This window comes from Streptomyces sp. NBC_00878, from assembly GCF_026341515.1.
Classification (GTDB): Bacteria; Actinomycetota; Actinomycetes; order Streptomycetales; family Streptomycetaceae; genus Streptomyces.
The window spans coordinates 4,022,302-4,079,602 of record NZ_JAPEOK010000001.1; the positions used below are offsets into that span (position 1 = coordinate 4,022,302).

At 70.5% G+C, this 57,301-nt stretch carries 48 protein-coding genes, 3 pseudogenes and 1 riboswitch (2 of these 52 running past the window's edge); of the genes and pseudogenes, 24 read left to right on the forward strand and 27 right to left on the reverse strand.

Going from position 1 to position 57,301, the window contains the following annotated elements:
- Positions 1–587 carry the 3' end of a serine hydrolase gene (locus OHA11_RS16760; RefSeq protein WP_266497016.1) on the forward strand. It extends 631 nt beyond the left edge of the window, so only the last 587 of its 1,218 coding nucleotides appear in the window; its start codon lies off the left edge, out of view; it ends in the stop codon at positions 585–587.
- Positions 588–604: 17 nt separating this feature from the next.
- Here the strand turns inward: OHA11_RS16760 and OHA11_RS16765 are convergent, their stop codons facing one another.
- From OHA11_RS16765 to OHA11_RS16780, 4 genes and pseudogenes are all read right to left on the reverse strand, one after another.
- Entirely contained in the window at positions 605–3,076 is a 2,472-nt protein-coding gene (locus OHA11_RS16765; RefSeq protein WP_266497017.1) for a DUF4132 domain-containing protein, read from the reverse strand.
- A complete protein-coding gene (locus OHA11_RS16770) occupies positions 3,076–3,468 on the reverse strand; it encodes a hypothetical protein (protein ID WP_266497018.1) in 393 nt (130 codons plus the stop codon). The genes OHA11_RS16765 and OHA11_RS16770 overlap by 1 nt, the downstream gene beginning before the upstream one ends.
- Positions 3,469–3,595: 127 nt before the next feature.
- Positions 3,596–4,015, reverse strand: a pseudogene (locus tag OHA11_RS16775) (aldo/keto reductase); the annotation flags it as partial.
- Between the two features lie 43 nt (positions 4,016–4,058).
- Positions 4,059–5,300 (reverse strand): RNA-guided endonuclease TnpB family protein, encoded by a 1,242-nt coding sequence (locus OHA11_RS16780; RefSeq protein WP_266497019.1) that lies wholly within the window; start codon positions 5,298–5,300, stop codon positions 4,059–4,061.
- Positions 5,301–5,560: 260 nt separating this feature from the next.
- Here OHA11_RS16780 and OHA11_RS16785 point away from each other — a divergent pair, with 260 nt between their 5' ends.
- From OHA11_RS16785 to OHA11_RS16800, 4 genes are all read left to right on the forward strand, one after another.
- Positions 5,561–5,971 carry a VOC family protein gene (locus OHA11_RS16785; RefSeq protein ID WP_266497020.1) on the forward strand — a complete coding sequence of 137 codons (411 nt, stop codon included), beginning with the start codon at positions 5,561–5,563 and terminating at the stop codon, positions 5,969–5,971.
- Between the two features lie 144 nt (positions 5,972–6,115).
- Positions 6,116–6,523, forward strand: coding sequence for a hypothetical protein (locus tag OHA11_RS16790; RefSeq protein ID WP_266497022.1), 408 nt, complete (start codon positions 6,116–6,118; stop codon positions 6,521–6,523).
- A 5-nt stretch (positions 6,524–6,528) separates the two neighbouring features.
- On the forward strand, positions 6,529–7,044 hold the full coding sequence (locus tag OHA11_RS16795) for a thiol-disulfide oxidoreductase DCC family protein (protein WP_266497023.1): 516 nt from the start codon (positions 6,529–6,531) through the stop codon (positions 7,042–7,044).
- A gap of 9 nt (positions 7,045–7,053) precedes the next feature.
- Positions 7,054–7,830, forward strand: coding sequence for a TetR/AcrR family transcriptional regulator (locus OHA11_RS16800; RefSeq protein ID WP_266497025.1), 777 nt, complete (start codon positions 7,054–7,056; stop codon positions 7,828–7,830).
- Positions 7,831–7,843: 13 nt separating this feature from the next.
- Here the strand turns inward: OHA11_RS16800 and OHA11_RS16805 are convergent, their stop codons facing one another.
- Positions 7,844–10,261, reverse strand: coding sequence for an MMPL family transporter (locus OHA11_RS16805; protein ID WP_266507238.1), 2,418 nt, complete (start codon positions 10,259–10,261; stop codon positions 7,844–7,846).
- Positions 10,262–10,428: 167 nt separating this feature from the next.
- On the opposite strand from OHA11_RS16805, the gene OHA11_RS16810 reads away from it, so the two are divergent.
- Together OHA11_RS16810 and OHA11_RS16815 are read left to right on the forward strand one after the other, a co-directional pair.
- Positions 10,429–11,118: a response regulator transcription factor gene (locus OHA11_RS16810; RefSeq protein WP_266497026.1), complete on the forward strand. Its 690-nt coding sequence runs from the start codon at positions 10,429–10,431 to the stop codon at positions 11,116–11,118.
- Complete coding sequence (locus OHA11_RS16815; protein ID WP_266497027.1) at positions 11,115–12,560, forward strand: HAMP domain-containing sensor histidine kinase; 1,446 nt, start codon at positions 11,115–11,117, stop codon at positions 12,558–12,560. The genes OHA11_RS16810 and OHA11_RS16815 overlap by 4 nt, the downstream gene beginning before the upstream one ends.
- A 172-nt stretch (positions 12,561–12,732) precedes the next feature.
- On the opposite strand, the gene OHA11_RS16820 is transcribed toward OHA11_RS16815, so the two are convergent.
- The 4 genes from OHA11_RS16820 to OHA11_RS48350 form a co-directional block, all read right to left on the reverse strand.
- Positions 12,733–13,137 (reverse strand): ATP-binding protein, encoded by a 405-nt coding sequence (locus OHA11_RS16820; RefSeq protein ID WP_266497029.1) that lies wholly within the window; start codon positions 13,135–13,137, stop codon positions 12,733–12,735.
- Positions 13,138–13,309: 172 nt separating this feature from the next.
- A complete protein-coding gene (locus OHA11_RS16825; RefSeq protein ID WP_266497030.1) occupies positions 13,310–14,617 on the reverse strand; it encodes a metallophosphoesterase in 1,308 nt (435 codons plus the stop codon).
- A gap of 14 nt (positions 14,618–14,631) precedes the next feature.
- On the reverse strand, positions 14,632–14,874 hold the full coding sequence (locus OHA11_RS16830) for an SCO4848 family membrane protein (protein ID WP_266497032.1): 243 nt from the start codon (positions 14,872–14,874) through the stop codon (positions 14,632–14,634).
- Between the two features lie 81 nt (positions 14,875–14,955).
- Complete coding sequence (locus tag OHA11_RS48350) at positions 14,956–15,261, reverse strand: hypothetical protein (protein WP_323186574.1); 306 nt, start codon at positions 15,259–15,261, stop codon at positions 14,956–14,958.
- Positions 15,262–15,274: 13 nt separating this feature from the next.
- Between OHA11_RS48350 and OHA11_RS16835 the strand changes: the two genes are divergently transcribed.
- A complete protein-coding gene (locus tag OHA11_RS16835; protein ID WP_323186575.1) occupies positions 15,275–16,408 on the forward strand; it encodes a D-alanyl-D-alanine carboxypeptidase in 1,134 nt (377 codons plus the stop codon).
- 322 nt (positions 16,409–16,730) lie between these two features.
- Here OHA11_RS16835 and OHA11_RS16840 read toward each other — a convergent pair.
- The 4 genes and pseudogenes from OHA11_RS16840 to trpS form a co-directional block, all read right to left on the reverse strand.
- A pseudogene (locus tag OHA11_RS16840) lies at positions 16,731–17,567 on the reverse strand (YihY/virulence factor BrkB family protein); the annotation flags it as partial.
- 253 nt (positions 17,568–17,820) lie between these two features.
- A complete protein-coding gene (locus OHA11_RS16845; RefSeq protein ID WP_266497036.1) occupies positions 17,821–19,029 on the reverse strand; it encodes a hypothetical protein in 1,209 nt (402 codons plus the stop codon).
- A 43-nt stretch (positions 19,030–19,072) separates the two neighbouring features.
- Positions 19,073–19,651, reverse strand: a complete 579-nt coding sequence (locus tag OHA11_RS16850) for a 2'-5' RNA ligase family protein (protein ID WP_266497038.1) — start codon at positions 19,649–19,651, stop codon at positions 19,073–19,075.
- Positions 19,652–19,832: 181 nt separating this feature from the next.
- On the reverse strand, positions 19,833–20,900 hold the full coding sequence (gene trpS / locus OHA11_RS16855) for a tryptophan--tRNA ligase (protein WP_323186576.1): 1,068 nt from the start codon (positions 20,898–20,900) through the stop codon (positions 19,833–19,835).
- Positions 20,901–21,000: 100 nt separating this feature from the next.
- Between trpS and OHA11_RS16860 the strand changes: the two are divergent.
- Positions 21,001–21,582: pseudogene (locus tag OHA11_RS16860) on the forward strand (RNA polymerase sigma factor); the annotation flags it as partial.
- Positions 21,583–21,730: 148 nt separating this feature from the next.
- Positions 21,731–22,681, forward strand: a complete 951-nt coding sequence (locus OHA11_RS16865) for a hypothetical protein (RefSeq protein WP_266497042.1) — start codon at positions 21,731–21,733, stop codon at positions 22,679–22,681.
- Between the two features lie 29 nt (positions 22,682–22,710).
- Here OHA11_RS16865 and OHA11_RS16870 read toward each other — a convergent pair whose 3' ends face one another.
- Positions 22,711–23,625, reverse strand: coding sequence for an IS982 family transposase (locus OHA11_RS16870; RefSeq protein WP_266491913.1), 915 nt, complete (start codon positions 23,623–23,625; stop codon positions 22,711–22,713).
- A 527-nt stretch (positions 23,626–24,152) separates the two neighbouring features.
- On the opposite strand from OHA11_RS16870, the gene OHA11_RS16875 reads away from it, so the two are divergent.
- A complete protein-coding gene (locus tag OHA11_RS16875; RefSeq protein ID WP_266497045.1) occupies positions 24,153–24,842 on the forward strand; it encodes a hypothetical protein in 690 nt (229 codons plus the stop codon).
- Positions 24,843–25,306: 464 nt separating this feature from the next.
- Here the strand turns inward: OHA11_RS16875 and OHA11_RS16880 are convergent, their stop codons facing one another.
- Complete coding sequence (locus tag OHA11_RS16880) at positions 25,307–26,752, reverse strand: glycine hydroxymethyltransferase (protein ID WP_266497047.1); 1,446 nt, start codon at positions 26,750–26,752, stop codon at positions 25,307–25,309.
- A gap of 31 nt (positions 26,753–26,783) precedes the next feature.
- A riboswitch (ZMP/ZTP riboswitch) is annotated at positions 26,784–26,870 on the reverse strand.
- A 170-nt stretch (positions 26,871–27,040) separates the two neighbouring features.
- On the opposite strand from OHA11_RS16880, the gene rocD reads away from it, so the two are divergent.
- Complete coding sequence (gene rocD, locus OHA11_RS16885) at positions 27,041–28,246, forward strand: ornithine--oxo-acid transaminase (protein ID WP_266497049.1); 1,206 nt, start codon at positions 27,041–27,043, stop codon at positions 28,244–28,246.
- 228 nt (positions 28,247–28,474) lie between these two features.
- Here the strand turns inward: rocD and OHA11_RS16890 are convergent, their stop codons facing one another.
- Both OHA11_RS16890 and OHA11_RS16895 read right to left on the reverse strand, forming a co-directional pair.
- On the reverse strand, positions 28,475–29,731 hold the full coding sequence (locus OHA11_RS16890; RefSeq protein ID WP_266497051.1) for a glutathionylspermidine synthase family protein: 1,257 nt from the start codon (positions 29,729–29,731) through the stop codon (positions 28,475–28,477).
- 61 nt (positions 29,732–29,792) lie between these two features.
- Entirely contained in the window at positions 29,793–30,155 is a 363-nt protein-coding gene (locus OHA11_RS16895; protein WP_266497053.1) for a hypothetical protein, read from the reverse strand.
- Positions 30,156–30,296: 141 nt separating this feature from the next.
- Between OHA11_RS16895 and OHA11_RS16900 the strand changes: the two genes are divergently transcribed.
- The 3 genes from OHA11_RS16900 (at position 30,297) to OHA11_RS16910 (ending at position 33,366) form a co-directional block, all read left to right on the forward strand.
- Positions 30,297–31,088: a hypothetical protein gene (locus tag OHA11_RS16900; RefSeq protein ID WP_266507239.1), complete on the forward strand. Its 792-nt coding sequence runs from the start codon at positions 30,297–30,299 to the stop codon at positions 31,086–31,088.
- 66 nt (positions 31,089–31,154) lie between these two features.
- The gene (locus OHA11_RS16905) at positions 31,155–31,733 is read left to right on the forward strand and encodes an IS607 family transposase (protein WP_266497055.1); all 579 of its coding nucleotides are present in this window, start codon (positions 31,155–31,157) and stop codon (positions 31,731–31,733) included.
- The gene (locus OHA11_RS16910; RefSeq protein ID WP_266497058.1) at positions 31,726–33,366 is read left to right on the forward strand and encodes a transposase; all 1,641 of its coding nucleotides are present in this window, start codon (positions 31,726–31,728) and stop codon (positions 33,364–33,366) included. The genes OHA11_RS16905 and OHA11_RS16910 overlap by 8 nt, the downstream gene beginning before the upstream one ends.
- Before the next feature lie 440 nt (positions 33,367–33,806).
- Here OHA11_RS16910 and OHA11_RS16915 read toward each other — a convergent pair whose 3' ends face one another.
- Complete coding sequence (locus OHA11_RS16915; protein WP_266497064.1) at positions 33,807–35,339, reverse strand: PLP-dependent aminotransferase family protein; 1,533 nt, start codon at positions 35,337–35,339, stop codon at positions 33,807–33,809.
- A 47-nt stretch (positions 35,340–35,386) separates the two neighbouring features.
- Between OHA11_RS16915 and OHA11_RS16920 the strand changes: the two genes are divergently transcribed.
- Positions 35,387–35,968 carry a carboxymuconolactone decarboxylase family protein gene (locus tag OHA11_RS16920; RefSeq protein WP_266497066.1) on the forward strand — a complete coding sequence of 194 codons (582 nt, stop codon included), beginning with the start codon at positions 35,387–35,389 and terminating at the stop codon, positions 35,966–35,968.
- A 50-nt stretch (positions 35,969–36,018) separates the two neighbouring features.
- On the opposite strand, the gene OHA11_RS16925 is transcribed toward OHA11_RS16920, so the two are convergent.
- The 7 genes from OHA11_RS16925 to OHA11_RS16955 form a co-directional block, all read right to left on the reverse strand.
- Positions 36,019–37,596: a GMC family oxidoreductase gene (locus tag OHA11_RS16925; RefSeq protein ID WP_266497068.1), complete on the reverse strand. Its 1,578-nt coding sequence runs from the start codon at positions 37,594–37,596 to the stop codon at positions 36,019–36,021.
- A 65-nt stretch (positions 37,597–37,661) separates the two neighbouring features.
- Complete coding sequence (locus OHA11_RS16930) at positions 37,662–39,173, reverse strand: aldehyde dehydrogenase family protein (protein ID WP_266497070.1); 1,512 nt, start codon at positions 39,171–39,173, stop codon at positions 37,662–37,664.
- A gap of 362 nt (positions 39,174–39,535) precedes the next feature.
- Positions 39,536–40,525, reverse strand: a complete 990-nt coding sequence (locus OHA11_RS16935) for a malate dehydrogenase (protein ID WP_266497072.1) — start codon at positions 40,523–40,525, stop codon at positions 39,536–39,538.
- A gap of 642 nt (positions 40,526–41,167) precedes the next feature.
- Complete coding sequence (locus tag OHA11_RS16940; RefSeq protein ID WP_266497074.1) at positions 41,168–42,490, reverse strand: XRE family transcriptional regulator; 1,323 nt, start codon at positions 42,488–42,490, stop codon at positions 41,168–41,170.
- A 952-nt stretch (positions 42,491–43,442) separates the two neighbouring features.
- Positions 43,443–43,976, reverse strand: a complete 534-nt coding sequence (locus tag OHA11_RS16945) for a helix-turn-helix transcriptional regulator (protein ID WP_266497075.1) — start codon at positions 43,974–43,976, stop codon at positions 43,443–43,445.
- Between the two features lie 244 nt (positions 43,977–44,220).
- Entirely contained in the window at positions 44,221–44,826 is a 606-nt protein-coding gene (locus OHA11_RS16950) for a DUF3017 domain-containing protein (RefSeq protein ID WP_266507240.1), read from the reverse strand.
- Positions 44,827–45,202: 376 nt separating this feature from the next.
- Positions 45,203–46,057 (reverse strand): bifunctional methylenetetrahydrofolate dehydrogenase/methenyltetrahydrofolate cyclohydrolase, encoded by an 855-nt coding sequence (locus tag OHA11_RS16955; protein WP_266497076.1) that lies wholly within the window; start codon positions 46,055–46,057, stop codon positions 45,203–45,205.
- A gap of 323 nt (positions 46,058–46,380) precedes the next feature.
- On the opposite strand from OHA11_RS16955, the gene OHA11_RS16960 reads away from it, so the two are divergent.
- The 7 genes from OHA11_RS16960 to OHA11_RS16990 all read left to right on the forward strand — a co-directional run bounded on the left by OHA11_RS16960 (position 46,381) and on the right by OHA11_RS16990 (position 53,650).
- Positions 46,381–47,022 (forward strand): hypothetical protein, encoded by a 642-nt coding sequence (locus OHA11_RS16960; protein ID WP_266497078.1) that lies wholly within the window; start codon positions 46,381–46,383, stop codon positions 47,020–47,022.
- A gap of 144 nt (positions 47,023–47,166) precedes the next feature.
- On the forward strand, positions 47,167–47,973 hold the full coding sequence (locus OHA11_RS16965) for an FHA domain-containing protein (RefSeq protein ID WP_266497079.1): 807 nt from the start codon (positions 47,167–47,169) through the stop codon (positions 47,971–47,973).
- Positions 47,970–49,538: a serine/threonine-protein kinase gene (locus OHA11_RS16970; RefSeq protein ID WP_266497081.1), complete on the forward strand. Its 1,569-nt coding sequence runs from the start codon at positions 47,970–47,972 to the stop codon at positions 49,536–49,538. The genes OHA11_RS16965 and OHA11_RS16970 overlap by 4 nt, the downstream gene beginning before the upstream one ends.
- Positions 49,539–49,698: 160 nt before the next feature.
- Positions 49,699–50,439: an FHA domain-containing protein gene (locus tag OHA11_RS16975; protein ID WP_266497083.1), complete on the forward strand. Its 741-nt coding sequence runs from the start codon at positions 49,699–49,701 to the stop codon at positions 50,437–50,439.
- Complete coding sequence (locus OHA11_RS16980; protein ID WP_266497085.1) at positions 50,436–51,995, forward strand: protein kinase; 1,560 nt, start codon at positions 50,436–50,438, stop codon at positions 51,993–51,995. Before OHA11_RS16975 ends, OHA11_RS16980 begins: the two co-directional genes overlap by 4 nt.
- Before the next feature lie 119 nt (positions 51,996–52,114).
- Positions 52,115–53,050, forward strand: coding sequence for a hypothetical protein (locus OHA11_RS16985; protein ID WP_266497086.1), 936 nt, complete (start codon positions 52,115–52,117; stop codon positions 53,048–53,050).
- A gap of 141 nt (positions 53,051–53,191) precedes the next feature.
- Positions 53,192–53,650: a hypothetical protein gene (locus OHA11_RS16990; RefSeq protein WP_266497088.1), complete on the forward strand. Its 459-nt coding sequence runs from the start codon at positions 53,192–53,194 to the stop codon at positions 53,648–53,650.
- A 139-nt stretch (positions 53,651–53,789) separates the two neighbouring features.
- Here OHA11_RS16990 and purH read toward each other — a convergent pair whose 3' ends face one another.
- Together purH and purN are read right to left on the reverse strand one after the other, a co-directional pair.
- Complete coding sequence (gene purH / locus OHA11_RS16995) at positions 53,790–55,349, reverse strand: bifunctional phosphoribosylaminoimidazolecarboxamide formyltransferase/IMP cyclohydrolase (RefSeq protein WP_266507241.1); 1,560 nt, start codon at positions 55,347–55,349, stop codon at positions 53,790–53,792.
- Between the two features lie 68 nt (positions 55,350–55,417).
- Complete coding sequence (gene purN / locus OHA11_RS17000) at positions 55,418–56,038, reverse strand: phosphoribosylglycinamide formyltransferase (protein ID WP_266497099.1); 621 nt, start codon at positions 56,036–56,038, stop codon at positions 55,418–55,420.
- Between the two features lie 386 nt (positions 56,039–56,424).
- On the opposite strand from purN, the gene OHA11_RS17005 reads away from it, so the two are divergent.
- Positions 56,425–57,301 carry the 5' portion of a hypothetical protein gene (locus OHA11_RS17005; RefSeq protein WP_266497102.1) on the forward strand. It continues 125 nt past the right edge of the window, so the window shows 877 of its 1,002 coding nt (coding positions 1–877); it begins with the start codon at positions 56,425–56,427; its stop codon lies beyond the right edge, outside the window.

Sequence of the window (57,301 nt, forward strand, 5' to 3'; positions counted from 1 at the left end):
GCTCCGAGGTCCGCACCCGCATCCTCACCCCCCTCCGCCTGCGCGACACGTACGTGCCAGCCCTGGACGACTGGTCGATCCCGGCGCCCTACACACGCGGCCTGGTGGCGGTACCGGACTCGGCCGATCTGAAGGACGTCAGCGTCCAGAACCCGTACAGCTGGGCGGAGGGCGGCATGATCTCCAACGCCCCCGACCTGGCACGCTTCTTCACGGCCCTGTACCGCGGCCGCTCCTCCCGCCGGCCCAGCAGAAGGACCTCTTCCGGATGCCCGCCGCGGCGAACGGCGACACGCAGTTCAGCTACGGCGGGCTCCAGCGCACCGAGTTCCCCGACGGCACGGTCGTCTGGGGCAAGAGCGGGCACGTCCCCGGCTACACGAGCGGCGCCTTCGCCACCCGTGACCTCCGCCGCATCCTGGTCTACGCCCTCAACCCGACGGACCGGTCCCCGGAACTGCCGTACGTCCTGCGGATCGCGGGGGCGGCGTTCGACGTCCCGATACCGGCTCAACCCGGCTCCGCCCAACCCGTCCCGGCCCGCTGAGCACACAACGGGTGGGCGGCTGCACGGCTGCGCGTTCTGACGAGCCCCCGTGACCGGCTACAGCTGGCTGAGGATCGTCGGGTCCGTGATCTCGGTGTCCTTGGCCAGCAGCATCGCCTTGCTGAGGATGACGGCGAGGGTGCGGTCTCCCTCGTACGGCAGGTAGCCGGTCTGGGGCGTCGCCGCGGACTTCGGGACGATGCACAGGTACTGGTCGTTCGGGGTCATGAGGATGTTGCCCGAGCCGAGGTGGATCTTGTACGTGTGGCGCTCGCCCTTCACGTGCAGGAAGCGGCCCTCCAGGGTGCAGCGGTCGGCTATCGCGAGCCGGGGGATCAGGCGGTCGAGGAGGGCTCGGCGGGTCTCGGCGCTCTGGTTCAGCTCGCCGAAGCTGTATCCCGACCAGTACTCCTGGAAGCGGCCGCCGGGGCCGCCGTCCTGCCAGGTCGGGTCGTTGCCGACGCTCGCGACACCCACGAACAGGTCGACGTCGCGCAGGACTTCGGAGAGGGCGAGGGGTGGGATGTCGGCGAGGGGCAGGGGCTCGACCGGGTCCTGGCCGTTCTCCAGCCACATGCTGTACTCGCCGCCGTAGCAGTGCGCCGAGTTCTCCGGGGCGTCTATCGGGTAGAAGCGGACCTGGTCGGTGCGCAGCCGCAGGTAGCTGCCGGATTCCGTGGTGTCCTCGCCGTACTCCTCGCCGTCGCCCTCGATCCAGTACTCGGCGCGCAGGCCCCACTGAGGCAGCTCCCGGCTGGCCGGCGGAGCCGAGTCGTCGACGCACAGCCGGAGCTTGTTGCGCCAACCCCTGATCGCGGCCAGCGAGTTGAACTGGTGCTGCCGCAGCACGTGCGCCGCGAAACGGTTCGAGTACGTGCCCGTGGCGCGCTCGGCGTCGGTGAGCAGGTACACCTCACGGTGGGCCTGCTTGAACGGCTGGGTGATCTCGTGCCCCTCCAGCCAGTCGCGCCAGGCGACGATCTCGGCCGGTTCGCGGCCCACGGGGTGCCAGAGCCCGACCTCCGAACCCGTGGTCACCGGGTCGTCGGTGAGCATGCGCAGCTCGCCGTCGGCGAAGCCGACCGGTCTGCCGTCGACCGTCCACAGGAGGCGTCGGGCGAGGGTGCCGACCAGCGGGTGGTCGATGTAGCGCTCGCGCCAGGCGTCGTACGCCCACGTGCGCCGGGCCAGGAACTGGCGGTCCAGCCGCTCGGCCTGCGCCGAGAGCATCTTGTCGATGTCCTTGGCGGCGGCCTTGAGCTCCTTGAGCTCGTCGGCATGGTCCCGCTTCGTGGCGGCGGGCACGCTCTTGACCTCCTTGCCGACCGCGTTGCGCCAGCTGAGGACGGCCTTGGAGCCGTGGACCTCGATGAGGACGGTGGCGTCCCCGAGTTGATGCCGGGCACGCCCGACCTCGGTGAGCCCGTACGCCGGGACGGCGAGCTCCTCGATCTCCTCCCGGCTCAGGCCGAGAGCCGTGGCCCGCGCCTCCAACGCCCCGTCGAGCAGCTTCGCCGTGTTCTTGTACGTCACCCGCGTGGCCAGGCGGGCCAGTTCGGCGAGGGCTGCCTCGCTGTCGACGCGGGAGAGCGCGATGACGCCCGCGTTGGCGACCTTCGGGTTGCGGGGGCCGATTCCGGCGACCTTCTTGAGGGAGGTCTCGACGAGCGCGCCCAGCGCCCGGGCCGTGTCGGGGTGCGGCGGGAGGAGGGACAGGAGCCAGGCGAGTCCGCGCAGGGCGTTGGCGTTGTAGGGGTCGTAGGCGTTGTTGACGTCCGGGTCGTACGTCTGGCGCTCCAGCGGGATGGTGCGCGGGCGGCCGACGAGGGCGAGCCAGGACAGTGTGGTCTCCCTGACCCGGTCCGCTCCGATGGTGTCGATGAGAGCTTGGGCCTGCTTGTCCCACTTGGCGTTGGGCTTGGAGGCGGTGGCCGCGAGGGCGTGGGCGAGCAGGGCGTGCCAGGGGTCGTCGTCCGAGCCGGTGAGCTGCTCCATGGCGTGATCGGCCCACGCCTCGCCGACGTTGAGGACAGGGGTGGTGAGCTTCTTGACCAGCTCCACGAGGTGCTCCGAGCGGTAGGCGATCAGGGCCGTACGGCGGAAGACGGCGACGACGGAGGGTGCGAGCTGTCTGCCGGTCGCGAGCTCCGTCTCCGCCAGGACGTCAAGGCGCTCGGCGTGCCAGAAGGAGTGCTGGGTGCCGAGCTTTTCGAGCTCCGCCAGCCGCTCGGTGGAGAGGAGCAACTCGTCGGGCAGGTCGCGGGCCATGACGCCGAGCAGCGTCAGCACCTTCTGCTGGGCTTCCGACTCCGTGCCGAGCGAGTGGAAGCGCTCGATGAGCGCGTGGGCCAGCCGACGGCGCTCCTCCATGGGCAGGTTGCGCAGGGTGTCGAAGACCTCGCACCAGTCGTCACCCCAGAAGCCGTGGTTGGCGACAGCGGCCTTCAGCGCCTCGTCGGCGAGCCTGCCCATGTTCCCCGCGGCGATCTGGTTACGGATCTTCTGCCTGTGCGATCGCATCGACGTCATCAGCCACCCACCAGGGCGACGAGCTTCAGGAACGTGACCTCGGTGCCGAGCGTGAGCTCGATCTCCTCGTCGAGGTCGGTGACCTGCCGGTCCCCCACCAGCACCAGAAATCCGTTCCCCGCGAAGGCCTTGATTGCCAGCTCGGTCTGCGCCTCGGGGTCTATCCGCCGGGGCGTCCGCAACGCGTAGCCGTTCAGCACCCGCTCGGTGTCCTTGGGCTGCACCAGGCCCTGGAACACCTCCGGCGTACGCGCGTTGAACTCGGCGACCTCCTGGAAGACCCGCCGTCGGATCAACTCGCGCAGTGCGAGCCGCTCCTCGGCGATCTCCAGCCCCCAGCCCGCGCCGCGGTCCCCACTTGTCGTCTCGTCGACGAACGTCACCATTCCCATGCCGTCGACAGTACGAGGCACCACTGACAATCAGTCACCGCAGGGGAGAAACAGGCGGCGGGGCCCCGGTTTCGAGGCCCCGCCGCGCTGTGGGCGTACCGTGCGCGCTGTGGTCGAACCGTCCGCGCTACGGGCGGCGGCGCAGGGCGGGGTCCGCCAAGGCCGGCTGCTCGACGAAGTAGTTGTCGGCGCGGTTCAGGTCCGTGCCGGGCGGAACGATCTCGTCGATACGGTCCAGGATCGCGTCGTCGAGGGTGACGTCCGCGCCGGCCAGCAGGTCGGTGAGCTGGTCCATCGTGCGGGGGCCGATGATGGCCGAGGTGACGGCCGGGTGGGCGCGTACGAAGGCCAGGGCCATGTGCGGGAGTGAAAGACCAGCGTCGGCGGCGACCTTCTTGAGGTCCGCGACCGCGGCGAGCTTGGCCGCGTTGCCGGGCAGGGCCGGGTCGAACTTGAACCCCTCCAGCTTGGCGCGGCCGCTGGCCGAGAGGTCTCGGCCGGAGAGCCAGCCGGCGCTGAGCGGGCCCCAGGTCAGCGTGCCCATGCCTTGACATGCTCCTCGCCCTGAAGGGCGAGGATTCTGGCCGTCCCTAGCGGGTGCTGTGCCGCTTCGCGGCACGGCGCCTGGTAGGGATTCCGTGGCTTCCTGTTTCTTGACGCTGTGCCGGGACGAGTCCTGGTCTTACCGGCGCTCCGCAGGCTGTTGCCGCCAGTCCGGCGGCCGTCTTGATGTTGTTCGCGGCGTTGGTGTCCCGGTCGTGGGTCGTGCCGCAGGCGGCACAGGTCCACTGTCGGACGTGGAGGGGTTTGGGCCCGTCGCGGTGGCCGCAGGTCGAGCAGGTCTGGCTGGTCGGTTCGAACCGGCCGATCTTGACGAAGGTCCGTCCGTACCGGGCGGCCTTGTATTCCAGCATGTTCACGAACGCCGACCAGCCCGCGTCGTGGACCGACTTGGCCAGGCGGGTGCGCGCGAGGCCGTTCACGGCCAGGTCTTCCACGGCGATCGCTTGGTTCTCGCGGATCAGCCGGGTGGAGAGCTGGTGGTGGAACTCGCGGCGGGCATCGGCCACTTTCGCGTGGGCGCGGGCGACTTTCAACCGGGCATTGGTCCGGTTCTTCGAATCTTTCTGTTTGCGGGACAGCTCCCGCTGGGTCTTCTTCAGTTTCTTCTCCGCGCGGCGCAGGAACCTCGGAGAGGAGATCTTCGTGCCGTCGGAGAGAACAGCAAAGTGAGTGAGGCCGAGGTCGATGCCGATGGCCTGGTCACTGTCGGGCATGACGGCGGCGTCGGCATCGGGGTCGGTGTCGATGACGAAGGAGGCGTAGTACCGGCCCGCACTGTCCTTGATTACGGTGACGCTGGAGGGGGTGGTGGGCAGGGGCCGGGACCAGGCGACCTTCACCGGCCCGATCTTCGGCAGGTTCAGCCGCCCACTCGCGGTGACCGACCAGCGCGCGTTCGCGGTGAAGCGGATCGAGGCCCGGGAGTCCTTGCGGGACTTGAACCGGGGAACGGCCACCCTGGGGCCTTTGCGTTCGCCCTTGAGAGAGGCGAAGAAGCCCCGGTAGGCGGACTCCACATCGCGCAGGGACTGCTGGAGCACGACCGCGCAGACCTCGCCCAGCCAGGACCGCTCCGGACGCTTCTTCGCCTGGGTCACCAACGTCTTGGACAACAATCCGAGCGAAGGGTACGGCAGTCCCTGCTCACGGGCAGTGCGCCGGGCCCGCACGGCGTCGTTGAACACGACACGGGCGCACCCGAACGCCCGGGACAGCGCACGCGCCTGGCCGGGCTCCGGGTACAACCTGAAGGAGTATCGGAGCTGCACGCCGACGATCGTACGAACGACCCTCGCCCTGATGAACCCGAAACATCCGTTCCCCCACTCACCCCCAACCGCGGCAGGCATCACCCGGCTCCGCCGTGCAGCGGTACAGGCATCAGATTCGCTTCGCCTCCGGCCTGAAGGCCGGAGCACTACGAATGGATTCCGGTAGCCGTCGGACAGGGCACTGCGGCTGCTCGCCACGCGCGCGACGCCGCGGCCGGTTCCGTCGCCCTGAGCGGACGGCGACCTATTCTGACGGTATGTCAGATGACAAGTCGTACGAACTGCTCGGTTTCGACAACGTACTGCTGCCCGTCGGGGATCTCGACGAGGCGCTGGGCTTCTACGGGCGGGCCGGTTTCCCGGTGGCGTTCCGCCTCGACGAGGCCGGGATCGCCCTGCTGAAGGTGGGGAACGAGACTCCTGGCGTGCTGCTGCGCATGGACGAGGAGCTCGGACGACGGACACCGTCGTGGCCGGCGTGCCGCGTCTGGCTGGAGGTGCGGGACGCGCGGGCGACGGCGCGGGCGCTGACCGCGGCCGGGATCCAGCCCCTCGACGAGCCGTTCCCGGTGGCCACCGGCTGGACCGTCGAGATCGCGGATCCCTGGGGCAACGTCATCGGCTTCACGGACTACAGCAAGCGGCCGGAACTGGCGCGCGCCGACTGAGCCTCGCCCCCACCATCTCACTGCCTGAGCCGCAGCTCACACACGCACGCCCGACCATCGACTTGAACGTGTTCAAAAACAGGTCTACATTCTTCCTCGACAGCGTTTTGAACGCGTTCAAGAAGTCGGGAAGGGGTGGGGACGATGGACCTCACGGTCGTCGCGTATGTCATCTATCTGCTGGTCAGCGTGGCGCTGACGATCTGGGTGGCACGGACGCTCAGCAGCAACGGGCGGATCTTTCTGGCCGACGTGCTGCACGGGAACGAGAAGCTCGCGGACGCCGTCAACCACCTGCTGGTGGTGGGCTTCTACCTGGTGAACCTCGGCTTCGTGGCGCTCTATCTGAGCCAGGACGCCGAGATCGCCGACGCCCGCGGGGTGTTCGAGGCCCTGTCGCCGAAGCTCGGCGTGGTGCTGCTGGTGCTCGGTGCCATGCACCTGGGCAACGTGTACGTGCTCAACAAGATCCGGCGCCGGGGCCTCATGGAGCGCGAGCAGCAGCCGCCCGTGCCGCCGCAGGACTGGGTCGCTCCGGCGGCCGGGGCGTGACCGCGATGGCCACCGCCACCACCCCGGACCGGGACGCCGCGCGCGTCCCGGTCCTCGGGCTCACCGTCCTGTACGACGCGCAGTGCTCGCTCTGCGCCTTCCTGCGCGACTGGCTCGTACGGCAGCGCCAGTTGGTGCCCCTGGAGCTGGTGCCCGCCGCGTCGGAGGCCGCCCGGCGGCGCTTCCCGGGGCTCGACCACGCGGCGACGCTCGACGAGATCACCGTGGTCGGCGACGCGGGCCAGGTCTACCGGTCCACCGCCGCCTGGATCGTCACCCTGTGGGCACTCGCCGAGCACCGCCCGACGGCCCACCGGCTCAGCACCCCGGCCGGGGCCCGCCTCGCGCGGGGCGCGGTCCTCGCCGCCGCCAAGTGGCGTGCGGGGCAGCGGGCGCGCAGGCAGCAGGGCGCCTGGGGCGGCGGCGCCTACTACGCGGCCGACGGATGGGCGTACCACCCGCGCGCGGGCTGGACCTACGACCCGCCCGCCTGCGACAGCGGCACCTGCGCGCCTCGTTAGGCTCTCTCCGTGCCAGCAGCGAAAGACAGTGCCAGTCGTCCGGACGGCCCCGCGGAGCCGGAGGGCCCCGCCCGGCCGTCCCGTGCGCCCGCCAAGAGCGAGCAGACCCGGGCCCTGATCCTGGAGACGGCGATGCGCCTGTTCCAGGAGCGGGGCTACGAGAAGACGACGATGCGGGCCATCGCCCAGGAGGCCGGGGTCTCCGTAGGCAACGCGTACTACTACTTCGCCGGCAAGGAACACCTGATCCAGGGCTTCTACGACCGGCTCGCCGCCGAGCACCGGGTGGCGGTCCGCGAGGTCCTGGAAGGGGAGACGGATCTGGAGGCCCGGATCGCCGGGGTCCTGAAGGCGTGGCTGGACGTGGCGACGCCGTACCACGAGTTCGCGGTGCAGTTCTTCAAGAACGCGGCCGATCCGGACAGCCCGCTCAGCCCGTTCTCCGCCGAGTCGGAGCACGCGCGCGTGGAGGCCATCGGGGTCTGCCGCGAGGTGCTGGCGGGCTCCAAGGCGAAGATCCCGGCGGAACTGCGGGAGGTGCTCCCCGAGTTGCTGTGGCTCTCCCAGATGGGGCTCGTCCTGTACTGGGTCTTCGACCGCACGGAGGGCCGCGAGCGCAGCTACCGCCTCGCCGAACGCGGCGCCCGGCTCACCTCGCTCGGCATCTCGCTGGCCCGCTTCCGCGTACTGCGGCCTCTGGTCCGCGAGGTGCACGAACTGTTCACGGACTTCCTGCCGGGGATGACGAACGCACTGCCCGACCCCGCCAAGAAGTCCGCGAAATAGCGCCCCCGCGCGGTCAGTTCACCGCGTCCACCTCGTCCTCCGCCAGTTCCACGTCGTACACCAGGGGTTCGGCGCCGACGATCACGTGCCGGGCTCGGGACGGGTGGTCGGTGGCTGTCACGGCCAGCAGGTACGTGCCCGCGGAGGGTACCGAGACGATGTACGAGCCGTCGGCCAGGGACGTCACCCGGTCGAGCTGGCGGCCGCCCTTGGAGAGCAGGGTCAGCGCGGCGCCCTCGACGGGGGCGCCGTCCGGGGTGCGGACGAAGCCGTGGATGACGGTCGAACCGCCGTCGGCGTCGGGCACGCGCGCGTGGGGCTCGGAAACCTCCTCCTCGCGGGGCTCGACCGCCAGGTGCGGCAGCCGCTTCTCCAGACCGGCGGGCAGCCACCAGTTGGAGTTCCCCAGGAGGTGCATCGCGGCCGGCACCAAGGCCGTACGCAGGATGAACGCGTCCAGCGCGACCGCCGCCGCGAGCCCGATGCCCGCCATCGCGCCCTCCATGTCGCCGCTCAGGACGAACGCGGAGAACACGCAGATCATGATCAGGGCCGCGCAGTTGATGACCCGGCTGGTCTCGGCGAGGCCGACCCGGACCGCCCGCGCGTTGTCCTTGGTGTGCACCCATTCCTCGTGCATGCGGCTCACCAGGAACACCTGGTAGTCCATCGAGAGCCCGAAGAGCAGCGACAGCATGATGACCGGCAGGAAGGCCGTGATCGGCCCCTCCTTGCCGACGCCGATGAGTTCCGTGCCCCAGCCCCACTGGAAGATCGCGACCAGCACTCCGAAGGACGCGGCGGCCGCGATGAGGTTCATCAGGGCTGCCGTCAGCGGCACCACCAGGGAGCGGAAGGCCACCATCAGCAGCAGGAAGCCGAGCGAGATGATCGCCGCGACGAAGTACGGCAGCCGTTCCCCCGTGACGGCCGCGAAGTCCTTGAAGACGGCGGTCACGCCGCCCACATGGGCCTCGGTCCCGGAGGCCGGGATCACGCCGTCCCGCAGGCGGTCGATGAGCTGGTCCGTCTGCTCGGACTGCGGTGACGTGGTCGGTACGACCTGGATCACCGTGATGCCCTGCGAAGGCGGCGCGGCGGCCACCTGGGCGACGCCCTCGGTCGACCGGATCGTCGACACGAGCGCGTCCGCGTCACCGCCGTCCATGACGACCTGGAGCGGACCGTTGAAGCCGGGCCCGAAGCCCTCCGCGAGCAGGTCGTACGCCTGCCGCGTGGTCGTCGAGTCCTGGTGGTTGCCCTGGTCGGTGGCGCCCAGCCGGATCGACAGGACGGGCAGCGCGAGGATCATCATCACGACCAGCGCCCCGGCGGCGACCGAGCGCGGCCGCTTCTCCACGTACGAGGACCAGCGCGCCGCGAGGCCGCTCGCCTCCGCCGGTTCCGGTCCCGCCGCGGCGAGCCTGCGCCGCTGCCTGCGGCTGAGGACGCGCATGCCGAGCATGCCGAGGAGCGCGGGCAGCAGGGTGATCGCGGCGAGCACGCTGAGCACGACGGTCAGCGAGGTCGCGACGACCACGCCGTCCAGGAAGCGCATGTTCATCACGAGCATGCCGGCGAGCGCGATGCACACCGTGCCGCCCGCGAACAGCACGGCGCGGCCCGAGGTGTTGAGGGCCGTGACGGCGGACTCCTCGGGCTTCATGCCGCGCAGGATGCCGCGCCGGTGCCGCGTGACGATGAACAGCGCGTAGTCGATACCGACGCCGAGGCCGATCAACGAACCCAGCAGCGGGGCCACCTCGGGTACGTCGGTGACATGGCTGAGCAGCGAGGTCCCCATCAGGCCGGTGCCGAGGGCCGCGATCGCGACGACGAGCGGCAGCAGCATCGCGAAGAGCGAGCCGAAGGCCAGGAAGAGGACGATCGCCGCGGCCAGGATGCCGACCATCTCGGCGATGCCGGTGGGCGGCTCCTGGATCCGGGTGATCGCCTGCCCGCCCAGCTCCACCTGGAGACCGGCGCGTTCGGCGTCCTGCGCCGTGTCGACGACGTCCTGCACCAGCTCCTTGGGGACGCCGTTCGCCTGCTCGGTGAAGGTCACCTGGGCATAGGCGATCCGCCCGTTCCGGCTGATCTGCGTGTCCCCCTGGGGGGCGTACGGGCTGCTGACCTCGCCGACGCCCTTCATGCGCCCGATCTCCTCCAGGGCGGGCTCGATCCGGGAACGTACGGACGCGTCCCGTACCGTACCCGCGTCGACCTTCCACACCACCGTGTCGGTGTCGCCCGACCTCTCCGGGAAGGCCTTCTCCATCAGGTCGTACGCGCGCGTGGAGTCCGTGTTCGGAAGGGTGAAGGTGTCCGCGTAGTTCGTGCCCGCGGCGGATCCCGCGAAGCCCAGCCCCAACACTCCCCCCACCCACAGCAACAGGACCACCAGCCGGTGCCGATAGCACCACCGTGCCAATGTCGTCACGCCTCAACGCTCCTTAGTCGGTCGTCGGTCGGTCCCCCAGGTCCTGCGGCTCAGCATCGGGGCACCACGCGCGCGGGGACACGACTCGGCCATGACTCACAAGGAACTCCAAAGCACGACCCGGCCCCGTTGTCAGTGCCCGCGCCGATACTGGGGGCATGAACGCTCACGAGGGTGCGACCGTCCTGGTCGTCGAGGACGAACCGAGCATCGCGGACGTCCTGGCCATCGCCCTGCGCTACCACCGCTTCGAGGTGATGACGGCCGGGACCGTGCGCCAGGCGCTGACGCTGGCCGAGCGCACCCGCCCGGACGCCGCGCTCCTCGACGTGATGCTCCCGGACGGCGACGGCCGTGCGCTGGGCCGCGAGCTGCGCGCGAAACAGCCCGACCTGGCCCTGGTGTTCCTGACCGCGCGGGACGCGCCCGCGGAGATCGTCGGCGCGCTCGCCTTCGGCGACGACTACATCACCAAGCCGTTCAACATCGACGAGGTGATCGCCCGCATCACCGCGGTCCTGCGCCGCACCCGCCCGTCCGACGTCCTCCCCGAGCGCCCGCCCCTGCGCTACGGAGACCTGGAGCTGGACGAGACGACGTACTCGGTGCACCGCGAGGGCCGCTCGGTCGAGCTCACCCCCACCGAGTACGCGCTCCTGCGCTTCCTCGTGCGCAACGGCGGCCGGATCGTTCCCAAGGAGCAGCTCCTGCGCCACGTCTGGCAGTACGAGCACCCGGCCGAGTCGACCGTCGTGGAGACGTACATCAGCTATCTGCGCCGCAAACTCGACGCCCTCGGCGCCCCGGTGATCACGACCCGCCGGGGCGTCGGATACGGGCTCGCATGATTTTCCTGCGCTGCCACAGCCGTGGCATCCACTCGCTGCGCGGCAAGCTGACGCTGGCCAACGTGGCGCTGCTGGCGCTCGGCATCATCGTGGCGACGGCGGTCAGCCTGATGGGCATGCGGTACTACCTGCTGGACCAGATCGACTCGGAGCTCCTCAAAACACGGGACTCGCTGGGGAGTACGCAGATCACCGCCCGGCAGATCGACTCCCTGAGCGCGCTGGCACTCGTCCGCGACGGGAGGATCCCGGAAACACAGGGGCCGCCGAACTCGGACTCCCTCTTCGCGGCGGTCGACGGCGAGGGACGGGCCACCACGATCGGCCGTTTCAAGCCGACGGAGAACCAGAACGACCTGGCAGCCGCGGTGGACGACCCCCGCGCGCTCACCGGTGACGCCGAACCGCACGACGTGAGCGTGGGCGGCAATCCGTACCGGGTCACCGCCGTCTCCCTCACGGACGGCACGACCATCCTGCTGGCCACCTCGACGGACGCCCTGCACAAGGGGATGGCCAAGGCCCTCAAGCTCGACCTCACCTTCGGCGTCCTGCTGCTGGCGCTCCTCGCCGTACTGACCATGCTCAGCGTGAGCCGTCGGCTGCGCCCCCTGGAGGACATGGTCGAGACCTCGTCGGCGATCGCCGAGGGCGACCTGGCCCGCCGGGTGCCGTCCAGCCACCACCCGACCCAGGAGGTCGAGCAACTGCGACTCGCCCTCAACTCGATGCTCCACCAGGTCGAGTCGGCGTACCGCACCCGCGAGCGGAGCGCGACACAGCTGCGCCGCTTCGTCGCGGACGCCTCCCACGAACTGCGTACGCCGCTGTCGGCGATCCGCGGCTACCTCCAGCTGTACGACAAGGGCATGCTGCGCGAGCCGGCCGAGCGCAAGCGGGCCTGGGACCGGATGACCGGGGAGGCCGACCGCATGGCCCGCCTGGTCGACGAGCTGCTCACCCTGGCCCGCCTCGACCAGCAGCCCGAGCTGCGCTTCAAGAACGTCGACCTGAGCCGCCTCGTGCGCGACGCGGCCGAGGATCTGCGGGCCCAGCAGCCCGAGCGCCCGGTGTCCGTGGGCGCCGAAGGAGCCCTCCTGATACACGCCGACGAGTCGGGCCTGCGTCAGATTCTTGGCAACCTCGTGGCGAACGTACGGACGCACACGCCCGCGGATGTCGCGGTCACGCTCGGGTTGGAGCGGGTGGACGGAGTCGTCCGGCTCTGCGTCGCCGACGAGGGGCCCGGGCTCGACGAGGAGGATGCCTCCCGCATCTTCGACCGGTTCTTCCGAGCGGGTGGGGGTGCGGGGAGCGGCCTTGGCATGGCCATCGTGCAGGGGGTGGCCATGGCTCACGGGGGTGAGGTGGCGGTGCGGACGGCGCCCGGGGAGGGGTTGGCAGTGACGGTTACGTTGCCTGCGAAGGCGTGTGGGGGGTGATCTTTTTGACTGGCTCTTCAGTCAGGGGGCTACTGGTGCGTGGTGAGCTGCGGGGCGGTGCGGGCTGGTCGCGCAGTTCCCCGCGCCCCTGAAGGAACGTGGGTGCGGCCCTGCTAAAAGAGCGGGGCGCGGCATTGCCGAAAGAACGGGGGTACGGCCCTGACCCCGCGCGCTACGGCGCCGCCGGGACCAGTGCCCATACCGTCTTTCCGTAGCCTCCGCGGGTCCAGACGCCCCAGGCCGTTGTGAGGTGTTCCACCAGGGTCAGGCCCCGGCCGGACTCCTCGTCGTACTCTCCGACCAACCGCAACCGGGGCTGTACGGGGCTCTCGTCGGACACCTCTATGAGGCAGGAGCCGTCCGCGAGCGCGGTCACCGCGACCTCGAACTCCCGCTCCAGCAGCGGTCCGTGCCGTACCGCGTTCGTCGCCAGCTCGGACACCAGCAGCACTACGTCCTCGAACGCCGGCTCCCCCGCGCTGTGCCCCCAGTTCGACAGGTGGTCACGCACCCGGCGCCGGGCGAGCCCGACCGAAGCCGGGTGCCGGGGCAGCCGGAAGGAGTTGCGTCTCAACACGTTTGCTCCTCGTCCCGCGCACACCTTCATCACAAGGTGCTGCGTGGGCTGACCTCATCGCGTCACTCACGCAATCGTCAACCCCACGTGAACGCGTCAGATCCGGTCGAGAGCACGTATTCCCAGCGCTGTCACAGCGGAAGGAGCGGAACCTCACACGGAGGTGTGCGCCTCAGGCCTGTCGGGAAGCCAGTTCCACGACCGTGATGTCCGAGGGGGCACCGACCCGCGTGGGCGGCCCCCAGGCTCCGGCGCCCCGCGACACGTACAGCTGCGTGTCCCCGTACCGCTCCAGACCGGCCAGGGTCGGATTGACGCGGTCCGCGACGAGGTTGCCGGGCCACAACTGGCCTCCGTGCGTGTGCCCCGACAGCTGAAGATCCACGCCGTGCTCCACGGCGTCATGGATCTGCACGGGCTGGTGGGCGAGCAGCACACACGCCCGCGTCCGGTCCCGGTCCCCGAGCGCCTTGACGAAGTCGGGCCCCTGCCCCTCGTCCTCACCGGCCACGTCGTTGACACCGGCGAGATCGAAATCGGCCAACTCCGTACGGGCGTTCTCCATCGGCCGCAGCCCCAGCTCCCGTACGTGCGCGACCCACTCGTCGACACCGGAGAAGTACTCGTGATTGCCCGTGACGAAGAACGACCCGTGCCGCGCCTTCAACTGGGCGAGGGGCGCGGCCGCGGGACCTAGATCCTTCACGCTGCCGTCGACGAGGTCCCCGACGACCGCGATGAGATCGGGCTGCGTCGAGTTGATGGTGTCGACCACCTTCTGCGCGAACCCACGCCCCAGCACGGGCCCCAGATGGATATCGCTTACGACGGCGATCCGATACCCGTGAGCCGACCTCGGGAGCTTCGCGAGGGGCACGGTGACCCGCTTCACCCTGGGCCCACGCAGGACGCCGTACGTCCCGTATCCGACCGTCCCCACAGCCGCGGCGGCAGCGGCCCCGCCCACCACACGCGACACGAAGAGACGACGCGAGGGCCCGGTGACCAGGGGCTCCGGCTTCTCGGAACGCCCGGCCCCGGCCTCGGCTTTGGCTTCTGAGGAGGCTTCGGCTTCGGCTTCGGAGTAGGGCTTGGCTTCCAGGTCTGGGACTCGCGCGGGTACGGGTGCGTCCTCGCGTACGTCCGCCGTCTCCGCCGTGGGCGTCGAACGCCGCTCCAGCACCCGCCGGAGCAAGGGCCGCACAACCTCCCCCACCAGCAAAGCCAGCAGCAGATAGAGCGAGAACGCCATCCACAGGAAGCCGGGCCAGGCCAGCACCTGTTGCAGCCAGAACGGCGCCCCCGCCCGCTCGGCGGCGACCCCCGCGAACATGAGTACCGGCCCGACAACGATCACGACCGTGCCCACGCGTCGGGCGGCTCCCGGCCCCGCGGTCGTGTCGCGCACCATCCGACGCCACACGTACCAGTGCAGCCCGCCGAACACGGCCAGGGCCAGGACCAGAAACACGATGACCACGCGGAGACTCCCCGTTAAGACGTGTGACGCAAGGCTCGAACACCGCGCAACCCGATGCCACCGACGACCGTCCCCAAAACAAAGGAGACAACGGCGAGCGTCAGGTGCACCCAGAAGTACCCGGTCGGATCGCCCGCGTCGTCGAACGCGAGGCCGCTCCCGTCCTTCCAGAGGTTTTTGACGAAAGTGATCCAGATGACCCAGCTCCACGCCCCGAAGGCGAGCAGGAACCACGACACGGGACGGCTGAGCTTCATGGGTTCAGTATCGCCGCCGTCGAACGGCACCGGCGCCCGGGGTGGGGAGGTCCGCGGCGGCCAGGGCCACGGCGGGGAGGATCACAGCGGGGAGCAGCACCGCGGGAACGACCATGGTGGTACGAGCCACCGGGAGCAGGTCCACGCGACTTCCCGCCCGACGCCCTGTACGTTCTCGATCGTGCCCGCTTCGAAAAAGACCGCCAAGTCCTCCTTGCTGGTCACCTCCGCCACCCTGTTGTCGTTCTCGCTCGCGCTCTCGGCGACCGCCACCGCGCCGGCCCTCGCGGACGACAAGCCGACCTCGACACCGTCGGCGACTCCGTCGACGTCGACCTCACCGTCGGCCTCCTCGTCGAGCAGAACGTCGGCCAGCCCAACGGCCACGCCCCCGGCGAACATGTCGACCGTGGGCGGCGCCCAGCTCGGCCGGTCCGGCACCCAGGCGAACCTCGGCACCGGCGCCCCGGTCCTCCCGAAGGACCTCAGCGCCCGCTCCTGGATCGTCACGGACGCCGAGTCCGGCGATGTCCTCGCCTCGCACAACGCGCACTGGCGGCTGCCCCCGGCGAGCACGCTGAAGATGCTGTTCGCCGACACCCTGCTGCCGAAGTTCCCGAGGACGCAGAAGCACAAGGTCGTGTCGTCCGACCTGGCGGGCATCGGCTCGGGCTCCAGCATGGTGGGCGTCAAGGAGAACGAGACGTACACGGTCCACGACCTGTGGCTCGGCGTCTTCCTTCGCTCCGGCAACGACGCCGTCCATGTCCTGTCCGCGATGAACAAGGGCGTCGAGCCGACCGTCAAGGACATGAACGCGCACGCCGAGGAGCTCCAGGCACTCGACACGCATGTGGTCAGCCCCGACGGCTACGACGCGCCGGGGCAGGTGTCGTCGGCGTACGACCTGACCCTGTTCGCCCGCTCCGGCCTGCAGAAGAAGGACTTCCGGGAGTACTGCTCGACGGTCCGCGCGAAGTTCCCCGGCGAGACCAAGAAGAACAAGAAGGGCAAGACGACCCGCGGGTCCTTCGAGATCCAGAACACCAACCGGCTGCTGAGCGGCGACTACGGTCTCGACGCCTACAAAGGCATCGCGGGTGTGAAGAACGGCAACACCACGAACGCGGGCTCGACCTTCACGGGGGTCGCCGAGCGGGACGGCAAGGTACTGCTCGTCACGGTCATGAACCCCCAGAAGGAGGAGCACGACCAGGTCTACAAGGAGACCGCCAAGCTCCTCGACTGGGGTTTCCAGGCGTCCGGCAAGGTCGAGCCGGTGGGCGAGCTGGTGGCGCCGAAGGGCGCGGACACGGGCGCGCAGCCGGGCGCGAACGCCTCGGGCGAGGCAGGCGGTTCGGGCGACGGCAAGGCCTCCTCGAAGCCCGTCGCGGCCTCGACGAAGACGAGCGGCTCGGGCGGCGTCGGTATCGCGCTGGCGATCACCGGCGGCGTGCTCGTGTTCCTCGCCGCCGGCGTCTTCGTGATCAACCGCCGCTGGCCGCTCCCCGACCTGATGCGCCGCCGCCGCTGACACCGGTGGATCTACTGACGTCGGCGGGCTTGGCGGAGCCGGTGGACTTGGCTGACTCGGTGGACTCGGTGGACTCGGTGGACTTGGCAGACCTGGTGGACTTGCCGGAGCCGGAGCCGGTGGCGGTGGCGGTGGACTTTGCGGGGCCGGCGGTCTCGTCCGACCCGGTCGGTCCGTCCTCCTCCTTCTTCTCCTTGCCGGAGTCGTCGGCCCCATCGGTACCGTCGGGCCCATCGGTACCGACAGACCCGTCAGCCCCTTCTGGCCGGTCAGACCCTTCTGGCCCTTCGGGCCCTTCGGACTCGGTCGGCTCCTCGTGCGGCGTCGCCGTCCAGGCGGCGCAGAACAACAGCAGCTTCGCGGTGAAGTTGATCCACAGGAGCAGCGCGATGGGCACCCCGAACGCCCCGTACATGCTCTTCGACGCGACGCCCTGCATATAGCCGCTGAGCAGCAGCTTCAGCAGCTCGAAGCCGGCCGCGCCGATCAGCGCGGCGACGATGAGGCGGCGCCGCGCGGGCTGGACGCCGGGCAGCAGCGTCAGGATGTACAGAAGCAGCAGGAAGGCGGCGAGGACGGCCACGGCGAACGCGGCGATCCGCAGCAGCACCCCGCCCCAGCCGTCCTCGTCGATGCTGAGTTGCCGGGCCGTCCAGCCCACCGCGGTCGACGCGACGGTGGAGGCGGCGATGGTGACGAGCACGGCGCCGCCGAGTCCGACGAGTACGCCCCCGTCCTTGAGCTTGCGCAGGACGGGGTTCTCCTCGTCGTCCGGCAGCTCCCAGACCGCGCGCAGACATTCGCGCATCGAACCGACCCAGCCGATGCCGGTGAACAGCAGCAGCGCACCCGCGATGAGCCCGACCGTGCCGGCGTTGGCGACGAGGCCGCCGATGTCGAGCTGGCCGGAGATGCCGGGCACCTGCTCGGCGATCTTCTCCTCCAGCTTCTGCTGCCCGTCCTTGTCGAGGGTCGCGGCGGCGATCGCGGCGGCGACGGTGATCAGGGGAAACAGCGCGATGAAGCTGATGAAGGTCATCGCGGCGGCGAGCCGCGTCCACTTCACCCGGTCCAGTCGTTCGTACGAGCGCCACGCGTGCGTGGCCATCAGACGCGTGACCAACGGGCCCACGCCGGGGAGCTTTTTCAGCCAGTCCATGATCCGACTCTGCCCCTCGCCTCGGAAAACCAAAGACCGGGTACCCCAGAAGCGCAGAACAGTGGCGAGCGCCATGCCGATTCCGGCGCCGGACACGGTGTCCGCGCGCGGGGAGGTGAACCCGAGGCCGTAGTGGCTGGGGCGCGGGGAACTGCGCGACAAGCCCCCACGACCCGCACTACGAGTACTGCCCCCGCCCCCCGGCCCCCCGCTCCCCGCTCCCCGCTCCCCGCTCCCCGCTCCCCGCGAAGCGCTACCGCTTGAGCGACACGATCACGGACTTGCTCATCGGATTCCCGCTCTGGTTGACCTGGACGTACCCCACGCCAAAAACCCGGTCGGTGCCCGGCACAACCTCCACGGCCGACAGCCACAACGACTGCCGGGAAGTCGCCCGCACCCCACCCTCGCTGGGCAACCGCGGCCGTTTGATCTTCGTACAGGCACCGTCAGAGCCGACGTACCGGTTGCCGTCCAGGAAGAGCCCACGCGTGCCGTCGACCGCCATCGGGACACGCCCGGCGCAGTCCCCCGCGGCGTCGGGCGCCTTGGCCCAGTCGGAGCCGTCCCAGCGCAGCCGTACGGCCTCCTCCTGGGGTTCGTCCTCGACCTCGCCGTGGTTGAAGCTGTGCATGCCGTACGCGCGGACGTCGTCGGCCGCGAGAGCGAGGACGTTGTCGATCGAGGCGCCGGGCTCGGGCGGCACCGGCTCGGGGAAGCGGTAGGCGGGGGTCTCCGTCAGCTGCCAGGAGGAGCCGTCCCAGTGCACGGCCGCGGGCTGTGTGAACTCTCCTCCGTCACTGCCGTCACCCGTTTCGCTGTAGCCAACGGCCCACAGGTCGTCGGCCGCGACGCCGTCGAGCGAGACGACGGTGGCGGGCAGGGTCGAGGTGCTCCACCGGGTGCCGTCCCAGTGGTGGATCCGCGACTCGCCGCTCAGGGCCCAGACGTCGTCGGCCGCGAAGGCCTTCATGTCGACGAGCCGGCCACCGCCGCCCGGCAGCTCCGGAAGCGCGGTCCAGCGCGTGCCGTCCCAGCGGACCGTCCGTGGCCCTGCCAGGGTCGACATGGAGGCGGTCAACAGGAACCCGTCCGCGCCCAGGGAGTCGAAACGGGCCTCGTGGACGGTGGAGCCGAGCGCGGCGGGCATCGGCTGCCGCTGCCAGCGCGTGCCGTCGTGGTGGAGCAGGAAACCGTCGTCGGGTGACGGATTCTCGCTGTCCGTGGCGGTGACGGTGCCCGCGACCCAGACGTCGTCGTCGGCCGTCGCGATCACGTCCGACAGCTTGCTCTCGTCGTCGAGGATCTCGTCGTACGCCCAGGTCAGCCCAGATGTCTTGCCTGCCGTCGGCGACGAGGGCGACTTCGCCTTGCCGTCGCCGTCGCTACCGCCGCCGTCCTGCGTACCGCATCCGGTCAGCGCGAGGCCCAGCACGGCGAGCCCCGTCACGATCCTGCGCATGGTCCCCCTGATCTCTGGAGCGTCCGATCTCCCGCCGGGCCGGTCAGTGGGCCGGGAGCGGGCCCCGCTCCGCGTGGGTGGCCTGCGGCGGCACGACCGCGCCTCCGAAGTCGAAGTCACGCAGCCTGCGCCACACCCCGTCGGCGCCCTGCTCGTAGAGCGCGAAGCCGGTGCACGGCCACTCGGCCGCGTACTCCGCCAGCTCCTCGAACGCCCTGTCCATCGCCTCGTCGTCGATGCTGTGCGCCACCGTCACATGCGGGTGGTACGGGAACTGCAGTTCGCGCGCGACGGGCCCGGACGCGTCCCTGACCTGCTTCTGCAGCCACGTACAGGCCTCGGCCCCCTCGGCGACCCGCACGAACACAACGGGCGACAGCGGACGGAAGGTTCCCGTGCCGGACAGCCGCATCAGGAAGGGGCGGCCGGCGGTCGCGACCTCGACGAGGTGCGCCTCGATCGCGGGCAGCGCCGAGTCGTCGACCTCGGTCGGCGGCAGCAGTGTGACATGCGTGGGGATGCCGGAAGCCGCGGGGTCGCCGAAGCCCGCGCGCCGCTCCTGGAGCAGGCTGCCGTGTGGCTCCGGGACCGCGATCGACACACCGATCGTTACGGTCCCCACGTCGTCTCCTGTCGTTGTGTTGATGTTCCGTCGTGTTGGTGTACTTCACGGGCAGCTTTTGCTGCCGGTTCGGCTATCGACTGTACGGCCGTGCGGCCCCGTACCGGCTGTCGTACCGATGTTGTCCTGGTCTCGTATCCGGGTCCCGGACCAGATGTCGTACTGGCCGACGTCCCGCCGGTCAGTGCTTCGCCGGCAGGAAACCCACTCTGTCGTACGTCTGGGAGAGGGTCTCCGCGGCGACGGCGCGGGCCTTCTCCGCCCCCTTGGCCAGGATCGAGTCGAGCGTCTCCGGGTCGTCCAGATACTGCTGGGTGCGCTCCCGGAACGGCGTCACGAAGTCGACCATGACCTCGGCAAGGTCCGTCTTGAGCGCACCGTAACCCTTGCCGACGTACTTCTGCTCCAGTTCCGCGATACCTGTGCCGGTGAGGGTGGAGTAGATGGTCAGCAGGTTACTGACACCGGGCTTGTTCTCGACGTCGTACCTGATCACCGTGTCCGTGTCGGTGACCGCGCTCTTGACCTTCTTGGCGGTGACCTTCGGCTCGTCGAGGAGGTTGATGAGGCCCTTCGGAGTCGACGCCGACTTGCTCATCTTGATCGCCGGGTCCTGGAGATCGAAGATCTTCGCCGTCTCCTTGAGGATGTACGGCTTCGGGACGGTGAACGTCTGACCGAAGCGGCCGTTGAAGCGCTCGGCGAGGTCGCGCGTCAGCTCGATGTGCTGGCGCTGGTCCTCGCCCACGGGGACCTCGTTGGCCTGGTAGAGCAGGATGTCCGCGACCTGGAGGATCGGGTACGTGAAGAGGCCGACCGAGGCGCGCTCGGCGCCCTGCTTGGCGGACTTGTCCTTGAACTGGGTCATGCGGGACGCCTCGCCGAAGCCGGTGAGGCAGTTCATGATCCAGGCGAGCTGTGCGTGCTCGGGGACATGGCTCTGGACGAAGAGCGTGCAGCGCTCCGGGTCGAGACCGGCGGCCAGCAGCTGGGCGGTGGCGAGCCGGGTGTTGGCGCGGAGGTCCGCGGGGTCCTGCGGAATGGTGATCGCGTGCAGGTCGACGACCATGTAGAACGCGTCGTGAGACTCCTGCAGGGCCACCCACTGACGGACGGCGCCGAGGTAATTGCCGAGGTGGAACGAGCCTGCGGTGGGCTGGATTCCAGAAAGCACGCGCAAACTGGGCAGCGGCGCGGAGCGCCCCGTTTGAGGGCGGTGGTGGGAGACGGGCGGGCGGTCTGAAGCCATACTCACCATTCTCTCAGGTGTCAGGGGCCGTTCCGGAACTGGCCGGAAACATATGTGACACGGGTGGGAACCGATCTGCCTCGGGCGGTGTACCAAGAATGTGAGAACGCGGGAGGGGGGCCGCATCGTCGATGAGGCCGCGGTGATCGCACGCGTGCGCGCCGGAGAGCCGGAGGCGTATGCGGAGCTGGTGCGTGCCCATACGGGGCTCGCGCTCAGGGCGGCCGCGGCGCTGGGGGCGGGTGCGGACGCGGAGGACGTGGTGCAGCAGGCCTTCTTCAAGGCCTACTGCTCCTTGGGTCGCTTTCGGGACGGCGCGGCGTTCAAGCCATGGCTGCTCTCGATCGTCGCCAATGAGACGAGGAACACAGTGCGGACGGCGGTGCGCCAGCGGACGCTGGCCGGCCGGGAGGCCGCCCTCGTGGAGGCCGAGCCGCTGATACCGGAGTCGGCGGACCCGGCGGTCGCCGCCCTGGAGGTCGAGCGCAGGACGGCCCTGCTGGCCGCCCTGGAAGGACTGGGCGAGGACCACCGCCTGGTCGTCACCTACCGCTATTTGCTGGAGATGGACGAGCCGGAGACCGCCCAGGCCCTGGGCTGGCCGCGCGGGACGGTGAAATCCCGGCTCAACCGCGCACTACGGAAGCTCGGCAAACTGCTGCCGGACTTCGAGCCGCGGGAGCGTGCGGAGGATCTTGGGGGTTCGGAGGGTGCAGGAGGCGCAGGGGGCGCAGGGGGCCTGAAGGATCTGCGAGATCTGCGGGATCTGAAGGATCGGAGGGACTTGGGGGTTCGGAAGGCTCGGGAGTCACAGGGAGGAGGTGATGAGCATGAGTGACGCGCATGAGGCGAATGAGGCACACGAGGGGTACGAAGCTGAGGGCACGGAGTCCTTCGGTGACCGAGGTCGGCGTGGGCGCGGGCATGGGCACGGGCACAGGCACGGAGACGGGGATGGGGACTGGCATGGCCGTGAGGGTGTCTCGCGGTTGCCCGAGGAGCTGCGGGCGCTCGGGCGGTCGCTGGACCGGCCCGGAGCCGCGGGCAGCGAGTCTATGGTCGAGCGGGTGCTGGAGCAGATACTCGCTGAGCGGGTGCCGGTCCCGGTGGCCGAGCCACCGGGCCTCGCGGAGCGGCTGAGGGCGGTGCGCCGCTGGGCACGGGCGCGCGGGCGCGCGCTGACAGCAGGGCTGTGCGGTCTGCTGACCGTCCTCGTGCTCACGCCCCCGGTGCGCGCCGCGGTCGTCGAGTGGTTCGACTTCGGCGGGGTCGAGGTGCGGTACGACCCGTCGGCGACGCCGTCACCTGGGACCGAGGTACCCGGCTGCGGCGGCCCGTCCCTCACGCTCGCCGAGGCCGAGCGGCGTGCGGGCTTCACGGCACTCACACCCCCTGCCCTGGGGACCCCGGAGGCGGTGACGGTGACCCGCGAGCCGAAGGGACGGTTCCTGATCAGCCTGTGCTGGCGCGAGCAGGGGCATACGGTCCGGCTGGACGAGTATCCGGCGGTGCTGAGTCCCGGCTTCACCAAGTTCGTGCCGGAGCAGCCGGAGTATGTGCCGCTGGGAAAGGACACGGACCCTGCCGCGCGTATGGCGCTGTGGTTCCCCGACCCCCATCTCCTGCGCCTCTGGCTGGTGGACGGGGACGGCGAGTTCACCCGCTCCCAGCGGACCGCGGGGCCCACGCTGCTGTGGATGTCCGGGGGTGACATGACGCTCCGGCTGGAGGGCGTGGAGTCGAAGTCACGAGCGGTGGAGATCGCGAAGTCGCTGGGTTAGATGAATGAGTCCGAGGGGTGTCGTTGCGGTCAGTGATCGTAGGCGGTCAGTGATCGCTTGATCGGTTGTCCGGTCTTGTCGTTGTGCCAGATCGCGGCGGTGAGCGCGAGGATCCGGCACAGGACGCGGGCCGCTACCCCCGCCGGGCTCTTGCCGCCGTGTCGTTCCAGGTCGAGCTGTCCCTTGAGGGTCTGGTTGACCGACTCGATGACCTGCCGCAGGGGCTTGAACAGGTGTGACCCGGCCCGCTCGGCCTCTCCCTTGCGGGCCGGCCGCAGCAACTGAAGGTGACGCTCGGCAAGATCATGCTCGAACTCGCGGCCGTAGTAGTTCTTGTCCCCGATGATCGTCTGGCCGGGGCGGGCGGCTGCGGCATCGGGCGCGGTGTCGAGCATGTCGCGCAGCGTCTCGCGCTCGTCGGCCTTCGCGCCGGTGAGGGCGAACAGGACCGGCAGCCCGCCGAGTGTGCACACCAGGTGCAGCCGCAGCCCCCAGAAGTACCGTGAGTGCGACGCGCAGTAACCGTACTCGGCCCAGCCCGCCAGGTCCGAGCGTTTCGCCGTCTCGCGGGAGCAGCCGCAGCCGACCGGGGTGGAGTCGACCAGCCACACATCGTCGCTCCACAGCGAGGTGTCCCGGGCCAGGATCCGGATCATGCTGGTGAGCAGCGAGGACGCGGCACGCAGCCGCTTGTTGTAGCCGGACTGCTGGGGCACGTAGGGGAAGAGGTGGCCGAAGTCCCGCCCGACGCGGCGCAGCCAGCGCCGCTCGGAGGTGTACCCGAGCAGCGCCGACGTGACTGCGAGGGTGACCAGTTCGGCGTCACTGAGCGTGGGCGCGATCCCGACGGCGGGCCGGTACGGGGCCAGCCACGGCGAAGCCTTCAACTCGTCGTCGATCCGGGCATAGAGTGCCGTTGCGAGGGTGTCCAGGTCTGTCTTCACACACTGACATTGGACGCCCTCGTCTCATGTCCGCAGGCCATCCCTTGGACTCATTCATCTAGGGGGTCTCTTGTTCGGCTGGGCGGGACGAACTCCTGGGCCCGTGCCGAGCGTGGCCGCGAGCAAGGCCCAAAGAAGGGAAGCGGGAGGGGGACGCGGCGGGGCGGGTGGGCGGGCTTGGTTCCTGCCGGGACAGTGTGGGCCCGAGCCGGGCGAGACCTTCTCACTCGGTGCCGGACGGGACCTCTTGCTCCGTGCCGGACGGGATCTCTCGCTCGGTGCGGACGGGATCTCTTGCTCGGCGCGGACCGGATCTCTCGCTCCGTGCGGACCGGACCTCTTTCTCAGTGCCGGGCTCGAAATTTGGTCGGCGGCGAGTGGGAACCCCGGCGGGTCGAGCGGTGTACCAGAAGTGACACGCGAGTGCGGGCGGACCGCACCGGGGCCGATTGGGGGGTGTCGGGATGCGCAGGGTTCGTGCACGGGTGACGGGGAGCCGGGGATGGGCGGCGGTTTCGGGATGGGCGATGGCGCTCGGCCTGGTGGTGCTGGGCGCGCCCACCGCGGCGGCCGGCGGACCGACGAGCGTGCTGGTGGTCTCGCCGGAGAGCGGGGAGAGCGCGGCGCTCTACAACTCGAAGAAGGAATATGGGGAGTTGGAGCGCCTCCTCGGCCGGCCGGAGAGCGGCACCCGCGAGGAGCCGCCCGGGCTGGGCTTGGGCAGCGGCAGGCAGATCAACGTCACCTGGATGCTGCACGACGTGTCGCCCTGGCGGGTCGACCGCGTCTATCCCGAGACGCCTCGTACGAAGGACGTCTGGATACACACGGCGGCCAACCTTCCGACGTCCATGAACGGCTACTGGCACAAGGCCGAGCAACCGACCGCGGTGCGCGCGCTGTTGAAGAAGCTCGGCGTCCTGGGCGAGTCGTCCGGCGAGGGCGGCGCAGGGGCCATCTATCCGGCGCCCTGGGAGACGACGGAGGAGGCCGCCGGCGCGCCCGCCCCCGTTCCGACGGAGCCGTCCGGCACGGCTACGGCCGTCGCGGCGGCGGACGACGACACCGACTGGTGGTGGGCGATACCGGGGCTGGTGACGGGGGCTGTGCTGGCCCTGGGGCTGCGGCCGTTCGTCGGACGGTTGCCGGGAGCGCGGCAGTTGAGCCGGTGGCGGGAGCGGGAGGCGGGCCCTCGGCAGGAGTTGAGGGATGTTTGAGAGGGAGGGCTGAGAAGCGGTGTGCGAGAGGGCCCAGCGCAGGGATGGGCGGACGAGGAGGGGCGGATGAGGAGCGGAAGTTCTGGCGGGCGGAGCGGCCTGGTCCCGTGGACTCGTGGGGGCGCGCGGGCATGGGCGCGTAAGGGCATGGGGGCGCACGGGCGCGGACACGTGAAGGCGTGGAGGCGGCGTGAGGACGTGAAGCTGACGTGCGGACGTAAGGCCGGCGCGGGCGCGTGGTGGGCGATAGCCGGACTTGCCCCAGCCTGACCCTCGGCTCCGGCGGCACCCTGCTTATACGCCGCGTGGCGGCCCGGCGTGAGCCAGGGCCGCCACGGGAGTCACGACAGCGGTCGATCGACTTATGAGTCGGAGTCGCAGTCGGGCTACGAATCCGGTGGTTCGGCTGTGAGGCGGTTCCAGCTGAGCCCGAGTGTCGGTTCTCGGTCTCGGAGCCGGTGGGCTCAGCCCAGGTCGATCTCCGGGTAAAGCGGGAAGTCGGCCAGGAGGTCGGTCGCCCGGTGGGAGATCTCGTCCGCGATCTTCGGGTCCAGGACGTGCTGAGCCTTGGAGGGGGCGCCCTTGGCGGTGGTGCCGGGTTCGGTGGTGGCGAGGACGCGGTCGATGAGGCCGGCGATCTCGTCCATCTCGGTGGCGCCGAGGCCACGGGTGGTCAGCGCCGGGGTGCCGATGCGGATGCCGGAGGTGTACCAAGCACCGTTGGGGTCGGCGGGGATGGCGTTGCGATTGGTGACGATGCCCGAGTCGAGCAGGGCGGACTCGGCCTGGCGGCCGGTGAGGCCGTAGGAGGAGGCGACATCGATGAGGTTGAGGTGGTTGTCGGTGCCGCCGGTGACCAGCGTGGCGCCGCGGCGCATCAGGCCCTCGGCGAGGGCGCGGGCGTTGTCGACGACGGCCTGGGCGTAGTCGCGGAACTCGGGGCGGCGGGCCTCGGCGAGCGCGACCGCCTTGGCGGCCATGACGTGCGGGAGGGGGCCGCCGAGGACCATCGGGCAGCCGCGGTCGACCTGGTCGGCGAGGGAGGAGTCGCACAGGACCATGCCGCCACGCGGGCCGCGCAGCGACTTGTGGGTGGTGGTGGTGACGATCTGGGCGTGCGGGACCGGGTCGAAGTCGCCGGTGAGGACCTTGCCGGCGACGAGGCCCGCGAAGTGCGCCATGTCGACCAAGAGCGTGGCACCGACCTCGTCGGCGATCTCGCGCATGATCCGGAAGTTCACGAGACGGGGGTAGGCGGAGTAGCCGGCGACGATGATCAGGGGCTTGAACTCACGGGCGGAGGTGCGCAGGGCTTCGTAGTCGATGAGGCCGGTGGCAGGGTCGGTGCCGTAGGAGCGCTGGTCGAACATCTTGCCGGAAATGTTCGGGCGGAAGCCGTGGGTGAGGTGGCCGCCGGCGTCCAGGGACATGCCGAGCATGCGCTGGTTGCCGAAGGCCTGGCGCAGCTCGGCCCAGTCGGCCTCGGAGAGGTCGTTGACGTTGCGGACGCCGGCCTTCTGCAGGGCGGGGGCCTCGACACGGGCGGCGAGGACGGCCCAGAAGGCGACGAGGTTGGCGTCGATGCCGGAGTGCGGCTGAGCGTAGGCGTGCTCGGCGCCGAAGAGCTCACGGGCGTGCTCGACGGCGAGGGCCTCGACGGTGTCCACGTTGCGGCAGCCGGCGTAGAAGCGGCGGCCGATGGTGCCTTCGGCGTACTTGTCGCTGAACCAGTTGCCCATCGCCAGGAGGGTGGCCGGGGAGGCGTAGTTCTCGGAGGCGATCAGCTTGAGCATCTCGCGCTGGTCGGCGACTTCCTGCCCGATGGCGTCGGCGACCCGGGGCTCGACGGCGCGGATCACTTCGAGGGCGCTGCGGAAGGCGGTGGATTCGGTGGAAAGGGGCTCTGGCATGACGGCCTCCGGACGTGGCGTTCGGCGTTCACGGTTCGGCCCAGGCGCACGGCACACAGTTCCCGGGCCGCTCCCCGATGGTCGATCCCATCCCAGCGCGCCAGTCACGGCCCGTGGGTGAGCCTACCGGGCGCGCCCGGAAGAGATGTTCCGCCGTCCACCATGCGAGCGACGATAGGAAAGGGGCCACACGCACTCGTACGGCAGGAACGGCAGGAAGGAGGCCGGGGCCGGAACCGGGGAACAGAAGCAGGTCACGAGCCTCGTGCGGGGCGGAAGGGATATCCCGTGAGTACCACCGAAGAACTGATCGCCTCGGCGGAGGCGCACAGTGCGCCCACCTACCACCCGCTGCCGGTCGTCGTGGCGACGGCGGACGGGGCGTGGATGACGGATGTCGAAGGGCGTCGCTATCTGGACCTGCTGGCCGGGTACTCGGCACTGAATTTCGGTCACGGCAACAGACGGCTGATCGAGGCGGCCAAGGCGCAGCTGGAGCGGGTGACGCTGACGTCGAGGGCGTTCCACCATGACCGGTTCGCCGAGTTCTGCGCACGACTGGCCGAGCTGTGCGGCATGGAGATGGTGCTGCCGATGAACACGGGCTCGGAGGCGGTCGAGTCGGCCGTGAAGACCGCCCGAAAGTGGGGGTACCGGGTCAAGGGCGTGCCGGACGGGATGGCGAAGGTCGTCGTGGCGGGCAACAACTTCCACGGTCGTACGACGACGATCATCAGCTTCTCCACGGATTACGAGGCCCGGGCGGACTTCGGGCCGTACACGCCGGGCTTCGAGATCGTGCCGTACGGAGATCTGACGGCGATGCGCGCGGCGGTCACGGAGAACACGGTGGCCGTGCTGCTGGAGCCCATTCAGGGTGAGGCGGGGGTGCTGGTGCCGCCGGCCGGCTATCTCGCGGGCGTACGGGAGCTGACGCGCGAGCGCAACGTGCTGTTCGTGGCGGACGAGATCCAGTCGGGCCTCGGGCGGACGGGGCGGACCTTCGCGTGTGAGCACGAGGGGGTCGTGCCGGACATGTATGTGCTGGGCAAGGCGCTCGGGGGCGGGGTCGTGCCGGTGTCGGCGGTGGTGTCGTCGAGCGAGGTGCTCGGGGTGTTCCGGCCGGGTGAGCACGGGTCGACGTTCGGCGGGAATCCGCTGGCCTGTGCGGTGGCGCTGGAGGTGATCGCGATGTTGCGGTCGGGCGAGTACCAGCGGCGGGCGACCGAGTTGGGCGAGCATCTGCACCGGGAGCTGGGGCTGTTGGCCGGTTCGGGCCGGATCACTCAGGTGCGGGGGCGTGGGCTGTGGGCGGGGATCGACATCGACCCGGCATACGGCACGGGCCGGGAGATCTCCGAGAAGTTGATGGACCGGGGCGTGCTGGTCAAGGACACCCATGGGTCCACGGTGCGGATCGCGCCGCCGCTGGTGATCAGTAAGGAGGACCTGGACTGGGGGCTCGCGCAGCTGCGGGGTGTGCTGGGTCTGTAACCGTCCTGGCCGTCCTCGCCGTCCTGGCCGTCCTAGCCGTCCTAGCCGTCCTAGCCGTCCTCGCGGTCCTGGCCGTCCTGGCCGTCCTCGCGGTCCTGGCCGTCCTCGCCGTCCTCGCCGTCCTCGCCGTCCTCGCCGTCCTCGCCGTCCTCGCCGTCCTCGCCGTCCTCGCCGTCCTCGCCGTCCTCGCCGAACCGAGGGCACCCGGTCTGGTGCTGTGGGGGTTGGTCACAGGATCACGTGCGGCAGGAAGCGGGCGTACTCGTCCGTGATCAGGCCGGAGGATTCGCGGATGCCGAGGCCTGCCGACTCGTTCTCGACGACCCAGGCTCCGAGGACGACCCGGTTGCCGGCGAAGGAGGGGAGGGGTGCCAACTCCTGGTAGCAGCAGGGTTCTTCGCGGACGACGGGAGCGGAGCCCGGTTCGTGGACCGTGACGCCGGCGCCCTCGCGGCCGAGCAGGGGCTTGGCGACGTAGCCGCGGGTGGTGGCCAGGTCGCGGGGGCCGTCGAGGAAGGCGGGGAGGAGGTTCGGGTGGTTCGGGTACAGCTCCCAGAGGATCGCGAGGAGGGCCTTGTTGCTGAGCAGCATTTTCCAGGCGGGCTCGATCCACATCGTCGTACCCGTGCCGCCGCCGTTGTCGAGGGTGGCGAGGACGTGTGGGGCGAAGCGGTCGGTGGTGAGCCTCCCCCAGTCTCGACTTCGCTCGACCGGGGGGACCCCCATCCACGGGTAGAGCTTGAAACAGCTGCGGATGAAACGGAGTTGCTTATCGACAAAGCGGCCGGAGAGGCGGTCCCAGCCGATCTCCTCCATGGCGATCCAGGCGGTGTCGAGGCCGGCCTGTTCCGCTGTCTCCTTGAGATAGGCGACGGTCATCAGGTCCTCGCCGAGTTCGTCGGCGGCGGAGTGTGCGAAGTAGAGGGGGTTGCCGGGCGGGAGGAGGGCGGACTGTTTCTTCCAGGCGTCGACGAGGCGTTCGTGGAGGGAGTTCCACTGGTCGGCGCCGGGGAAGCGTTCTTCCATCCAGAACCACTGGGAGCTGGCGGCCTCGACGAGTGAGGTCGGGGTGTCCGCGTTGTACTCCAGGAGCTTCGCCGGGCCCGTGCCGTCGTGGCGGAGGTCGAAGCGGCCGTACAGGGACGGGAGTTCGGCGCGGCGGAGCCAGGCCTCGGCGACCGCCTCCGCCACTCGCGGGTCGGTGATGCCGAGGTCGGCGAAGCGGTTCTCCGTGACGATGTGCTCGGCCGCCGCCAGGCACATCGTGTGGAGTTCCTCGACGACCTCCTCCAGTGCCTCGACCTCGGGCAGGGAGAAGACGTAGTACGCGGACTCGTCCCAGTACGGGCGCAGGGAGCTGTCCGGGATGGGGGTCCCCCCGGTCGAGCGAAGCCGAGACTGGGGGAGGGTGAGGGGGTAGATGAGGCCCTGTTCCTCGACGGTCCGCTGCCAGTCGGGGCGGGGGGTCGTGGTGCGGCGTTCCATGACGACGGTCCGGTTCCTCGGAGTTCCTGGGTTCCCTTGGGTTCTCCTGGCTTCCCCGGGGTCAGCCGCCGCCGCTGCCCGAGCCGGAGCAGCCGAAGCCGTCACGGTCGACGGCCTCGCTGCGGCTGAAGGTGCCGTAGTCGGCGTGGCCGGCGCTGACGCCGGAGTCGTAGTACCAGGCGGCATCGACCGTGCCGGTCCGGCTGCCGTTGCTCTTGCGGTTCTTGCCGGACGAGGAGGAGGTGGAGCCCGACTTGCAGTTCTTGTCGGCGACGATCTTGTAGCCGTTGACGTACTCGTAGCTGTCGCGGTCCACGCAGCGGCGGTCGGGGTCCGAGCCGCACGAGGTGAGGGCCGCGGCGAGGACGCCCATTCCGCCGAGTACGACCGTGCTCGAACGCAGTTTCCTGCGCTGGTCCGCCATGTTCTCTCCCCCGTTGGGCCCGTCCGGCGGGCTCGTCCGTCCGACATGATCAGCATGATCAGCGTAAAGATCACGTGCACCGGTTGTACAAGCGGCTCCCCCGAACTCGCACTCCCCTACAGTCGCTTTGTGCTCTTTGGAATGGTGTGCGCCCTTGGTGCGGCGGTTTGTTTCGGCACGGCGACGGTGTTGCAGGCGATCGCGGCGCGGGCGGCCTCGCCGACGACGGGCGGCACCGGCTCCGACTCCAATTCCGGTTCCGGTTCCGGTTCCGGTTCCGGTTCGTCCGGGGTGGACGCCGCCTTGTTGCTGCGGGCCCTGCGCGAGTGGCGGTACATCGCTGGGCTCGCGCTCGACGGCGTTGGGTTCGTCCTGCAGATCGCGGCCCTGCGGTCGATTCCGATCTACGCGGTGGGGGCGGCGCTCGCAGCGAGCCTCGCGGTGACGGCGGTGGTCGCGGCGTGGCTGCTCCATGTGCGACTGAGCGGGCTCGAATGGGGAGCGGTCGGGGTGGTGCGCGCGGGGCTCGCGATGCTCGGGCTCGCGTCCGGGGAGGAGGGGGACGAGGCCGGGTCCACCGCGCTCAAGTACGCGATGCTGGGCACCGCCGTGGCCGTACTGCTCCTCGGCGCGGTGGCCGGGCGGTTGCCCGGGCGGGGGCGGGCGCTCGCGCTCGGGCTGGGTGCCGGGTTCGGGTTCGGAGTGGTCGAGGTGGCGGTGCGGCTCATCGACGGGCTCACTCCCTCGGCGCTCCTCACCAACCCGGCTGCGTACGCACTCCTGTTGGGCGGCGGCGCGGCGTTCCTCCTTCTTACGTCGGCACTCCAGCGGGGCTCGGTGACGACGGCCACGGCGGGGCTGATCATCGGCGAGACCATCGGGCCCGCGGTGGTGGGCGTGGTGTGGCTGGGCGACCGTACACGGGAGGGGTAGGAACTGTTCTCGAATAAGTGTCAATGAGTGTCTTTTAGATGTTATGAGTGTCGTATGCTCTCGTGTATGAACCTGACGGAATGGGCGCGTGCGCAGGGGATCGCCCCGCGTACTGCGTACCGCTGGTTCCGTGAGGGCACGTTGCCGGTCCCCGCGGAGCGGGTGGGGCCGCGCACGATCCTGGTGAACATCGACGCGAACACCTCATCCTCGGTGACCGGAGGTGTGGGTCTGTATGCCCGCGTCTCCTCGCACGACCAGAAGGCCGACTTGGAACGGCAGACCGCGCGCTTGTCGGAGTGGGCCGCGAAGGCCGGGCATCGCGTAGTGCGCGTGGAGTCGGAGATCGCCTCTGGCATGAACGGTGCCCGTACGAAGGCACGTCGCTTGCTGGCTGATCCGGCAGTGACCACTGTGGTGGTGGAGCACAAAGACCGCCTCGGCCGTATGAACGTCGAACTCGTCGAATCCGCTCTGTCTGCCACCGGCCGCCGACTCGTCGTCCTCGATGACGGCGAGGTCGAAGACGACCTGGTGCGCGACATGGTGGAAGTACTGACCTCGTTCTGCGCCCGCCTGTACGGCCGCCGCTCGGCGAAGAACCGCGCCAGGAAGGCCCTTGAGGCGGCTGCGGCCGATGACTGACAGGAAGCAGCTCCGCACCATCGACGCCCCGTTCGTCGCCCTGGGGCCGTCCGGTGTGGCGATACGCGACCGGCTCAAGCACCTCATGCCCGAAGACGAGACGATTCTTCGCCTGGTGGGCGAGCACCAAGGCCGCCTGGCCTCGGCTGATCTCAAGGCACGCTGCAAGTCCGGACACGACCACGACAACGACGCGTGGGCGGCCCGCAAGCGAGAGCTGACCGAGCAGTCCTCCTCCCGCATCGCCGGGACGATCACCAAGTCCACCCACGACCAGTACGGCTTGGCCCGCAGGTGCCTGCTCGCGCACATCCACAGCCTTGATGCCGGTATCCGCACGCTGCGGCACCGCTTGTCGCTGCCGATCGGCGAACGCGGCTCGAAACAGGCTCCGGGCGGCTACCGCAGCAAGGGCGAGTGGTTCAACAAGTCCCGCCGACTGGCCACCCTGGAACACCGGCTCGAAACAGCCCGCGCTGACTGGTCTGCCGGCCGTGTCCGTGTGGTGCGCGGCGGCCGACGCCTGCTGAAGAACCGGCACAACCTGCAAGCAGCCCATCTGACCCAAGCCCGATGGCGGCAGCGCTGGGAGGCCGAACGCTGGTTCCTCGCCGCCGATGGAGAGTCGGGGAAGCGGTTCGGTAACGAGACGATCCGCGTCACGCCGGACGGCGAGGTCAGCATCAAGCTGCCCGCCCCGCTCGCGCACCACGCGAACGCCCGGCATGGCCGCTACGTGCTCTGTTCCAAGGTCGCGTTCACACACCGTGGGCAGGAGTGGCGGGATCGCATCGACGGCAACCGGGCTGTCGCCTACCGCATCCACCTCGACATTGAGCGGGGCCGCTGGTACCTCACCGCGTCGTGGACCAGGCCGGCGGTCAAGACCGTGCCGCTGGATGCGGCCCGCGCAGGCGGCATGGTTGGCGTGGACACCAATGCCGACCACTTCGCCGCCTACCGGCTCGACCCGCACGGCAACCCGGTCGGCGACCCGCGCCGCTTCTCCTACGACCTGACCGGGTCGGCCGACCACCGCGACGCCCAGATCCGGCACGCCCTCACCCGGCTCCTGCACTGGACCAAGCAGACCGGCGCAACCGCGATCGGTATCGAGAACCTGGACTTCGCCGCCGAGAAGACCCGCGAGAAGCACGGCCGCAGGAAGCAGTTCCGGCAGCTGATCTCGGGCATGCCCACCGGCAAGCTCAAGGCCCGCATCGTGTCCATGGCCGCCGAACACGGCCTCGCCATCGTCGCCGTGGACCCGGCATACACCTCCATGTGGGGCGACCAGCACTGGCGCAAGCCCCTCACCAGCAAGACTCGCAACATGACTCGCCATGACGCCGCTTCGGTGGCGATTGGCAGACGCGCCCTCGGGCACCCGATCCGGCGACGGACGGCACCGCCCCAGCATCACCAGAGTGATGGTGCTGGGCATCGGACCATCCAGGCCGGCCGTGGTACCCGAGGGCGCGAGGAACCTCGCCACCCCGTCACGGAACGTGCACGCGATGCACGTCCCCGGACGAAGGGAACAAGAACGCGGGCGACCAGCGCATCCAACACCGTTTGGGATGCGCGCAGTTCCGGGACGTGGGTCCAAGACTCACTCCTGGACACTGTTTAGGAACGGTTGGCCTGGCTCGCCGTACTCGGTTTCGCGGTGGCGGTGGCCGGGGCGTTGGCACTGGCGCGCTTCGGGGAGGCGCCGGGGGAGGTGTCAGAGGCGGTGTCGGAGGCGGTGTCGGAGGCGGGATCAGAATCGGCATCTCCATCGGAATCGGCATCGCCATCGCCATCGCCATCGGCTACGCCGTAAGACTCCGAGGGTGGGAGGGGTGACGGGTGGCGCGTGGCGGTTGGCGGCTGGCGCGTGCGGCAGAGGTTCGCTCGCTCCCCACGACCGCCGGGCCCGCCACCGGGCGGCTCGGCCACTCAGCCTCTCGACCACTCAGCCACTCAGCCACTCAGCCCCTCGACCACTCGGCCACTCGGCCGCCGGGCTACTCGGCCACCCAGACCACCACCCCACCGTGCCACCACCCCACCGCGCCGCCCGCCGCCGCGCTAGGGCAGCGCCCTGACCAGTGCCTCCAGTGCCCCGGGCCATCCACTGTCCGTCGGGGTTCCGTACCCCACGACCAAGGCGTCCAGGGGTGGGGCCGTGGCGGACGGGTGGCGGTAGCGGGTCAGGCCGTGGACCGCCAGGCCCTGCCAGACAGCCGCGCGGACGACCGTCTGCTCGGTGCCGGGCGGGAGTTGGAGTACCGCGTGGAGGCCGGCCGCGATGCCGGTGGCCGTCACTGAGGGCGCGTGGGCGGCCAGGGCGGAGACGAGTTGGTCGCGGCGACGGCGGTAACGGAGGCGTGAGGCGCGTACGTGACGGTCGTACGCGCCCGACGTGATGAGCTCCGCCAGGGTCAGCTGGTCCAGCACTCCGCACGACCAGTCCGCGCCGCCCTTCGCCGCCGTCACCTCGGGCGCCAGGTCCGGCGGCAGGACCAGCCAGCCGAGGCGCAGGCCGGGGGCCAGGGACTTGCTGGCGGTGCCGAGGTACACCACGCGGTCCGGGTCGAGGCCCTGGAGCGCGCCCACGGGTTGCCGGTCGTAGCGGAACTCCCCGTCGTAGTCGTCCTCCAGGATCAGCCCGCCCGTCCGCCGCGCCCAGTCGACGACGGCGGCCCGGCGGTCGGGGTGCAGGGGCACGCCCATGGGGAACTGGTGGGCAGGCGTCAGCAGCACCGCCCGCACCCCGGCCCCGGCCCCAGCCCCAGCCCCAGCGGAACCGCCCCTGCCCTCGCCCTTGTGCCCACGCCCGCCGCCACCGCCGGGGCCGCCGCCAGGGCCACGTGTACCTCTTGTTCTCCCCCCGCTCCGACCAAGCCCTCCCCCGGTCAACTCGTCCGTGCGCGTGCCCAGTTCGTCGAACGGCAGCGTCACCGAGCGCAGGCCCGCCCGCTCCACCAGCCCCCAGTGCACATCGAGCCCGTACGACTCCATCGCCAGCGCGCCCGCGCCCCGCTGTCGCAGTACCGCGCCGAGCAGCATCAGCCCGTGCGCGAACCCGGAGCAGATGAGGATGTGTTCGGGGTCGGCGCGTACGCCGCGCGCCCTGGCGAGGTAGCCCGCGAGCGCGGTGCGCAGTTCGAGGCGGCCTCGCGGATCCCCGTATCCGAGGGCGTCGTACGGGGCCGCCGCGAGCGCTCGGCGGGATGCCTTGAGCCACTCGGCGCGCGGGAAGGAGGCGAGGTCGGGGGTGCCGGGGACGAGGTCGTACGCCGGGCCGCCGGGCGAGCGCGGCCGGGGCGGGGCGGAGGCCGGTGCCACCACCGCGCGTTCCGCCACCCGCGTGCCGGAGCCCTGGCGGGCGGTGAGCCAGCCCTCGGCCACGAGGTCGGCGTACGCGTCGGCGACGGTGTTGCGCGCGATGCCCAGGTCGGCGGCGAGGGAACGGGACGACGGCAGCCGGGTTCCGGACGCGAGCCGTCCGCCGCGTACCGCCTCCCGCAACGCGTCCGTCAGGCCTCTGCGCAGGCCGGAGCCGGTACGCGTCACGTCGACATGCAGGTCCACACCGAAAGTGGCCCAGGATCTCACCATGGAAATGGACCATACTCCTGGGCTACTCCGGCCCTAGGCTCATGATCATGACGACGAACACCACCCCGACCGACACCACCCCCACCGCGACCACCCCCACCGCGACCAAGACCGCCGCGACCCGGACCGCCGCCGGCATCCCGCAGGGCACCCCGAACGCTCCCGAGCACACCCCCCGGCTCCAGTGGACGGAGTTCGCCCCCGAGGTCTTCGACGCCATGATCAAGCTGGACGCCGCCGCCCGGAAGGGTGTCGACCCGGTGCTGCTGGAGCTGGTGAAGATCCGCGCGTCGCAGCTCAACCACTGTGCGTTCTGCCTCGACATGCACACGAAGGACGCGTTCGCGGCGGGCGAGAGCGTCGAGCGGATCGTCCAGCTCAGCGCGTGGGAGGAGTCACGGCACTTCTACACGGAGAAGGAGCTCGCGGCGCTCGCGCTCGCCGAGGCCGTGACGGTCCTGACGGACGGCTTCGTACCGGACGAGGTGTACGAGGCCGCCGCCCGGCACTTCGACGAGGCCGAACTGGCCCAGCTGATCGCCGCGATCACGGTGATCAACGCCTGGAACCGCTTCGGCGTGACCTGCCGTCTCGTGCCCGGCCACTACACGCCGGGCCAGTACAAGTAGCCAATAAGTAGCCAACCGCATGGGCTACTGCCCAGCGGTTGACGTACTCCTCACACCTCGCCCCGCAGCAGGTCCGCGCACTTCTCGCCGACCATGAGCACCCCGAGCATCGGGTTCACGGCGGGCAACGTCGGGAAGACGGACGCGTCGGCGATCCGGATGCCTTCGAGACCGCGGATCCGCAACTCGGGGTCCACGACAGCCAGTTGGTCGTCCGGCGCTCCCATGCGGCAGGTGCCCGCCGGGTGGTACACGGTGTGGGCGACCTTCCGCGCGTACTCGCTCAGCTCCTCGTCCCCCGTGACGTCCGGTCCGGGGCACACCTCGCGCGTGAGCCAGTTCGCGAGCGGCTCGGACGCGGCGATCTCGCGGGCGATCCGGATGCCGTCGACGAGCGTGCGGCCGTCGTAGTCGTCCTCGTCCGTGAAGTAACGGAAGTCGAGGGCGGGCTTCTCGGCCGGGTCGGCGCTCGTCAGGTACACCCGGCCGCGGCTGCGCGGCTTGGGGATGTTCGGAGTCATACAGACGCCGTGCGCGGGGCGTTCGTAACCGAGGCGCTCCGCGTGGTCCGTGAACGGGATCTGGTAGAAGTGGAACATCAGGTCGGGACCGGCGTGTTCGGGGTCGCGCCGCACGAACAGGCCCGCGTCGGCGTCCATCGCGGAGTTCTCGGGGATCGGTCCGTCCGTCTCCCAGACGATGACCGACTCGGGATGGTCGAGCAGGTTCTCGCCGACGCCCGGCAGGTCGTGGACGACGGGGATACCGAGCGCTTCGAGGTCCGCGCGCGGCCCGATACCGGAGTGCAGGAGCAGCCGGGGCGTGTCGACGGCACCGGCGCACAGCAGCACTTCGTTCCTGGCCTTGACCAGGACTTCCTCGCCGTCCTTGGTGCGTACGTGGACACCGCGGGCGCGCGTCCCGTCGAGCTCCAGCTTGTACGCCCAAGTCTCCAGCAGGAGACGGAGGTTGGGCCGTTCGTCCATGAACGGATGCAGGTAGGCGACCGACGCGCTCGACCGCTTGTTGTTCTCCGGGTGGTACGCGAGGTCGAAGAAGCCGACGCCCTCGGTGAACGGCTCCTTGTTGAAGCTCTCCATGCGCGGCACGCCGAGCGTCGCCGCCGCCGCGTCGACGAAGTCGCGGGCGATGGCGTTCTGGTCCTTCTCGTCGACCGGGACGATGTTGTTGAGCAGCCGCGGGAAGTACGCCTCCATCTGCCCCGCGCCCCAGCCCTCGGCGCCCGCCGCCTCCCACTCGTCCCAGTCGGAGGGCAGCGGATTGAACGCGATGAGGGTGTTGTGCGAGGAGCATCCGCCGAGGACGCGGGCGCGGCTGTGCCGGATGTGCGAGTTGCCGCGCGGCTGCTCGGTCGTCGGGTAGTCGTAGTCCAACTCCCCGCCGAGCAGGCCGACCCAGCGGCGCAGGGTCAGTACGTCGTCGCGGCCGACGTCGCTCGGACCGCCCTCGATGACGGCGACGGTGATGTCCGGGTTCTCGGTGAGCCGGGAGGCTATGACGGATCCCGCGGTGCCGCCGCCTATGACGACGTAGTCGTACGTGTTCGCTTCTTCGTTGTCGTACGTGTTCGCTTCACCGTTGTCGTACGCGTTCTCGTTATCGGGCATGGCGTGGCGCTCCAACGTGCTGTGTGCGGTGGGGCAGGGTGACGGGGTCGGTTCGGGGCCGGTCGTCAGCCCGCGAACCACCTGACCGGCTTCGGCGCGAGGTTCTGGTACACGTGCTTGGTCTCACGGTACTCGGCGAGCCCCGCGGGCCCGAGTTCGCGCCCCACGCCGCTCTTGCCGAAGCCGCCCCACTCCGCCTGCGGGAGGTAGGGGTGGAAGTCGTTGATCCAGACGGTGCCGTGCCGCAGCAGGCGGGCGACGCGCCGGGCGCGCCCCGCGTCCGCGGTCCAGACGGCTCCCGCGAGCCCGAACTCCGTGTCGTTGGCGAGCGCGACGGCCTCGTCCTCCGTACGGAAGGTCTCGACGGTCAGGACCGGGCCGAACATCTCTTCCCGGACGACCCGCATGTCGCGGTGGCACTGGTCGAGGACGGTCGGCTCGTAGAAGTAGCCGGTGGCGGGCCGCTCGGCGGACGGCTCGGGGCGGGCGCCGCCGGCTCGCAGCACCGCGCCCTCGGCGAGGGCGGAGGCGACGTACGACTCGGTCTTCTCGCGTTGGTCGGCGGAGACGAGCGGTCCGCACTCGACGCCGTCCTCGGTGCCGCGGCCGAGCCGGATCCGCTCGGCCCGCCACGCCAGTTCGGCGACGAAGCGCTCGCGTACGGACTCCTCGATGATGAGCCGGGAACCGGCGGAGCACACCTGCCCGCTGTGGATGAAGGCGGCGTTGAGAGCCTGGTCGACGGCGGTGTCGAACCCCTCCTCCGTGGCGCAGGCGTCGGCGAAGACGACGTTGGGGTTCTTGCCGCCGAGTTCGAGGGCGACCTTCTTCACCGTGACGGCGGCGGCCTGCGCGACCTTCGTACCGCTGACGAGTCCGCCCGTGAACGACACCAGGTCGACGTCCGGATGCTCGGCGAGCCGGGCGCCGACGCTGTGGCCGGGTCCGGTGACGATGTTGGCGACGCCGTCGGGCAGCCCGGCCTCGGCGAGCAGCTCGATGAGGGCGACCGTCGTCAGCGGGGTGATCTCGCTCGGCTTGACGACGAAGGTGTTCCCGGCGGCGAGGGCGGGGGCGATCTTCCAACTCGCTTGCAGGAGCGGGTAGTTCCAGGGGGTGATCATCGCGCAGACGCCGACGGGTTCGTGCACGACGACGCTGTGGATGTCGTCCGACCCGGCGTCGACGACCCGGCCGGCGCCCTCTCCGACGACGAGATCGGCGAAGTACCGGAAGGCGTCGGCGACACAGTCGATGTCGACGCGCCCCTCCTCCAGGGTCTTGCCCGCGTCCCGGCTTTCGAGGAGCCCGAGCCGTTCGCGGTCGCGTACGAGGAAGTCGGCGACGCGGCGCAGGAGCGCGGCCCGCTCGGCGACGGGCGTGCCCGGCCACTCTCCGTGGTCGAAGGCGCGCCGGGCGGCCTCGACGGCGGCGTCCGTGTCCGGTACGCCGCCTTCCGCGACCACGGCGAACGTCTTGGCGTCCGCCGGGTCGAGAATGTCGCGCGTGGCCCCCGAAGCGGCCGCACGCCACTCTCCGCCCACGTGAATCGTCTGCTGCGCCTGGTTTCCCGACATGATCGGTGCTGCCTTCCGTTCCTGTTCCGTGCCCCTGTGTCACACGTGTGACGCTCGGGGGCCGGGAGCACCTGCCCCTGACCCTGGAATGCATGCACAACCGGTGACGGAAAGTGCGCGGCGTCACTCAAGAAGGCCGTGCTCAGCCAGCGTACGGCCCGGCCGGCGTACGGCAGTTGGAGCACCGGGGTCCATGCCTTCGCGGTCCGCCTGGAACTGGAAGAGGGTCACCACCCCCAGGTGAGCGGTAAGGCGCGGTGCGCAGAAAGCCGCCCCCGGGGAGCGAGCTCCCGGGGGCGGCTTCAGGCTTGGGGCCTGGGACCTGGGACCTGGGACCTGAGGCTCGGCCTTCGGGCTTCGGCTCAGATGAGGCCGAGACCGCGGACCGCCTCGCGCTCCTCCTCCAGCTCCTTCACCGACGCGTCGATGCGGGCGCGGGAGAACTCGTTGATGTCGAGGCCCTGGACGATCTCGTACGAGCCGTCCTTCGTGGTGACGGGGAAGGAGGAGATGAGGCCCTCCGGGACGCCGTACGAACCGTCGGACGGGATGCCCATCGAGGTCCAGTCGCCGTCCGCCGTGCCGTTGACCCAGGTGTGGACGTGGTCGATGGCGGCGTTCGCGGCCGAGGCCGCCGAGGAGGCACCGCGGGCCTCGATGATGGCGGCGCCGCGCTTGGCGACGGTCGGGATGAACTCCTCGGCCAGCCACTTCTCGTCGTTCACGGTCTCGGCGGCGTTCTTGCCGGCGATCGTGGCGTGGAAGATGTCGGGGTACTGGGTGGCCGAGTGGTTGCCCCAGATCGTCAGGCGCTTGATGTCGGCGACCGTCGAGCCCGTCTTCTTCGCCAGCTGCGTGAGCGCGCGGTTGTGGTCCAGCCGGGTCATCGCGGTGAAGCGCGCGGCCGGTACGTCCGGGGCGGCGGCCTGGGCGATGAGGGCGTTGGTGTTGGCCGGGTTGCCGACGACGAGGATCTTGACGTCGTCCGCGGCGTTGTCGTTGATGGCCTTGCCCTGGGGCTTGAAGATGCCGCCGTTGGCCTCCAGGAGGTCACCGCGCTCCATGCCCTTGGTGCGCGGCCGGGCGCCGACGAGCAGACCGACGTTCGTACCGTCGAAGGCGACGTTCGGGTCGTCGGTGATGTCGATGCCCTGGAGCAGCGGGAACGCGCAGTCGTCCAGCTCCATGGCCGTGCCCTCGGCGGCCTTGAGCGCCGGGGTGATCTCCAGGAGACGCAGCTTGACCGGCACGTCCGCGCCGAGCAGCTGGCCGGAGGCGATGCGGAAGAGCAGGGCGTAACCGATCTGGCCGGCCGCGCCGGTGACGGTGACGTTCACGGGAGTGCGGGTCATGGCGTTCTCCGTATGACAGCTGACGACGGTGGGGCGTCCCTGCCCCGGGGTGCGGGACTCCCTGCCGCGACGTTGATCGATCACCGGTGTCGATGATCGATCTCTCGGCGTCAAGAGAGATCCAGCGGTCAGGCTATCGCGCATCCGCGACGGCGGGCGTCCGGGGCCGATGTGGCCCGCCCCACAGGGCCGCCGGCCCCGCCGCTGCCCGGCTCCCCCAGGCCGCGAACCTGCTCTCTCCCCCTCCGGTCCCCAGCCCCCGGTCCCCAGCCCGCGGCCCTCAGGCCCACGAAGAGGCGGCCGTCGATCCGGGAGAGTGGGACGACGGCCGCCGGGTGGGGGTGCCGGTCGGACGGGAGGTGGTGTGACTCCTCCCGGACGGGCTCCGGACTCCCGTGGGGGTACGGTTCGCCTGCCCCGGCGGAGGGCGGACATTCCTCTTGTGTGGCGAAGAGTTGAGGATTGTGTGGCGAAGGGCGCGGGGCGTCCCGGTTCGCGCGGCCGGAGCCTGCGCCCGGGGGTGTGCGCTCGGAAGCGAGCGGGTCGGAAACAACGGTGTACGCCCCGGAGAAACAACACGGGTGCCCGGCCCGCAAGGGCCAGGCACCCGATCGAAGCCCGTTCAGCGTGAGCCTCGCTGTGTTACTCCGTGCAGCCCTCCGTGCCCGAGGCCTGGAGGGTGCCGCAGGCCTTCGCCTGGGTGGCGCTCTTCACGGCCACCATCGGGGTGTAGGCGTCGGTGTCCGTGGTCTCGGCGGTCTGGGCGGCTGCCGAGCCCGCCGTGATCCGGACCTCGTCGCCGGGCGCGGCCCCCGTGATGCGCGCCCACGCGGCCCCGCACGTCTCGCTGTAGCGGACCTCGACCTTGGCGGTGCCGACGGTGGCCGTCTCGACGGTCTGCGCCAACGTGCCGCCGCAGCCCATGCTTTCCGGGTCCTTGCCCGCGCAGTCCGCGCCGAAGCACTCGACACCGGCCGGCAGCTCCTTGCTGACGGTCGGTGTCGGCGACGGCTTGGTGTCGCTCCCTGCCGTGTCGTTGCCCCCCGGGTTCGTGAGGAACCAGGCAGCGGCTATCACCACGAGCGCGCCCACGACCCCCGCGAGGAACATCTTGAGCCGCCGCTTCCCCGGCCGCCCGTCGGGCGAACCGCCGGAACGCGGCCGCGCGTCCTGAGGCGGACCCCCGGCGGAACCGGTGGAACTGGCGGGACCGGCCATGCCGGACGGCCCGAAGGAACCCGCCGGGCCATAGCCCGACGCCCCGGACGAGCCGGGCGCACCGGCCGAGCCGGAGGAACCGGCCGCGCCGACACCCGACGCACCAAGGCCCCCGGGGTATCCATACCCCCCGGACGACCCGGAGGTCCCCGCCGACCCCGGAGGCGCGGCAACGACTCCCCAGCCGCCACCGCGCGATCCCGAGCCCGAGCCCGGCCTTCCGTCGGCGCCACTACCGCTATCGCCCCCGTACGGCGTCCGCCGGTCGTCTCCCGACACGGGAGTCTTCGGCGGCACCGTGGGTGCCACCCCGGCCGGACCGGCGATACCCGGCTTGGGCGCCGCCGTCGTACTACCCCCGGCGCGCGCCTGCTTCCCGTTCCTTCCCCCCTTGGCCGAAGCCGTCCCGAGCTCCCCGAGCGCAGCGCGCGCCTGGGAGATCCGGATCGCTTCCATGGTCATGTCGTGGCGCATCTCCGAGCGGCTCCAGGCCCGCTCAGCAAGCTCCCACATGGTCGTCAGATGGACGGGATTGGTCCCAGTCACCTCGGCCAACGCCACGATCGCGCCCTTCGGCGCGAGCAGTCGGCCGTTCAGATACCGCTCCCAGGACGTCTTGCTGTACCCGGTGCGGTCGGCCACGGCGGCGACACTCAGTCCGCTGCGGTCGACCAACCGGCGCAGCTGGCTGGCGAACTCCCTGACCTGCGGATCGAGTTCATCCGGCAAGGCCCTCCAACGAGGCATTGCTACCCCCCTCTTTCCCCCCGTACGTGCTGGCTTTTCCCGCGCGTGAAGCCCTCTGCCGAGTCCTCGTTCCGGCTACCCACAGGGATGCGCAGAGCAAGGATCTCAGTTCCCGGGATGGGGGCGCACGGGAGCATTCGGGCCTGTGGGCATGCACCGTTGCACGCCCGTTGGTCTGCGGTCCAGTGTCCCACCGACTTCCCTCCCGGCCGACAGGATCACCTGGTCAATGCACGGGACGTCCCGGAGCGTCCCGATTGCCCACGTTATCCCCGGTGTCATGGGTGATCAGCGTAAATCCTCGAACTTGTCAACACATCGACACATGGGGAACACATGCGCGACCTCGTGCGTCCCTCGCGTCTTCAAGGGGAACACCCGCACGCCAAGGGCAGGTTGGATCGTCGACCGCCCAGGCCGTCACCGTGACGACGGCGAACGGCCTCGCGCTCGGCACGGGCGGCCCACTCGCGGCGGCGACTTCCGGGTCCGCCGCGTCTGCGCAGGTCATCGACGGTATCGGCGGCACGTATAACGATTGAGACGACGAAAAGCACGCTCCCGTCCGCCGCCTCACCAGCAGCGACGCGACGTGTCCGTGGCGGACGGTCCTGTACGCGGACGACGCCGAGCGGAGGTCGGCAACGGCTTGAAACACCCCTTCGCGAAGTACGACATCGACGGGCCCTTCGACCGGAAGACGCACCGGAGGGCATTCACGACATCACGAAAAGGTGACTTTCGGCCAAGCGAAAGACGGCCTCGACGGCCCATACGGGAGCGGCAAGTTACGTACAGCGGCTACGGGCGGAACGTCACGTTCGAGCGACTGAGCGGGAAGTACTACGTCAAGATCGGTACGCAGCGGAAGTCTCGGCGCATGGCCGGCGCGGCCTACCTCCCTCGCCCCTCGCTCATCGGACGCCCCTCGGACTCTCACTCCGACGTGTGATCACGCCAAGGTGAAGGCCCCGATCACCGCGGTCAGCAGCAGGAGCAGGACGAGCAGCAGGGCGAAGAGCAGCAGGCGGTGCGAGGAGGCCCAGGAAGCCGCGACGGCGGCAGGTTCCGGTTCCGGCGTCTCGGCGAGCAGGTCCCACCAGGGGACCGTGGGGACGTCCTCGTACGCGCCCTCCTCCGCCGTCCGGTTCGTACGCGCGCCTCCGCCGGGGGGCGCGCCGGCCGGAGCCGGTGCCGGAACCTGAACCGGAACCACGATGCGCGGCCACACCCGCACCGCCATCTCCCAGCGCACGCAGAAGCGCTCCGCGTCCGTCCTCGTGACGCGGCACAGGGCAACGACCGCCTGCCGGGGCGGGGGCTGCGTCGCGTTCAGATAGCGGTGCCAGGAGGACTTGCTGTACGCCGTGCGCTCGCCCAGGGCCACCAGGCTGAGCCCGGTACGGTCCTTGAGCAGCCGCAGCTGCTCCACGAAGTGCCGCACCTCCGGCGGAAGATCCGCAGGCAGTGGCTGCCAGGCGCTCATCCTTCTCCTCGCCCCCTCATCGTCCCTCCACACGCTTCCCCCCTACGACCGGGTGACGGCACCGACGGCGGATTGGTTCCCTTCGAAGCCGCCGCGGGACGTACGCCACACGTGCGCCACATGTACGCCGCACACGGGCGGGCCGACGGGCGCCGCCCCCGCCCACGAAGAAGCCCGCCTTCCTCGCGAGAGGGAGCGGGCTTCGTCACACGCTCGCCGGGTACGCCGGGTGCGCCCACGTCCGCTATGTGCGGATCGTGAAGTGCAGCGTGTCGTCCAGGAACGGGATCTCCAGCCACGCGTGCGGCTGCGCCATCATCGCGAGCAGCACGATCGTCACGCCCAGGACGCCGTACGTGACGAGGTCCGTGAACCGGGAGCGGACGGCGAGCATGCCCACGTCGGGCAGCATCCAGCGCAGGGCGGCGCCCGCGAGCAGCGCGAGACCGATCAGCAGGATGCCGACCTTGAAGGCGTCGAGCGCGGTCAGCAGCAGACCGAGTCCGACGGTGCCGATGACCGCGAGAATCGGCCACTGCCGCGCGGGCGCGGGCGCGTCGCGGGGAGCCGCCCGGCCACCGCCCTCGGGCCGTGCGGTGTCCCGCGTGAGCGACGGGAACCGCCGCGTGACCCGCTGGGGCTGTCCATCGGGGCCGGGGGCACTGACCGCGTCCCGGGTGACGGGTTCGCCGTCCCGCGCGCCGGCGGCGACAGGTTCGCCGTCGCGGGCCGGTGCGACGGCCGATCCGGCGTCCGGTGCGACGCCCGATCCCGCGTCCGATCCGGCCTCCGACGACGGGGCCCCACGGCCGGGGACCGCGTCGGCACCGGCTTCGTCGCCCTCCGGCAGGACGCCCCGGGATACCGCTTCCGCGTCGCGGGTGCTCGCGGCCCGCGACCTGGTGCCGGACGACTCCGGCTCCCGTACGGACGGCTCCGGCTTCGACTCCCGTACGGGCGACTTGTCCAAGGGTGTCCCATTCACGGGCGACTTATCCAAGGGTGTCCCATTCACGGGCACCCCGTCCACAGGCGTCTCATCCACCGGCGCCCCGTCCACGAGCGCCCCATCCACGAGCGCCCCGGCCAGGGACGACGCATCCGCAGGCGTCCCGTGCGACTCGGCGCCCCTGGCCTCGCCGCCCTGAACCTCATCGTCGGTCTTGCTGCCCGTGTTGCTGTCGGTGTTGCTGTCGGTGTTGCTGTCCCGCCCGGTGGCGGCCCGGTCAGCCGGCATCGCGTTCCGCCGCCTCGACCACGTTGACGAGGAGCTGGGCGCGGGTCATCGGGCCCACTCCGCCGGGGTTCGGGGAGATCCAGGCGGCGACCTCGGCGACGCCGGGGTGGACGTCGCCCACGATCTTGCCCTCGGCGCTGCGGGAGACGCCGACGTCGAGGACGGCGGCCCCGGGCTTCACGTCCTCGGGGCGGATCAGGTGCGCGGAGCCCGCCGCGGCCACGATGATGTCGGCCCGGCGCAGGTGCGAGGCGAGGTCGCGGGTGCCGGTGTGGCACTGCGTCACCGTCGCGTTCTCGGAGCGGCGGGTGAGCAGCAGCGGCATCGAGCGGCCGATCGTCACGCCACGGCCGACGACCACGACCTCGGCTCCCTTGATCTCCACGCCGTACTGGCGCAGGAGGGTCAGGACACCGTTGGGGGTGCAGGGCAGCGGGCCCGGCTCGTTCAGGACGAGGCGGCCGAGGTTCATCGGGTGCAGCCCGTCCGCGTCCTTGTCCGGGTCCATCAGCTCCAGGATGCGGTTCTCGTCGATGCCCTTGGGCAGCGGCAGCTGGACGATGTAACCGGTGCAGGCCGGGTCCTCGTTGAGCTCGCGGACGACCGCCTCGATCTCCTCCTGCGTGGCGGTCGCGGGCAGTTCGCGCTGGATGGAGGCGATACCGACCTGGGCGCAGTCGCGGTGCTTGCCCGCGACGTACTTCTGGCTGCCGGGGTCGTCGCCCACCAGGACGGTTCCGAGGCCGGGCGTGATGCCCTTCTCCCTCAGGGCCGCCACGCGGACGGTCAGGTCGGACTTGATCGCGGCTGCGGTGGCCTTGCCATCGAGAATCTGGGCGGTCATGTGCCCATCCTCGCGGATGACCGGGCCATGGTTCCAATCCGGCCCCGATCCGGCCCCGATCCAGCCCTCACGGCCGCTTCCGGGTTCTCCGGCGCGACTCCTCGACGCCCGCCGTCCGGTCCCCGTCGGTCCTGCGCCCATGATCGGCGATGTTGCACTTGCACAACACACGCGGTATCCGGCTGGACAAGTAAGTGGCGCGTTAAGGACGATGAGCGGCACAGTGCCGCGGACAGTACCGGGGGGACGAACCGCATCTGTAGAACTTTCCTCCGAATTGTGCCGCGTCGTCCCCGCACTTACGCAACGACGGAGGAAGCGCCATGAGTTTCGGCGACCCGAACAACCCCTACGGGCAGCCGCCCCAGCAGCCTCCGGCCGCTCCCGGCTACGGCTACCCGCAACAGGCCCCGCCCGGCGTCCCGCCGCAGGGTTACGGCTACCCGCAGCAGCCGGGGTACCCCGGCTACCCGGGCGGCAACCAAATGCCGCAGTCGATGCCGGGGCTTCTCGTTACGGCCCGTGTCTTCCTGTTCATCATCTCGGCGGTGCAAATCATCATGGGCCTCGCCTGGTTGTACGTGGCGGCCATCGCCAACGACGTGTCGGACGCGGCGGACGACCTGAGCTCCTCGTCGGACGACCCGTTCAGCGCGATCGGCGAGGGCGGTAACGTCGCGGCCGGGATGCTGGCGTTCATCGCGTTCATCGTGCTGGGCCTCGCCGCGCTGTCCATCATCCTCGGCGTGAAGTTCAACAAGGGCGGCCAGGGCATCCGGATCACCACCGTCGTCTACGGCGCACTCGGCACGATTGTCGGGCTCATTCTCCTGTTCATCGGCCTCGACTCCGGTCTGGCCACGACAATCATCTTCCCGCTCATCTGGGTCACCTTCGGCGCCATCATCACGGCGGCTCCGGTCGTGTCCAGCGGCACCGCCTGGTTCGCCCGACCGCGCTACTGAGTCCCCGAACGACACGTTCACGCCATTCACGCCGAGGGCCGTGTTTCACCCTGCCGAGGGTGACACGGCCCTGCCGCGTCGTCCTACCCTGATCCCGTACCGCGTACGGGACTTGAAACGGGGAGCGGGACGGGGAGAACGGCCTTGTACAGCATCATCGTGGTACCTCCGCCGACCACGGAGGACGAACACAGCGACGCGTACGGCGACACGCAAAGCGGTACGCACAGCGGCACGTACGGCGACCGGCGCACCAGCACCCAGCTGCGGCTCGCGCCCGGAGAGCGACTGGCCTTCGGCCGTTCCGCGGCCGACAACGGACTTGCGATCGCACACGAGGGCGTCTCCCGGAAAGCCGGGGAGATCACCGCGCAGGGCGCCTTCTGGGTACTGAGCAACCTCTCGGCCCACCAGACGTACGTGGTGGAGAACCCGGAGGGCGCGGGCGAGCACATCAAGGTCGGACCGGGCAGGCTGGACGCGCCGGTCCCCTTCGAGTTCTCCCGGATCGTGCTCCCGGCGGCGGGCGACCTGCTGCACATCGAGGTGTGGGCACCCCGTCACGACTATCTGCGCTCCCCGGAGGGCATGGACGGGGCGACGACCGCGCCCGCGTTCTCCGTCGACCGCACCAAGCGGTACTTCGCGGTCCTGGCCGCCCTCTGCGAGCCCCGGCTGCGCGGCGAACCGCACGCCCCGCTGCCCACGGTCGACCAGGTCGTGGCGCGGCTGCGCCCCAACTGGCCTGCCGCGGCCCGCACTTCGGTCCAGTGGAACATCGACTACCTCGCCGTGAAACTGCGTCTCAAGCCGGGCCCCGACACGGCGGACACCGGCCCGCGCCTCAACGGCAAGAAGGAGTCCCTGGTCTCCCTGGCCCTGCGCTTCGATCTCGTACGGGAGGACGACCTGCTCGTCCTGACGGAGCCGGCGAGCCGGACGGCCCGGTGACCGGGGCGTACGCGGTCACGGTGCCCAAGGGGTACCGGGTGGGGTCCTGGGAGGTGCGGGAGCCGATCGCCACCGGCGCGTTCGGCAGCGTGTACGAGGCCCGGTCCACCGGCGCCGACGAGGACCTGCCGAAGTCGGCCGCGCTGAAGTTCCTGCCCACCGGCACCGGTACGCCCCGTCAGCTGACGCATCTGCGTGAACTCGCCGAGCGCGAGATCGAGTTGCACCGCAGGCTCAGGCGCCCGCGGCTCATCCGGATGTACGAGACCCTCACCGTCGACGACCCCGGCCGCCCCGGCCTCGACGGCGCCACCGTCCTCGTACTGGAGCGCGCGGAGGGCTCGCTCGCCGCGCTGCTTGCCCGCTCCCCGCGTCCGCCGCACGGCCCCGCGCTGCTCGCGCAGATCTGCGAGGGCCTGGCGCAGCTGCACCGAGCGGGCTGGGTGCACGGCGACCTCAAGCCCGCCAACGTGCTGCTGATGAAGGACGGTTCGGCCCGGCTCGCCGACTTCAACATGGCCGCCGAACTGGAGGGCACCCACGCCTACACCGCCGCCTTCGCCACCCCCGACTACACCCCGCCCGAACTCCTCTGGGCCGAGATCGGCGAACGCGGCCGCCAGATCAGGCCCTCGGCCGACGTCTGGGCCTTCGGCGTCCTCGCCCACCTCGTGCTCACCGACACGTTCCCGCTGCCGGGCGGCACCCCTACAACCCGCCGGGACGCGGCGGTCCGCTACGCACGCGGCACCGATGAGCTCCGGCTGTCCCCCCAACTCCCGGACGCCTGGCGGGAGATCGTACGGAACTGTCTGGCCCGTACGCACACGGAACGGATCTCCGGCGAGACGCTGCTGCGACAGGTGGAGGCGGCGGCCGGCACCGGCCGGTCCCCCCGTCCGCCGAGGCTGCGCGCGTGGCGCGGACGCCGCCCGAGGCTCGTCCTGGCCGCCGCGGCGGCCACGGTCGCCGTCTCGGCGCTCGCGTACGGCATCACCGCCTGGGCGGGCGACAGCGCGGACGGCACGGAGGAGGGCGGGGGCCGCGCTCCCGCGACCGAGAAGGTCGTCCAGGCCTCCTACGGCGACGGCGAACTCCGTACCGGCAAGGGCGTACCGGCCGTCTACCGGCCGCTGATCGTGGACTCCGCGCACGAGTGTGTGCAGGAGGACGTCACGCCCGCACTCCTCGCCGCCATGCTGAAGGTGGAGAGCGATTTCGACCCCGATCTGTCCGATCCCGCCGCGAACGAGTACGGAATCGCCCGCTGGACCCCGCGCGTGCTGCGCTGGTGGATCCGGTCCGACGGCACCACCCCCAAGGCCATCCCCGAGCCCCCGTTCTCGCCCGCCGAGTCCATTCCGGCCATGAGCCGCTACCTGTGCTGGATCGCGCCCCGTATCGACGCCAAGCTCACCGGCGACCACCGGGTGCTGATCGCGGCCGCCTACCGGACGTCGTTCGAGAAGGTGAACGACGCGGCCGGCGTTCCCCCGAAGTACCACGACTACGCCGCCCGCGTCGCTCACTACCTCAAGGAATACACGCCTCCGGGGAAGAAGTGACCCTGAGACTTCCGAGGTACCGCTCAGGGCTCTTCCCTGGGGCGACTGGTGGGTCGTGCCGCTATGACTTGCCTCCGGTAACTCCCGATAGCCTGGCCGACCCCCCTGACTCCCTTTAGCCTGGCCATCGTTGGGGGCAGGGGTAAGGGGAGACGACTCCATGTACAGCGTCATCGTGGTACCGCCGGGGGGCACTGGATCAGGCGACCAGATCCATCTCTCGGCGGGCGAGAAGCTCGTCTTCGGCAGGTCCGCGCGGGAGGGCGGTCTGACGATCGCCCACGAAGGAGTGTCCAGGGTCGCCGGTGAGATCACCGCGCACCGGGCCTTCTGGATCCTGAGCAACCTCAGCCAGGACCAGACGTACGTGGTGGAGAACCCGGAGGGCGCGGGCGAGCACATCAAGGTCGCGCCGGGCCGCCTGGACGCGCCCGTGTCGTTCGAGTTCTCGCGCGTGGTGCTGCCCGCGGCGGGTGAGCTGCTCAGCTTCGACGTGTGGGCGCCGCGCCACACGTACAGCCGTACGGCTCATCCCGGGGTCTCCGGCGCCACCACGGCCGCGGCGTTCTCGCTCGACCGCACCAAGCGGTACTTCGCGGTGCTGGCCGCCCTGTGCGAGCCCCGGTTACGGGGCGAACCGCACGCCCCGCTCGCCACGAGCGACCAGCTCGTGGAGCGGCTGCGGCCCTCCTGGCCCGCGGCGAGCCGCTCGTCCGTGTACTGGAACATCGACTACCTGGCGGTCAAACTGCGCCTGAGACCCGGCCCTGACACGGCGGAACCCGGCCCGCGCCTCTACGGCAAGAAGGAGTCACTGGTCTCGCTCGCGCTCCGCTTCGACCTCGTACGGGAGGACGATCTCGTCGTCCTGGCGCCGGCCCCGCGGGAGGCGGAGCAGTGAGTGGCGCGGCGAGCGACGCACCGAACGGACGTTCCTACGCCGTCTCCGTTCCGAAGGGCTACCGGGTGGGCCCCTGGGAGGTGCGCGAGCCGATCGCGTCCGGCGCGTTCGGCAGCGTGTACGCGGCCCGGCGGGCCGGGGGCGGGGGCGGGGACAGAGGTGGGGCAGGTGACGGGGATGTGGCCGGAGCGCGGACCACGCAACAGGCCGGGAAGGGGGCCGGGAAAAGGTCCCGAAAGGGGGCCGGGGAACGGGCCGGGAAGGGAGCCGGTGACGGGGCCGCCGAGAAGACCGTCGCCGTCGGCGGTTCCGCCGTCGTGGGCTCCGCCGTCGCCGACGGCGGAACCGGCCCGCTGCCCCGGCACGCCGCGCTGAAGTTCCTGCCGACCGGTACCCGCACCCCGCGCCAGCTGCACCACCTGCGTGAACTGGCCGACCGTGAACAGGAGTTGCTGAAGCGGCTGCGCTCACCACGCCTGATCCGGATGTACGAGGCGCTGACGGTCGACGACCCGGAGCACCCCGAACTCGACGGCGCCACCGTCCTCGTACTGGAACGGGCGGAAGGCTCGATGGACGCGCTCCTCGACCGGTCCGCCACCCCGGGATCCGGGCCCGCCCTGCTGGCCCAGGTCTGCGAGGGCCTGCACCAGCTGCACCACGCCGGCTGGGTGCACGGCGACCTCAAACCCGCCAACATCCTGCTGATGAAGGACGGTTCGGCGCGTCTCGGCGACTTCAACCTGGCGGCGGAACTGGAGGGCACCCACGCCTACTCCCCCGCATTCTCCACCCCCGACTACACACCACCGGAACTCCTCTGGGCCGAGATCGGCGTACGCGGCCAGCAGATCCGCCCGACCGCCGACATCTGGGCCTTCGGTGTACTGGCCCACCTGGTCCTGACGGGCTCCCTGCCCCTGCCGGGCGCCACGGCCGAGGCCCGCCGCGACGCGGTGGTGCGGTACGCGCGGGGGACCGACGAGCTCCGTCTGTCCCCCGAACTCCCGCCGGACTGGCGGGAGATCATCACCGACTGCCTGGCCCCTACGCACGCGGAGCGCGCCCCGTACGACGCGGCCTCGCTGCTGCGCCGGGTGGAGCAGGTCGCGGGGACGGCCCGTTCGGCCCGCCTGCCGAGGCTGCGGCCCCGCCGGTGGCGCCGCCCCGTCCTGGCGGCCGCGGTCGCGGTGGCGGTGCTGAGCGCGGCGACGGTGACGGTGACGTACGCCCTGCGGGACTCGGACACGGTGGTCGCCGCGCCGCCCACCTGCGAGAAGCCCGCGGTGTACGAGGACAGCACCTACGGCCGCGGCTATACCGCGGGTTGGAGCGGCACGTGGGACTTCGCCATCAAGCAGGGCGAGGGTGGCAGCCAGGTCAGAGAGCTCCAGTGCCTGCTCAAGCACCTTCACGGCTTCACCGGAATCGGAGTGGACGGCGAATTCGGCCCGCTGACCGACGCGGCCGTCGTGGCCTTCCAGAAGCGGGAGGGCCTGTCGGCGGACGGAGAGGTGGGCCCGAACACGTGGCGCGCCCTGCGTACCAGGGACTGAAGCCGACTTTCCGGGTCGACCCTGAAAGGTTCTAGGTACCGCTCTCCCGGCACTCCCGCCACAGTGATGACACGCCGCCACGGGGGACGGCGCGGTCGGACGGGGGAGTGGGAAACAGCATGGGGCGAGCACTCGCATTCGCTTCCGGGTGCCTGGCCGCGGTGATCGTGACGTTCACCGCGGCCGGCTGCACCACGAGCGCCGAAGCCGGTTCCCAGAGGAAGGGCCAGAGCGAGAGCAAGAGCCGGGGTCAGGCACGGGAGCTGACCGACGCCGAGCAGGTCCTGCTCCAGCGCGCGGAAGCACTGCTGGTCAAGAAGTGCATGGAGGCGGAGGGCTTCAAGTACTGGCTGGGGTGGCTGCCCACCGTCGACGACCTCAAGGGCGGCGGCTACGTGCTCACCGACGTCGGCTGGGCGAAGAAGCACGGCTACGGCAGTCGGCTCAAGGACAAGCTCCAGGACGTCCAACGCGACGATCCGAACTCCGCGTACGCCAACGCGCTCCCGAAGGAAGAGCGCGTCCGCTACAGCAAGACGCTCGAAGGCGGCCCCTCCAGCGGCATGCTGACCGCCGAACTGCCCGCCGGCGGCACCGTCCAGACCCCCCGCGACAGCTGCCAGGCCGATGCCAAGGGCCGGCTCTACGGAAACTTCGAGACCTGGTTCCGGGCCGAGAAGACGGCCACGAACCTGTCCGCCCTGTACGTGCCGGACCTCATCAAGGACAAACGCTTCGTGAACGCGGTCAAGGACTGGTCGGCGTGTATGCGCGAGGCGGGCCACGACTACGCCGATCCACCAGAGATTCGCGAGCGGTTGTCGAAGGTCACCAAGGGGCTGAGCACCGAGAAGGCGTTCGCCGCCGAGGTGGACCTGGCGGTCGCCGAGGCCACCTGCGCAACCGAAACACCTCTGGCCGACACGGCACGCACACTGCAGACCGAGTACCGCGACAAGAAGCTCCAGCGGTACGGCGACGACATCGCCACCTATCAGCGCATGCGGCTCGACGCGCTGGCCCGGGCCGAGGACATCACCGGCTCGACGGCCTGAGGCCGCACCTTCAGCCCGGCTCCCCGGGCTCCCCACACTTCCGCGACGTCGGCGCCGTCCGGCACCACGCCTGCGGAACACCAGCACGACCACCTGCACGACCACCTGCACCAAAACCATCAGAACAAGGAGCAATCCACCATGCGTAAAATCCTGGCCACTGCCGCCACTCTCGGTCTCGCGGGTCTCGGAGTGCTCGTCCCCGTCACCGGCGCCCAGGCCGCCACGCCCTGCGACAACGCATATAGCAGCGCCTCGTCCGGCTACTTCTACGCCTACGCCAACGACAACTGCAGCGGATACCTCGGCAGTGCCTCGGGCGTGGACTCGAACTGGGGCAACGACCAGGGCTCGTTCCAGGGCAGTGACACCAACAACGCGGAGTCCATCCTGCACAAGGGCACGTCCGGCCTGGCCGTCCAGGTCTTCAACGGGACGGGCGACGACTGGGCGGGCGGCCACACCTGCATCAAGAAGACCGAGTTCTACATGAGCAGCCTCAACGGGTTCTCGTTCACCAGCGGTTACGACGTGGACAACGAGATCAGCTCCCACCGCTGGGTGGCGGAAGGCTCGTGCGGCAAGTTCCTGGACTCCTGAGCCGACCGGATCCCCGCGCGGTTGACCCGCGCACCGTACGTGCAAGGCGCCCGGCCGGGAATTCCCGGCCGGGCGCCTTGCACGTACGGGACCGCGGGGCGTACAGGGCCCCGGGGCATACGGGTCCGCGACGGCCTCGTCAGTGGAAGAAGTGCCGCGTCCCCGTGAAGTACATCGTCACGCCCGCCTTCTTCGCGGCGTCGACGACCAGCTCGTCGCGGACCGAACCGCCGGGCTGGACCACGGCCTTGACGCCGGCGTCGGTGAGGATCTCCAGGCCGTCGGGGAAGGGGAAGAAGGCGTCCGAGGCGGCGAAGGAACCCCGGGCCCGCTCGGCGCCCGCGCGCTCGACGGCGAGCTTGGCGGAGTCGACGCGGTTGACCTGGCCCATGCCGACGCCGACGGAGGCGCCGTCCTTGGCGAGGAGGATCGCGTTGGACTTCACCGCACGGCAGGCCCGCCAGGCGAAGGCCAGTTCGGCCAGCTCGCCCTCGGAGAGGGGCTCGCCGGTCGCCAGGGTCCAGGAGGACGGGTTGTCGCCGTCGGCCTGGAGGCGGTCGGTGACCTGGAGGAGGCGGCCGCCATCGATCTGCTTGACCTCGACCGGCGCGGCCGGGCCCTGGTGGGCGCGGAGCACGCGGATGTTCTTCTTCTTGGTGAGGGCCTCCAGCGCACCGTCCTCGTACTCGGGCGCGACGATGACCTCGGTGAAGATCTCGGCGACCTGCTCCGCCATCTCCTTCGAGACGGGACGGTTGACGGCGATCACGCCGCCGTACGCCGACACCGGGTCGCAGGCGTGCGCCTTGCGGTGCGCCTCGGCGACGTTCGCGCCGATCGCGACGCCGCACGGGTTGGCGTGCTTGATGATCGCGACACAGGGCTCGTCGTGGTCGTACGCGGCACGGCGCGCGGCGTCCGTGTCCGTGTAGTTGTTGTACGACATCTCCTTGCCGTGCAGCTGCTCGGCGTCGGCCAGGCCGCCCCCCGCGGCGGAGCCGCTATTGGATGCAGTGTCGACGTACAGCGCGGCGCCCTGGTGCGGGTTCTCGCCGTACCGCAGGGTGCTGCGCTTCTCGAAGGTCGCGCCGATGAAGTCGGGGAAGTCCGACTCGTCGGCGGGCGCGTACGAGCTCGCGAACCAGGAGGCGACGGCGACGTCGTACGCGGCTGTGTGCTGGAACGCCTCGGCGGCGAGCCGCTTGCGGGCGTGCAGGTCGAACCCGCCGTCGCGAGCGGCGGACAGCACGTCGGCGTACCGCTCGGGGCTGGTGACCACGGCCACGGACGGGTGGTTCTTGGCGGCGGCGCGGACCATCGAGGGGCCGCCGATGTCGATCTGCTCGACGCACTCGTCGGGCGTGGCCCCCGAGGCGACGGTCTCGCGGAACGGGTAGAGGTTCACGACGACCAGCTGGAACGGCTCCACCCCCAGCTCGCCGAGCTGCTCGCGGTGGGACTCCAGACGCAGGTCGGCGAGGATGCCCGCGTGCACACGCGGGTGCAGCGTCTTGACCCGGCCGTCCAGGCACTCGGGGAAGCCGGTGAGCTCCTCGACCTTGGTGACCGGGACTCCGGCGGCAGCGATCTTCGCGGCGGTGGAGCCGGTGGAGACCAGCTCGACACCGGCAGCGTGCAGGCCGCGGGCGAGCTCTTCAAGACCGGTCTTGTCGTAGACGCTGATGAGCGCGCGGCGGATGACCCGCTTGGTGCCCTGCGCGCCCTGCGCGCCCTGCGAACCCTGAGTGCCCTGCGTACCTTCGGCGGTCACGGGATAAATACCTTTCGTCCCTCAATGCGATAGCCGTTGCGGGCGAGCCGCCCCACGACATCGACGAGCAGCCTTCGCTCGACTTCCTTGATGCGCTCGTGCAGAGCGCTTTCGTCGTCCTCGTCCCGGACCTCGACCACGCCCTGGGCGATGATCGGGCCGGTGTCGACGCCGTCGTCGACGAAGTGGACGGTGCACCCGGTCACCCGCGCGCCGTACGCGAGAGCGTCGCGAACGCCGTGCGCCCCCGGGAAACTCGGCAGCAGCGCGGGATGGGTGTTCACGAACCGGCCACCGAAGCGGGCCAGGAACTCCTTGCCCACGATCTTCATGAACCCGGCCGAGACAACGAGATCCGGCTCGTACGCGGCGGTCGCCTCGGCCAGTGCCCTGTCCCACTCGTCGCGCGTGGCGTGGTCCTTCACCCGGCACACGAAGGTGGGAAGCCCGACGCGCTCGGCGCGCTCCAGGCCCGCGATGTTCTCGCGGTCGGCGCCGACCGCGACGATCTCGGCTCCGTAGGCGGCCGACCCCGCCGACGCGATCGCGTCGAGGAGAGCCTGCAGATTCGTACCTGATCCGGAGACCAGCACGACGAGGCGCTTGGCCTTGGCCACGACGGGGCCCTTTCTCGGGGAGTTCTGGGGGTTCTGTACGTTCTGGGCGTTCTCGGGGGGTCTCGGGAGAGAGAGTGTGTCTACGGTCGGCATTTGTACGGTCGTACGAATGCTTCGCGCCCCCGGATACGGGGAAGTCTACGAAGCGGCCGACCGTCAGCAACGATACCGGCACTCCGGGCGGCCCCCACGGGACGGGGGCGTGGCCGGAAGGTAGCGTCTGGGGAGGATCCGCCCGGTGAACACGGTCCGCGCAGGGGAACGCCTTGTGCGTACGGGACGTTGACCAGGGACGGGTACGAACGCTTGGGCGCGAGCCCCGGACACGTAACCAGCTCTGTGGACACGTTGCCGCCAGAGACCATCAAGGGGAAGACGCACACCTGATGCCGGACCGCAGTCTCCGACTCCCTCCGCTCCTGCTGCGCGAGCGGCGCCCCTCTCCCACTCCGCCACGGGAGGGCGACGACGTGCCCGAGGGCGGCGGGCAGGGCTCCTCGGGCCGCCAAGGCTCCGCTGGTGGGCAGGGCTCCTCGGGCGGCCAGAGCGGCTCCGGTACTCCGAGCGGCTCTGGTGCATCGGGGGGCTCCGGCACTTCGGGTGGCTCTGGCGGCGCGCCCGCTTCCGGGCAGCGGCCCGAGCCGCCGCAGTCTCCTGCCCCTCCTGCCCCTCCTGCTCCTCCCGCCACTCCTGCCACTCCTGCCACTCCTGCCGACGACAATCCCTTCGCTCCGCCGCCGGAGGGCACGCCCGATCGGCCGTGGCAGCCGCGGCGGCCCGCGGGCGGGCAGGGCGACGGCCAGGACGGCGGGGGCGAGGGCGACGGCTCCCCCTGGGGCAGCCAGTGGAGCGACCGGCAGCCGGGACCCGCGCAGGGCGGCCGCTTCGGTGACCGGCCCGGTGCCAACGGCGGTTCCAACGGCGGCGGTTCCGGCGGCGGCCCGAGCGGTCCGGAAGGGTCCGGCGGCCCGGGCCCCGGTATGCGCTGGGACCCGTCGGACCCGGCCCAGCGCCGCGCCCGGTACGCGCTCCTGTCCGGCATGTGGGCGTTCTTCTTCTCCCTCTTCAACTGGCCGTACGTGGCACTCCTGCTCGGCGCGCTGGCTCTGTACTGGGCGATCAGCGCCCTGCGCAGCAAGCCGCGTACGCCGGATCCGGACACCCCGGCGCCGGCCTCCTCGGGCACCAGGCCCCAGACCACGGCGGCGATCAGCGGCCTGGTCACGGCGTCCCTGGCGCTCGCCATGGTCGCGGCCACGTTCA

Excerpts from the sequence above, each read along its gene's own strand:
- OHA11_RS16975 (WP_266497083.1), top strand. The coding sequence starts at position 49,699 with ATGTACAGCGTCATCGTGGTACCGCCGGGGGGCACTGGATCAGGCGAC.
- OHA11_RS16835 (WP_323186575.1), top strand. The coding sequence starts at position 15,275 with ATGTCGACCGTGGGCGGCGCCCAGCTCGGCCGGTCCGGCACCCAGGCG.
- OHA11_RS16795 (WP_266497023.1), top strand. The coding sequence starts at position 6,529 with ATGGCCACCGCCACCACCCCGGACCGGGACGCCGCGCGCGTCCCGGTC.
- OHA11_RS16845 (WP_266497036.1), bottom strand. The coding sequence starts at position 19,029 with ATGCGCAGGATCGTGACGGGGCTCGCCGTGCTGGGCCTCGCGCTGACC.
- OHA11_RS16900 (WP_266507239.1), top strand. The coding sequence starts at position 30,297 with ATGGTGTGCGCCCTTGGTGCGGCGGTTTGTTTCGGCACGGCGACGGTG.
- OHA11_RS16925 (WP_266497068.1), bottom strand. The coding sequence starts at position 37,596 with ATGCCCGATAACGAGAACGCGTACGACAACGGTGAAGCGAACACGTAC.
- OHA11_RS16935 (WP_266497072.1), bottom strand. The coding sequence starts at position 40,525 with ATGACCCGCACTCCCGTGAACGTCACCGTCACCGGCGCGGCCGGCCAG.
- OHA11_RS16815 (WP_266497027.1), top strand. The coding sequence starts at position 11,115 with ATGATTTTCCTGCGCTGCCACAGCCGTGGCATCCACTCGCTGCGCGGC.
- OHA11_RS16985 (WP_266497086.1), top strand. The coding sequence starts at position 52,115 with ATGGGGCGAGCACTCGCATTCGCTTCCGGGTGCCTGGCCGCGGTGATC.
- OHA11_RS16910 (WP_266497058.1), top strand. The coding sequence starts at position 31,726 with ATGACTGACAGGAAGCAGCTCCGCACCATCGACGCCCCGTTCGTCGCC.
- OHA11_RS16830 (WP_266497032.1), bottom strand. The coding sequence starts at position 14,874 with ATGAAGCTCAGCCGTCCCGTGTCGTGGTTCCTGCTCGCCTTCGGGGCG.
- OHA11_RS16890 (WP_266497051.1), bottom strand. The coding sequence starts at position 29,731 with ATGGAACGCCGCACCACGACCCCCCGCCCCGACTGGCAGCGGACCGTC.
- OHA11_RS16945 (WP_266497075.1), bottom strand. The coding sequence starts at position 43,976 with ATGAGCGCCTGGCAGCCACTGCCTGCGGATCTTCCGCCGGAGGTGCGG.
- OHA11_RS16915 (WP_266497064.1), bottom strand. The coding sequence starts at position 35,339 with ATGGTGAGATCCTGGGCCACTTTCGGTGTGGACCTGCATGTCGACGTG.
- OHA11_RS16905 (WP_266497055.1), top strand. The coding sequence starts at position 31,155 with ATGAACCTGACGGAATGGGCGCGTGCGCAGGGGATCGCCCCGCGTACT.
- OHA11_RS16765 (WP_266497017.1), bottom strand. The coding sequence starts at position 3,076 with ATGACGTCGATGCGATCGCACAGGCAGAAGATCCGTAACCAGATCGCC.
- OHA11_RS16785 (WP_266497020.1), top strand. The coding sequence starts at position 5,561 with ATGTCAGATGACAAGTCGTACGAACTGCTCGGTTTCGACAACGTACTG.
- OHA11_RS16810 (WP_266497026.1), top strand. The coding sequence starts at position 10,429 with ATGAACGCTCACGAGGGTGCGACCGTCCTGGTCGTCGAGGACGAACCG.
- OHA11_RS16920 (WP_266497066.1), top strand. The coding sequence starts at position 35,387 with ATGACGACGAACACCACCCCGACCGACACCACCCCCACCGCGACCACC.
- OHA11_RS16930 (WP_266497070.1), bottom strand. The coding sequence starts at position 39,173 with ATGTCGGGAAACCAGGCGCAGCAGACGATTCACGTGGGCGGAGAGTGG.
- OHA11_RS16880 (WP_266497047.1), bottom strand. The coding sequence starts at position 26,752 with ATGCCAGAGCCCCTTTCCACCGAATCCACCGCCTTCCGCAGCGCCCTC.
- OHA11_RS16790 (WP_266497022.1), top strand. The coding sequence starts at position 6,116 with ATGGACCTCACGGTCGTCGCGTATGTCATCTATCTGCTGGTCAGCGTG.
- trpS (WP_323186576.1), bottom strand. The coding sequence starts at position 20,900 with ATGGCTTCAGACCGCCCGCCCGTCTCCCACCACCGCCCTCAAACGGGG.
- OHA11_RS16875 (WP_266497045.1), top strand. The coding sequence starts at position 24,153 with ATGGCGCTCGGCCTGGTGGTGCTGGGCGCGCCCACCGCGGCGGCCGGC.
- OHA11_RS16955 (WP_266497076.1), bottom strand. The coding sequence starts at position 46,057 with ATGACCGCCCAGATTCTCGATGGCAAGGCCACCGCAGCCGCGATCAAG.
- OHA11_RS16865 (WP_266497042.1), top strand. The coding sequence starts at position 21,731 with ATGAGTGACGCGCATGAGGCGAATGAGGCACACGAGGGGTACGAAGCT.
- OHA11_RS16990 (WP_266497088.1), top strand. The coding sequence starts at position 53,192 with ATGCGTAAAATCCTGGCCACTGCCGCCACTCTCGGTCTCGCGGGTCTC.
- OHA11_RS16895 (WP_266497053.1), bottom strand. The coding sequence starts at position 30,155 with ATGGCGGACCAGCGCAGGAAACTGCGTTCGAGCACGGTCGTACTCGGC.
- OHA11_RS16960 (WP_266497078.1), top strand. The coding sequence starts at position 46,381 with ATGAGTTTCGGCGACCCGAACAACCCCTACGGGCAGCCGCCCCAGCAG.
- OHA11_RS16770 (WP_266497018.1), bottom strand. The coding sequence starts at position 3,468 with ATGGGAATGGTGACGTTCGTCGACGAGACGACAAGTGGGGACCGCGGC.
- OHA11_RS16940 (WP_266497074.1), bottom strand. The coding sequence starts at position 42,490 with ATGCCTCGTTGGAGGGCCTTGCCGGATGAACTCGATCCGCAGGTCAGG.